The 56,223-nt window shown below is 64.2% G+C and carries 54 protein-coding genes and 1 pseudogene (2 of these 55 cut by a window edge); 24 read left to right on the forward strand and 31 right to left on the reverse strand.

The window, feature by feature from the left end; all coding sequences use genetic code 11:
• Positions 1–84: the beginning of a catalase/peroxidase HPI gene (katG, locus tag BG60_RS17060; RefSeq protein ID WP_008347357.1), read on the reverse strand. 2,181 nt of this gene lie to the left of the window's left edge; only the first 84 of its 2,265 coding nucleotides appear in the window; its start codon is at positions 82–84; its stop codon lies off the left edge, out of view.
• A gap of 535 nt (positions 85–619) precedes the next feature.
• Here katG and BG60_RS39550 point away from each other — a divergent pair.
• Positions 620–838, forward strand: a complete 219-nt coding sequence (locus BG60_RS39550) for a toxin-antitoxin system TumE family protein (RefSeq protein WP_235366163.1) — start codon at positions 620–622, stop codon at positions 836–838.
• Positions 835–1,314: an HVO_A0114 family putative DNA-binding protein gene (locus tag BG60_RS17070; protein WP_051079009.1), complete on the forward strand. Its 480-nt coding sequence runs from the start codon at positions 835–837 to the stop codon at positions 1,312–1,314. Before BG60_RS39550 ends, BG60_RS17070 begins: the two co-directional genes overlap by 4 nt.
• 10 nt (positions 1,315–1,324) lie before the next feature.
• Here BG60_RS17070 and fae (BG60_RS17075) read toward each other — a convergent pair whose 3' ends face one another.
• On the reverse strand, positions 1,325–1,858 hold the full coding sequence (gene fae / locus BG60_RS17075) for a formaldehyde-activating enzyme (protein WP_008347352.1): 534 nt from the start codon (positions 1,856–1,858) through the stop codon (positions 1,325–1,327).
• A gap of 316 nt (positions 1,859–2,174) precedes the next feature.
• On the opposite strand from fae (BG60_RS17075), the gene BG60_RS17080 reads away from it, so the two are divergent.
• Entirely contained in the window at positions 2,175–3,467 is a 1,293-nt protein-coding gene (locus tag BG60_RS17080) for an MFS transporter (protein ID WP_008347351.1), read from the forward strand.
• Between the two features lie 6 nt (positions 3,468–3,473).
• Here BG60_RS17080 and BG60_RS17085 read toward each other — a convergent pair whose 3' ends face one another.
• Positions 3,474–4,184 carry a GntR family transcriptional regulator gene (locus tag BG60_RS17085; RefSeq protein ID WP_008347350.1) on the reverse strand — a complete coding sequence of 237 codons (711 nt, stop codon included), beginning with the start codon at positions 4,182–4,184 and terminating at the stop codon, positions 3,474–3,476.
• Positions 4,185–4,355: 171 nt separating this feature from the next.
• On the opposite strand from BG60_RS17085, the gene BG60_RS17090 reads away from it, so the two are divergent.
• Positions 4,356–5,264 carry a TauD/TfdA dioxygenase family protein gene (locus BG60_RS17090; RefSeq protein ID WP_051079008.1) on the forward strand — a complete coding sequence of 303 codons (909 nt, stop codon included), beginning with the start codon at positions 4,356–4,358 and terminating at the stop codon, positions 5,262–5,264.
• 26 nt (positions 5,265–5,290) lie between these two features.
• Positions 5,291–6,718: an aldehyde dehydrogenase family protein gene (locus BG60_RS17095; RefSeq protein ID WP_008347346.1), complete on the forward strand. Its 1,428-nt coding sequence runs from the start codon at positions 5,291–5,293 to the stop codon at positions 6,716–6,718.
• Between the two features lie 60 nt (positions 6,719–6,778).
• Here the strand turns inward: BG60_RS17095 and BG60_RS17100 are convergent, their stop codons facing one another.
• Both BG60_RS17100 and BG60_RS17105 read right to left on the reverse strand, forming a co-directional pair.
• Positions 6,779–7,147 carry a BON domain-containing protein gene (locus BG60_RS17100; RefSeq protein ID WP_063828775.1) on the reverse strand — a complete coding sequence of 123 codons (369 nt, stop codon included), beginning with the start codon at positions 7,145–7,147 and terminating at the stop codon, positions 6,779–6,781.
• Between the two features lie 106 nt (positions 7,148–7,253).
• Positions 7,254–8,365: pseudogene (locus BG60_RS17105) on the reverse strand (porin).
• A 296-nt stretch (positions 8,366–8,661) separates the two neighbouring features.
• On the opposite strand from BG60_RS17105, the gene BG60_RS17110 reads away from it, so the two are divergent.
• On the forward strand, positions 8,662–11,469 hold the full coding sequence (locus BG60_RS17110) for a winged helix-turn-helix domain-containing protein (RefSeq protein WP_034472206.1): 2,808 nt from the start codon (positions 8,662–8,664) through the stop codon (positions 11,467–11,469).
• Between the two features lie 17 nt (positions 11,470–11,486).
• Here the strand turns inward: BG60_RS17110 and BG60_RS17115 are convergent, their stop codons facing one another.
• From BG60_RS17115 to BG60_RS17140, 6 genes are read right to left on the reverse strand one after another with little or no spacing between them, the layout of a single operon-like run.
• Positions 11,487–12,626 (reverse strand): acyl-CoA dehydrogenase family protein, encoded by a 1,140-nt coding sequence (locus tag BG60_RS17115; RefSeq protein ID WP_008347336.1) that lies wholly within the window; start codon positions 12,624–12,626, stop codon positions 11,487–11,489.
• A gap of 8 nt (positions 12,627–12,634) precedes the next feature.
• A complete protein-coding gene (locus BG60_RS17120; protein WP_034472208.1) occupies positions 12,635–13,828 on the reverse strand; it encodes an acyl-CoA dehydrogenase family protein in 1,194 nt (397 codons plus the stop codon).
• A 59-nt stretch (positions 13,829–13,887) separates the two neighbouring features.
• Positions 13,888–14,676, reverse strand: coding sequence for a citryl-CoA lyase (locus BG60_RS17125; RefSeq protein WP_008347332.1), 789 nt, complete (start codon positions 14,674–14,676; stop codon positions 13,888–13,890).
• A gap of 9 nt (positions 14,677–14,685) precedes the next feature.
• Positions 14,686–15,189 (reverse strand): MaoC family dehydratase, encoded by a 504-nt coding sequence (locus tag BG60_RS17130; protein WP_008347330.1) that lies wholly within the window; start codon positions 15,187–15,189, stop codon positions 14,686–14,688.
• Positions 15,190–15,196: 7 nt separating this feature from the next.
• Positions 15,197–16,345: an acyl-CoA dehydrogenase family protein gene (locus BG60_RS17135; RefSeq protein WP_008347329.1), complete on the reverse strand. Its 1,149-nt coding sequence runs from the start codon at positions 16,343–16,345 to the stop codon at positions 15,197–15,199.
• A 42-nt stretch (positions 16,346–16,387) separates the two neighbouring features.
• The gene (locus BG60_RS17140) at positions 16,388–17,140 is read right to left on the reverse strand and encodes an SDR family NAD(P)-dependent oxidoreductase (protein WP_033535894.1); all 753 of its coding nucleotides are present in this window, start codon (positions 17,138–17,140) and stop codon (positions 16,388–16,390) included.
• Positions 17,141–17,367: 227 nt separating this feature from the next.
• Between BG60_RS17140 and BG60_RS17145 the strand changes: the two genes are divergently transcribed.
• The 7 genes from BG60_RS17145 (at position 17,368) to BG60_RS17175 (ending at position 24,664) form a co-directional block, all read left to right on the forward strand.
• Positions 17,368–19,251 carry a feruloyl-CoA synthase gene (locus BG60_RS17145; RefSeq protein WP_008347323.1) on the forward strand — a complete coding sequence of 628 codons (1,884 nt, stop codon included), beginning with the start codon at positions 17,368–17,370 and terminating at the stop codon, positions 19,249–19,251.
• Between the two features lie 20 nt (positions 19,252–19,271).
• The gene (locus BG60_RS17150; protein WP_008347322.1) at positions 19,272–20,411 is read left to right on the forward strand and encodes an acyl-CoA dehydrogenase family protein; all 1,140 of its coding nucleotides are present in this window, start codon (positions 19,272–19,274) and stop codon (positions 20,409–20,411) included.
• Between the two features lie 35 nt (positions 20,412–20,446).
• On the forward strand, positions 20,447–21,634 hold the full coding sequence (locus tag BG60_RS17155; protein ID WP_008347320.1) for a lipid-transfer protein: 1,188 nt from the start codon (positions 20,447–20,449) through the stop codon (positions 21,632–21,634).
• A complete protein-coding gene (locus tag BG60_RS17160) occupies positions 21,634–22,071 on the forward strand; it encodes a MaoC family dehydratase N-terminal domain-containing protein (RefSeq protein ID WP_008347319.1) in 438 nt (145 codons plus the stop codon). The genes BG60_RS17155 and BG60_RS17160 overlap by 1 nt, the downstream gene beginning before the upstream one ends.
• A gap of 14 nt (positions 22,072–22,085) precedes the next feature.
• The gene (locus tag BG60_RS17165) at positions 22,086–22,502 is read left to right on the forward strand and encodes a MaoC family dehydratase (protein ID WP_008347317.1); all 417 of its coding nucleotides are present in this window, start codon (positions 22,086–22,088) and stop codon (positions 22,500–22,502) included.
• Between the two features lie 22 nt (positions 22,503–22,524).
• Positions 22,525–23,346 carry an SDR family NAD(P)-dependent oxidoreductase gene (locus BG60_RS17170; RefSeq protein WP_008347316.1) on the forward strand — a complete coding sequence of 274 codons (822 nt, stop codon included), beginning with the start codon at positions 22,525–22,527 and terminating at the stop codon, positions 23,344–23,346.
• Positions 23,347–23,680: 334 nt separating this feature from the next.
• Positions 23,681–24,664: a glycosyltransferase family 2 protein gene (locus BG60_RS17175; RefSeq protein ID WP_033535861.1), complete on the forward strand. Its 984-nt coding sequence runs from the start codon at positions 23,681–23,683 to the stop codon at positions 24,662–24,664.
• A gap of 45 nt (positions 24,665–24,709) precedes the next feature.
• Here BG60_RS17175 and BG60_RS17180 read toward each other — a convergent pair whose 3' ends face one another.
• Positions 24,710–25,870: a CaiB/BaiF CoA transferase family protein gene (locus tag BG60_RS17180; protein ID WP_008347314.1), complete on the reverse strand. Its 1,161-nt coding sequence runs from the start codon at positions 25,868–25,870 to the stop codon at positions 24,710–24,712.
• A 124-nt stretch (positions 25,871–25,994) separates the two neighbouring features.
• Between BG60_RS17180 and BG60_RS17185 the strand changes: the two genes are divergently transcribed.
• Both BG60_RS17185 and BG60_RS17190 read left to right on the forward strand, forming a co-directional pair.
• A complete protein-coding gene (locus tag BG60_RS17185) occupies positions 25,995–27,248 on the forward strand; it encodes an aconitase X (RefSeq protein ID WP_008347313.1) in 1,254 nt (417 codons plus the stop codon).
• Entirely contained in the window at positions 27,235–27,675 is a 441-nt protein-coding gene (locus BG60_RS17190) for an aconitase X swivel domain-containing protein (protein WP_008347312.1), read from the forward strand. The genes BG60_RS17185 and BG60_RS17190 overlap by 14 nt, the downstream gene beginning before the upstream one ends.
• Here BG60_RS17190 and BG60_RS17195 read toward each other — a convergent pair.
• The 10 genes from BG60_RS17195 to BG60_RS17240 form a co-directional block, all read right to left on the reverse strand.
• Positions 27,656–28,357 carry a GntR family transcriptional regulator gene (locus BG60_RS17195; protein ID WP_051078979.1) on the reverse strand — a complete coding sequence of 234 codons (702 nt, stop codon included), beginning with the start codon at positions 28,355–28,357 and terminating at the stop codon, positions 27,656–27,658. The two genes, BG60_RS17190 and BG60_RS17195, sit on opposite strands and share 20 nt — an antisense overlap.
• Before the next feature lie 46 nt (positions 28,358–28,403).
• Positions 28,404–29,639 (reverse strand): metal-dependent hydrolase family protein, encoded by a 1,236-nt coding sequence (locus BG60_RS17200; RefSeq protein WP_008347310.1) that lies wholly within the window; start codon positions 29,637–29,639, stop codon positions 28,404–28,406.
• 12 nt (positions 29,640–29,651) lie between these two features.
• Positions 29,652–30,650 carry a 4-hydroxyproline epimerase gene (locus BG60_RS17205; protein ID WP_008347309.1) on the reverse strand — a complete coding sequence of 333 codons (999 nt, stop codon included), beginning with the start codon at positions 30,648–30,650 and terminating at the stop codon, positions 29,652–29,654.
• Complete coding sequence (locus tag BG60_RS17210; protein ID WP_008347307.1) at positions 30,647–31,549, reverse strand: dihydrodipicolinate synthase family protein; 903 nt, start codon at positions 31,547–31,549, stop codon at positions 30,647–30,649. The genes BG60_RS17205 and BG60_RS17210 overlap by 4 nt, the downstream gene beginning before the upstream one ends.
• Positions 31,550–31,564: 15 nt before the next feature.
• Positions 31,565–32,791, reverse strand: coding sequence for an NAD(P)/FAD-dependent oxidoreductase (locus tag BG60_RS17215; RefSeq protein WP_008347305.1), 1,227 nt, complete (start codon positions 32,789–32,791; stop codon positions 31,565–31,567).
• A gap of 4 nt (positions 32,792–32,795) precedes the next feature.
• Positions 32,796–33,875, reverse strand: a complete 1,080-nt coding sequence (locus tag BG60_RS17220; RefSeq protein WP_008347303.1) for a proline racemase family protein — start codon at positions 33,873–33,875, stop codon at positions 32,796–32,798.
• 2 nt (positions 33,876–33,877) lie between these two features.
• Positions 33,878–35,188, reverse strand: coding sequence for an MFS transporter (locus BG60_RS17225; protein ID WP_008347300.1), 1,311 nt, complete (start codon positions 35,186–35,188; stop codon positions 33,878–33,880).
• Positions 35,189–35,317: 129 nt separating this feature from the next.
• The gene (locus BG60_RS17230; protein WP_235366164.1) at positions 35,318–35,953 is read right to left on the reverse strand and encodes a M12 family metallopeptidase; all 636 of its coding nucleotides are present in this window, start codon (positions 35,951–35,953) and stop codon (positions 35,318–35,320) included.
• A 201-nt stretch (positions 35,954–36,154) separates the two neighbouring features.
• Positions 36,155–37,531 (reverse strand): sensor histidine kinase, encoded by a 1,377-nt coding sequence (locus BG60_RS17235; protein ID WP_008347296.1) that lies wholly within the window; start codon positions 37,529–37,531, stop codon positions 36,155–36,157.
• The gene (locus BG60_RS17240; RefSeq protein WP_008347294.1) at positions 37,521–38,198 is read right to left on the reverse strand and encodes a response regulator transcription factor; all 678 of its coding nucleotides are present in this window, start codon (positions 38,196–38,198) and stop codon (positions 37,521–37,523) included. The genes BG60_RS17235 and BG60_RS17240 overlap by 11 nt, the downstream gene beginning before the upstream one ends.
• A gap of 168 nt (positions 38,199–38,366) precedes the next feature.
• On the opposite strand from BG60_RS17240, the gene BG60_RS17245 reads away from it, so the two are divergent.
• The 3 genes from BG60_RS17245 to BG60_RS17255 are packed head-to-tail and all read left to right on the forward strand — an operon-like array spanning position 38,367 to position 41,066.
• A complete protein-coding gene (locus BG60_RS17245) occupies positions 38,367–39,383 on the forward strand; it encodes an ABC transporter substrate-binding protein (RefSeq protein ID WP_008347292.1) in 1,017 nt (338 codons plus the stop codon).
• 10 nt (positions 39,384–39,393) lie between these two features.
• Complete coding sequence (locus BG60_RS17250; protein ID WP_008347290.1) at positions 39,394–40,182, forward strand: ABC transporter ATP-binding protein; 789 nt, start codon at positions 39,394–39,396, stop codon at positions 40,180–40,182.
• 23 nt (positions 40,183–40,205) lie between these two features.
• A complete protein-coding gene (locus BG60_RS17255) occupies positions 40,206–41,066 on the forward strand; it encodes an ABC transporter permease (RefSeq protein WP_008347288.1) in 861 nt (286 codons plus the stop codon).
• Between the two features lie 66 nt (positions 41,067–41,132).
• Here the strand turns inward: BG60_RS17255 and BG60_RS17260 are convergent, their stop codons facing one another.
• The 3 genes from BG60_RS17260 to BG60_RS17270 all read right to left on the reverse strand — a co-directional run bounded on the left by BG60_RS17260 (position 41,133) and on the right by BG60_RS17270 (position 43,018).
• On the reverse strand, positions 41,133–41,456 hold the full coding sequence (locus tag BG60_RS17260; protein ID WP_008347287.1) for an outer membrane protein assembly factor BamE: 324 nt from the start codon (positions 41,454–41,456) through the stop codon (positions 41,133–41,135).
• 64 nt (positions 41,457–41,520) lie between these two features.
• On the reverse strand, positions 41,521–42,276 hold the full coding sequence (locus BG60_RS17265) for a phosphatase PAP2 family protein (RefSeq protein ID WP_008347285.1): 756 nt from the start codon (positions 42,274–42,276) through the stop codon (positions 41,521–41,523).
• Between the two features lie 52 nt (positions 42,277–42,328).
• Complete coding sequence (locus BG60_RS17270; RefSeq protein ID WP_085955306.1) at positions 42,329–43,018, reverse strand: 4'-phosphopantetheinyl transferase family protein; 690 nt, start codon at positions 43,016–43,018, stop codon at positions 42,329–42,331.
• A 248-nt stretch (positions 43,019–43,266) separates the two neighbouring features.
• On the opposite strand from BG60_RS17270, the gene fae (BG60_RS17275) reads away from it, so the two are divergent.
• From fae (BG60_RS17275) to BG60_RS17295, 6 genes are all read left to right on the forward strand, one after another.
• Positions 43,267–43,776 (forward strand): formaldehyde-activating enzyme, encoded by a 510-nt coding sequence (gene fae / locus BG60_RS17275; protein ID WP_008347281.1) that lies wholly within the window; start codon positions 43,267–43,269, stop codon positions 43,774–43,776.
• 13 nt (positions 43,777–43,789) lie between these two features.
• Positions 43,790–44,827 (forward strand): aldo/keto reductase, encoded by a 1,038-nt coding sequence (locus tag BG60_RS17280; protein ID WP_008347280.1) that lies wholly within the window; start codon positions 43,790–43,792, stop codon positions 44,825–44,827.
• On the forward strand, positions 44,824–46,263 hold the full coding sequence (locus BG60_RS17285) for an NAD-dependent succinate-semialdehyde dehydrogenase (protein ID WP_008347278.1): 1,440 nt from the start codon (positions 44,824–44,826) through the stop codon (positions 46,261–46,263). The genes BG60_RS17280 and BG60_RS17285 overlap by 4 nt, the downstream gene beginning before the upstream one ends.
• Positions 46,264–46,369: 106 nt before the next feature.
• Positions 46,370–47,740 carry an MFS transporter gene (locus tag BG60_RS17290; RefSeq protein ID WP_008347276.1) on the forward strand — a complete coding sequence of 457 codons (1,371 nt, stop codon included), beginning with the start codon at positions 46,370–46,372 and terminating at the stop codon, positions 47,738–47,740.
• Positions 47,741–47,955: 215 nt separating this feature from the next.
• The gene (locus tag BG60_RS36930; protein ID WP_075583513.1) at positions 47,956–48,387 is read left to right on the forward strand and encodes a BPSL0067 family protein; all 432 of its coding nucleotides are present in this window, start codon (positions 47,956–47,958) and stop codon (positions 48,385–48,387) included.
• Positions 48,374–48,724, forward strand: a complete 351-nt coding sequence (locus BG60_RS17295; protein ID WP_008347274.1) for an STY0301 family protein — start codon at positions 48,374–48,376, stop codon at positions 48,722–48,724. Before BG60_RS36930 ends, BG60_RS17295 begins: the two co-directional genes overlap by 14 nt.
• Before the next feature lie 22 nt (positions 48,725–48,746).
• Here the strand turns inward: BG60_RS17295 and BG60_RS17300 are convergent, their stop codons facing one another.
• The 6 genes from BG60_RS17300 to aldA form a co-directional block, all read right to left on the reverse strand.
• Entirely contained in the window at positions 48,747–49,628 is an 882-nt protein-coding gene (locus BG60_RS17300) for a LysR substrate-binding domain-containing protein (RefSeq protein WP_008347272.1), read from the reverse strand.
• 11 nt (positions 49,629–49,639) lie between these two features.
• Positions 49,640–50,560: a LysR substrate-binding domain-containing protein gene (locus BG60_RS17305; protein WP_033535896.1), complete on the reverse strand. Its 921-nt coding sequence runs from the start codon at positions 50,558–50,560 to the stop codon at positions 49,640–49,642.
• Positions 50,561–50,718: 158 nt separating this feature from the next.
• Positions 50,719–52,377, reverse strand: coding sequence for a GMC family oxidoreductase (locus BG60_RS17310; protein WP_008347269.1), 1,659 nt, complete (start codon positions 52,375–52,377; stop codon positions 50,719–50,721).
• A gap of 17 nt (positions 52,378–52,394) precedes the next feature.
• A complete protein-coding gene (locus BG60_RS17315) occupies positions 52,395–53,612 on the reverse strand; it encodes a mandelate racemase/muconate lactonizing enzyme family protein (protein ID WP_008347267.1) in 1,218 nt (405 codons plus the stop codon).
• Positions 53,609–54,913: an MFS transporter gene (locus BG60_RS17320; RefSeq protein WP_008347266.1), complete on the reverse strand. Its 1,305-nt coding sequence runs from the start codon at positions 54,911–54,913 to the stop codon at positions 53,609–53,611. The genes BG60_RS17315 and BG60_RS17320 overlap by 4 nt, the downstream gene beginning before the upstream one ends.
• A gap of 115 nt (positions 54,914–55,028) precedes the next feature.
• Positions 55,029–56,223, reverse strand: the 3' portion of a protein-coding gene (gene aldA, locus BG60_RS17325; protein WP_008347265.1) for an aldehyde dehydrogenase. It continues 230 nt past the right edge of the window; the window shows 1,195 of its 1,425 coding nt (coding positions 231–1,425); its start codon lies off the right edge, out of view; the stop codon is at positions 55,029–55,031.

A 56,223-nucleotide genomic window follows, 5' to 3' on the forward strand; every position in this document is an offset into this window, starting at 1 on the left:
CCGCAGTTGCCGCGGCCACCAGTCACGGATGGTCGTTCCGGTGCCGGCGGCATGCGTAAACGGGCACTTCGATTCGTTTGACATGCGTTATCTCCTTGCGAGGACGTACCCACTAGTACTAGTTCTTGTGCTACTGACTACCATGGCGTCAGATCCATGCGAGGCGCTGCACGAACCTGGTCCGATAAGGGATTTCGCGGCGTGCATCCGGCGATGCGTGGTTCATCCCGACAGCCTTGTGCAACTTAAAAAATACGTGAGAGCGGCGCTCAATAGAATGCGATTTTTGCAATGCCGCCGATAGGTGACGGCTATAAGGTGGTGGCGCGTTCTTGTCGCGCGGGCATGTTGCAGTGCGGAATCGCGGGCGGCGCGTCTGACTTCTTTTCGTCATGAAAGCGCGCAGCTCGACGCGCGTGTCAGTCTAGCAGCGTCTCGCGAGCTTGGCAGCGAAGGTGTGTCAAGTCGTCCGTTCGGGGAATGGCGGGCGGCGGCCGGGTGTTGGAGTATTTGACAACACACTATGGCGTTGTCAGAACGTCCAACAGAAAAGCTCCGCTCGTCCTGGGTGCGCGAGAGGAGATGCCTTCCGGTGGTTTCGTCGAACTAACGATATGGCATGTCCCTGAGCCTGCTCCGGGATGCACATTCATATAAATACAGGCTTGCGTATGTCGTCGCTGGCGAGTGCGTGCTGCGTTACGACAACGAGCGAGGCAAAGGCGATCACCGTCACTTCGCGAACGTCGAGACACTTTATGAATTTACGTCGGTCGAGCAGTTATGCGCCGACTTCTTCACGAATGTGCAAGTCTGGAACAGATGGAGCTCAAGATGATGAAGACCGTCACGATCGGCATCGCGTCGCTGGAAGAGTTCAGCGAGCGCGTTCTTGCCACGGTCAAGAGCGGCAAGTTCCCAGGAAGGTTCTTCTCCTACGCCACGCCCGAACTCCTCTTCCGCACCTTCACCACGCCCCGCTGGCAAATCATCCGTGCGATGACCGGCGCCGGCCCGATGTCGATCCGCGAGCTGTCGCGCCGGCTCGAACGCGACGTGAAAGGCGTGCATCGCGACGTGCAAGCGCTTCTCGAAGCCGGCTTGCTGGAACACGACGAGCACGGCGCCATCGTGTTTCCGTACGACACCGTGCGCGTCAACTTCACCTTGAAAGCGGCCGATCTCGCGCCGCCCGCCGCGCAGCGCAAATCCGCCGGCACCGCCATCGGCGAAGATTGCGCACCGTCGCCGCACAGCCCGCGTCGGCGAGCGGCGCCACGAAAGCGCGAGCCGCGTCCGGCGGGAAACCGCTGAACAGCGGAATTCAGCTCCAGTCGTCCATGTCGTGCTTGATCGTGTGGCGATTCGCGATGAGTTCCTCCACGCTCGGCTCGTTGCTCATGGCGCGCTGAATGGCGAGCTTGGTCGCTTCGTAATTCGTGCGGTACATGTCCTTCTTGTCGATGTTCGCGTCCGTCGCGCAACGCGGATCGATCCACACCAGACTGATGATGCACAAATCGTTCGCCTGATCCTTCGGCAGGATGCCTTCTATCAGGCAATCGACGACCGCATCGGCGGTTGCCGACTGCACCACGCCGCCGAACAGATCGATGTTCGCCATGTCCTTCAGCGTCACTTTCGGCACGATCATCGTCGCCGGGCGCACCATCTGATTGCACGCGCGTATCGCGAACATCGCGGTGTGTCCTTTCGATTGCGCCATCATGTTGGCGAACGCGTGGCCGACCGGCCCGTCGACGCGGCCGATGAGAATTTCGGGCATCGCGTCGGTCGCTTGTCCCGGCGCCGCCAGCACGGTTGCTTCGCCTGCGCGGAAGGTCAGATCCAGACTCATGAGCACTCTCCTTTCAGGGCTGAACGATGGTTCGATAGTCCGAAGGAAGAACCGTTTGCAAGGACGATGCCATCCGCGTGATGCACGGCGCGCCGGCAATCCAGGCAACGAGGCGGCGAACAGTCTGCGCCCGCCGCGTGACACACTGTGCGGGACGGCGTTTTCCCTGTCCTCCCTGTTTCGGGTGGGGGTGCGGTTCGTCACGCGCACTTAACGTGGCGACGTGCAGCTTGCACTCCGCGCGAGCGCGCGCGGCGAAACCTACAACGCACCCCGCGGCCCGAACGGGCGCCGCATTTTTGAGCCGATCCGACCCATGAACTCACTCGACGGTTACAGGCCACGCGCGGCGTGGTTGACGACGCTGATGCTGACGGCGCTTGCCCTCATCAATTTCCTCGACAAGATCGTGCTCGGCATGGTGGCCGTGCCGCTGATGCGCGATCTGAACCTGTCGCCGGCGCAATTCGGCGTCGTCGCGGGAAGCTTCTTCTGGCTGTTCGCCGTATCGACGGTGCTGGTCGGCTTTCTGTCGAACCGCATCCAGACCCGCTGGCTGCTGCTCGCGATGGGCGTCATGTGGGCCGTGCTGCAGATTCCGCAGGCGCTCTTCAGCAGCATGGCCGCGTTTCTCCTGAGCCGCATGGTGCTCGGCGCGGCGGAAGGCCCGTTCTATCCCGTTTCCGTACACGCGCTCTACAAATGGTTTCCCGACGAAAAGCGCAACATGCCGGTCGCCTTGCTCAATCAGGGCGCGATGGTCGGCCTGCTGCTCGCGGGCCTGCTCATTCCGGTGATCACGCATCACTGGGGCTGGCGCATGAACTTCATCCTGCTCGGCATCGTCGGCGCGTTGTGGAGCGTCGTGTGGCTGTTCGTCGGACGCGAGGGCAATCTTGCGCGGCGTCCGCGCGGCAACGCCAGTGCCGACGCCGCGCCTCAGAAAGTGCCGTATCGCAAGCTCCTGAGCAATCCGACCGTCCTCAGCGTGTTCATGCTCGGTTTCGCCGCTTACTGGATGCTCGGCGCCAACACGACCTGGCTGATGAGTTACCTCGAAAAAGCGCTCGGCTTCTCCGGCATCGCGTCCGGACGCTGCTTCGCGCTCGTGATCGCCACCGCGGCGCCGTTCAGCCTCGGGCTCAGTTGGCTGTCGCAGCGCATGCTCGCTCGCGGGGCGTCGTCTCGCAGCGCACGCGTGCGTTTGCTGTGCGCCGCGTTCGCGATATCCGCGTGCCTTTTCTTCGCGCTGATGCTGCCGGGCCTCAGCTCCGCGCAGAAGGTCGCCGTGTTCGCGGTGGCCGGCGCGCTGCCGGCCGTGTGTTTCGCGCTCGCGCCCGCCGTGCTGTCGGAAGTCGTGCCGGATGCGCAGCGCGGCGCGCTCATCGGCATCCACACCGCGCTCGCGAGCACGGGCGCGGCGATCGCGCCGATGGTCATCGGCCGCATCGTGCAGGCGCACGGCAGCACGAGTGCCCACGCCTACGAACTGGGCTTCGCGACGACCGCCGCCATGCTGATCGTCGCCACGCTCATCGCGCTGCGCTGGATGCATCCGGATCGCGCGCCGCGCGCTTCGACCGAGCCGGTCGCGACGAGCGCCGCCTGAGCGCGGCTAGCGCGACACCTTCGCCTTGTACGCGAAGCGGTCGCCGCGAAACAGCAGTTCGGCGCAGCACAGCGCCTTGCCCTGAATGTCGAAAGGCGTGCACCGGACGCGCAGAAGCGGCGCGCCCGGATCCACCTTCAGCCGCCGCGCGTGCTCTTTCGTGGCGGCGATCGCGGCGCTCTCGGTTTCCAAATGCTTCAGCCGATAACCGAGGCGTTCTTCGAGAATGCTCGTGACGTCGTTCGTTTCGAGGTCTTCGGCGACGAGTGCGTCCATGAGCGCCGGGTCGGCCATCACCATGAACATGGCGACGGGCGCGGCGTCCCACAGACGCAAGGTCGTCGCGCAGACGAGCGTGTCGCCTTCGCTTAAGCCGAGCGCTTCCATCGCGAACGGCGGCGGCGTGATCGTCCGCACCGACAGCAGTTCGCCGTTGGCCGTCTGGCCGCGCTTGCGCGCCGCTTCGTAGAAACCGGTCAGTTGTCCGAGATCCGAGCGCTCCGACGGACGCGTGACGAAACTTCCCTTCCCGTTGATCTTCTCGATCAACCCGCTCGCATGCAGCCCGGCGAGCGCCTGCCGGATCGTGATGCGGCTCGCGCCATATTGTTCGACGAGTTCCGCTTCCGACGGCAGCTTGACGCCCGGCGCGAGATCGTTGGCGATGATCTGCTGCCGCAACGCTTCTTCGATCTGCCTGAAACGAGTTTGTGTCATGGCGCCCTTTTATCTTGTCCGGTGGATCGAAACACTGACGGCGATTGTAGCTGTCATGACAGGCTACGGGTTTTAACCGGTACACCTGTTATGACAGGTTGTGCGACCATGCTCGCGAGCATCGCGGCTCGGGCGCCTTTTTTGGCGACGCCGCATCAACGGGAGATCGACATGCAGCAAGCCGGTTCGACCATCGAAGCACGCACTTCCGATTCGGCTCCAGGCGAAATCTGGCCGTTCACCGTCACGCTGGCCACGCCCGCGATCGGCGCTTACGTGAGCGACATCGACCTGCGCCAGCCGCTCGACGAGCCGACGTATCTCGCGCTGCGCCGCGCGCTGATCCGCTACAAGGTGCTGTTCTTCCGCGATCAGGACATTACGCCCGCGCAGCACGTCGCGCTCGGGCAGCGGTTCGGCAAGCTGGAAGTGCATCCCGTCATCGCGCATCATCCCGATCATCCGGAGCTCGTCGTCTTCGACAAGTCCGACAAGAAGCGCGGCCGCGAAAACATCTATCACAGCGATGTTTCGTGGCGCGAAGTGCCGTCGATGGGCTCGATCCTGCGTTGCGCCGAATGTCCGCCAACCGGCGGCGACACCATCTGGGTGAACATGGCGCTCGCCTACGAGAACCTGCCCGCCGAAGTCAAAGCGCGTCTCGAGGGCCTCATCGCCGTGCACGATCTGATGCCGCTCTTCGGCTCGATGCTGCCGCCCGAACAGCGCATCACCGTGCGCGCGCAAAACCCGGCCGTCACGCATCCGGTGGTCCGCACGCATCCCGAATCCGGCGAGAAGCTGCTCTTCGTCAACGAGGCATTCACGACGCATTTCTCCAACTACGCGGAGATCGCGGGCTATCGCTTCGGCTTCGATCTCAAGCTGGCCGAAATGGACCTCCTTCAGTATCTGTTCCGGCAAGCGGCCGCGCCGGAATATCAAGTGCGCCTGAAATGGGAGCCGCACACGATCGCCTTCTGGGACAACCGCGCCACGCAGCACTATGCCGTTCAGGACTACTATCCCGCCGTGCGCCGCATGATGCGCGCGACGATCATCGGTGAGCGCCCGGTCTGAGCGCGTCATCACGCAATGGAGAAACCGTGAAAGAGTTGAACAAGTTCTATATCGGCGGACGTTGGGTCGAGCCGGCCGCCGGCGCGCATTTCGCCGACATCGTCAATCCCGCGACGGAAGACGTCATCGGCCGCGTGGCGATGGGCACGAGCGCCGACGTCGACGCCGCGGTCGCAGCGGCGCGCGCCGCGTTTCCCGCGTGGTCGCGCACGAGCGTCGCGACGCGCGCGGCGTTGCTGAGCCGCGTCATGACGCTGTACAAGGAACGCATGGGCGCGCTCGCCGACGCGATCACCACGGAAATGGGCGCGCCCGCATGGCTCGCGCGCGAGAAGCAGGCGCCCGCCGGACTCGGCCAGTTTCACGGCACGCTGACCGCGCTGCAGGACTTCCCGTTCGTCGCCACGCGCGGACGCACGCAGATCGTGCGCGAGGCGATCGGCGTGGCGGCGCTCATCACGCCGTGGAACTGGCCGCTCAATCAGATCGCGGCGAAAGTCGCGCCCGCGCTTGCGGCGGGCTGCACCATCGTGTTGAAGCCATCGGAAATCACGCCGCTCGACGCCGAGCTTTTCGCGCAGATTCTCCACGACGCGGGCGTGCCAGCCGGCGTGTTCAACATGATTTACGGCGATGGCGCCGACATCGGCGGGGCGCTCGCGAGCCATCGCGGTGTCGATATGGTGTCGATCACCGGATCGACGCGCGCGGGTGTCGATGTCGCGATGAAAGCGGCGCCGACCGTGAAGCGCGTCACGCAGGAGCTGGGCGGCAAGTCGCCGAACCTGATCCTCGACGACGCCGATCTGAAGAGCGCCGTATCGAACGGCGTGATCTTCTGCATGCTCAACTCCGGCCAGACGTGCATCGCGCCGACGCGCATGCTGATGCCGAAGCGTCTGCACGACCACGCCGTTGCAATCGCTGCCGCGACCGCGAACGCGCTGACGGTCGGCGATCCGGCGCATCCCGATACCAAACTCGGCCCGATCTCGAATCGGCGTCAGTACGAGCGCGTACAGCAGATGATCCAGCGCGGCATCGACGAAGGCGCGACGCTCGCAGCCGGCGGCCCCGGCCGGCCCGATACGCTCACGCGCGGCTTCTACGCGCGCCCGACCGTGTTCGCCAACGTGCGCAACGACATGAGCATTGCGCGCGAGGAAATTTTCGGTCCGGTCGTCGTGATGATTCCGTATTCGAGCGAAGACGAAGCCATCGACATCGCCAACGATACCGACTTCGGTCTCGCCGCCTACGTGTCGTCATCCGACGCGGCGCGCGCGCGTCGCGTCGCGGATCATCTGCGCGCGGGGGCGGTGATGCTCAACGGCGCGACGCTCGACCTGAACGCGCCTTTCGGCGGCTACAAGACGTCCGGCAACGGTCGCGAGTTCGGCGAGCACGGTTTGTCCGAGTTCCTCGAAACGAAGTCGATCGCCGGCTGCGCGTAATGCAAACGCCCCGCGTCGGCGCAAACCGGCGCGGGGCGACGAAGGAACGTTCAAGCGCTATCAGAACGTCGAGAGCGTCAGCGTGTTGCGCACCGTTTTCACGCCCGGCACGCCCTGCGCCACGCGCGTCGCCTGCTCGATCTGCGCGACTTCGGGAACCCAGCCTTCGAGCAGCACGTCGCCGTCGGTAGCGCGCACAGTGATGCCGGCCGCGCGCATTCCCTTTGCGTCGGCGAGCGCGGTGAGGATCTTCCGGCGCAGCGCGCGATCCGCCGCTTTCGACGAAGTCTTGCCGCCATTCGCCGCCGATGCCATCGCCGGCACGGACGCGCTCACGGGCGCCGACGCGCCGCTCTGCGCGTTGCCATAAAACGATGCGCTGACGGCGGCGACGCCGATCATCAGCTTTGCAGTTCGAAGTAATTTCATAGTGTGATTTGCCGCCATGTTTGTTGTAACGATGCTCGATGCGATGAATGCCGAACGGCGCACTCCGCCGCGCCCGCAGGTTCGGACGAAGCGCGCCCGCTGTCAATCAGAAGCGATGCGACATGCCGACGCCGACGAGCGTCTGATTCTCGCCCGCGGTCGTCGTGTAGCCGGGCCAGGCGGTCGTCGCGAGGCCGTTGTTCTTCATGAAGCCCGCGCGCGCATAAAGGGTCGTGCGCTTCGAGAGGCTATGATCCGCGCCGACCTGCACGCCCCAGGTGTTGTCATGCACGCCGCGCGCGAGGCGCTGAAAGCCGGCGATTTCGATGGCGTCGGCGGGCGTCGCCTGAATCGTCGCGCCGATTTCCGCGACGCTGAACGGATGCGCCGCGTTCAGCCGCGCCGCGACGGAACCCGCGGCCGGATTCTCCGGCTTGTGATACGTGTAGTTGGCCTGCAGATTCACGATGCCGATGCGATACGCGAGCGCCGCCGTGTAATGCTCGACGGACACCGTGTTCACCGCAGCCGGCAATCCCGGCAAGGTCTTCGATCCGGGATGCTGGAACTGATACGACACGCCTGCGTACAGCCCGTAACCGGAGTACGTGGCGGCCACATCGAGCATGTTGCCCGTGCTCTGCGGATACGGCTGCGTCACGGACGCCGCGAGCGCATACATGCCCCAAAGCTGGAATCCGCTGAGATTCGGCGACTTGTAGACGATCGCATTGCTCGAACGGCCGCCGCCCGTCTGCGTGGCGATCGTGTTTCGGTCGATGGAATTCGCCGATGCCGCGAGCGGCGAGAGCACTTCGTTCGCGCGAAACGGATCGGTCGGATAGAGCGACCAGAACGTCGGCTGATACTGCCGGCCGAACGTCAGCGAGCCGTACTTTTCGTGCGACAGGCCGACCCACGCCTGACGATAGAACATCACCGAGGAATCGGCGAAAGCGGTGCCGTTGTTGATGTTGAAGCCGCTCTCCAGCGTGAACACGGCCTTCAGGCCGCTGCCGAGATCTTCGCTGCCCTTCAGACCGACCATCGAACCGCTGTTGCCGCCGCTTCCATCGACCAGGAATGCTGGCCGCCGTTGTCGTACCACTGAAAGAATGCGTCCGCGACGCCGTAAAGCGTGACGCTGGACTGGGCCGCCACGCCGCTCGCCACGACCGCAAGGGCCGCACCGGCAACGCTCTTCCTGACGATACACATAGCTGTCTCCTCGTTATGGGTTTTTGGTCTCCCCGGCGCCTTTGTCCGATGCACGCGACGCACGCCGACGCCCCTCCGATCCCGTCCGATTCAGTGTTGCAGGGCGTCTTCCCGTCACCACTACCCGAATCGAGTAGGCGCGGGAATACCCCAGTTCGTTCGTCGAGCGAACCATTGCCGTACTCCGATAGTTCCCGCGCCGGACTACGCGTGTTCCCTAGCGGGCACGGCGCGTCGTGAACGCTAGAATCGCCGGCATCGGAGTTTTGTCCCACCTTGAAAGACGCAGGTGCTTGATGACTGAAACGATCCTCCTTCGCTATCCGAATCATTCCGATGACGACACCGCGCGGGCATCCGCGTCCGATCCGGCCTGCGCATCGCCGCGCATATCGACGCGCATCGTGGGCCGCGAGCGGCTCGTCGCTCAGCTCGTCGAAGCCCGGCGCAAGCGCTGCATCGTGATGCAAGGCCCGGCGGGCTACGGCAAGACGACCGCGCTCATCGCGTGGCGCGAGGCGCTTTATCCGCTCGCGTTTCAGGTCGCGTGGCTCACGCTATCCGATGAAACCGACGACCTCGCCCGGTTCCTCGACGCACTGGCCGCGAGCCTCGCGCAAGTCGATCCGTCGATCGCCGGCGACGCCGCCCTGCTCGGCGGCCGCGGCCTCGACGACGAAGCGGTCGAACGCACGATCATCGCGCTGGTGCGCGGCATCGCGGGCCGTCAGGGCGATCTCGTGCTCGTGCTCGACGATCTGCATCGGCTGACGGATCGGCGCTGTCATCAATCGCTGCAATGGCTGCTCGATTACGCGCCGCCGAATTTGCATGTCGCGATCGCGTCGCGCGGCGCGATTCCGCTGTCCGTCGGCCGCATTCGCGACGAAGGTCTGCTGCTCGAACTCGACATGCGCGATCTGCGCTTTTCGATGGCGGAATCGTTCGCGTTTCTCAAATTGCAGCTTCGCGACATCGCCCCGCGCGACGCGCGCCGCATGCACGAAATGACCGATGGCTGGATCGCCGGGCTGCAGCTGATGGTGGTCGGCGCGAAGCGCGGGAACGTCGCGCCGAAGCAGCTCGCGCTCGATGAAGCGTTCGCGGACGCTCCGCTGCTCGACATCCACACGTTCGCGGAGTATTTCGGACGCGAAGTGCTGTCGCGGCTCGCCGCGAGCGAATGCGAGCTGCTCATGCGGATGGCCGTGTGCGAGCGGCTCTGCGCGCCCTTGTGCGTCGCGCTGATCGGCGGCGCGGATCATCCCGACAGCGTGCTCAAGCTGCTCGCCCGTCTGGAAAGCGACAATCTCTTTCTCGCGCCCGCCGGTCAGGATGCACGCAATGTGTGGTATCGCCTGAATCCGCTTTTTCGCGAGACCTTGCTGGAGCGTTTTCGCGCACGCAGCGAGGCGCAGCAGCGGCAAGTGCATCACACGGCATGGCAGTGGTTCCGCGAGCACGATTACGCCGATGAAGCCGTGCGTCACGCCGTGCTCGCCGGCGAACCCGCCGCCGCCGCCGATCTCGTCGCGCAGATCGCGCGCGCCCTGCAGCCGCGCGGCGAACTGCGCCGGATCGTCGCGCTGATGCGTCTCTTGCCGCAAGCCGAGATTCAGGCGCGCGTCGGGCTGCGGCTCTGGATGATCCATCTGCATCTCTACAATCGCGAGTTCGACGCTTGCGCGAGCGAGATCGAACGGCTGCGCGCCGATCTCGCGCACGACGACACGCACTCGCGCTATCGCGTCACGCTGCTGGAAGCCGCGCTCGCGGTCCAGCGCGACGATCTCGACGCCGCCTGCACACTGCTGCCGCAGCTGCGCACGCTGCCGGACGACGCGCAAGGCATCACCATCGGCGCGCACAACAATCTGCTGACCTGGGCGCATACGCTGCGCGGCGAATTCGACGAAGCGCGCCGCGCGCAGACCGACCGCGCGCCCGTGCTCGCGGACGGCACGCCGCTCATGAGCACGTCGGCGGGCGTGCTGAGCGGGCGCGCGCTCGTGGGTTTCGGTCATCTGCTGGAAGGCGATCTGCTGCGCACCGAGCGCGTGTGCCGCGACGTGCTCCACGAGGCCGAACCGCGTGGCAGCGCCGCGGCGGAGGCGTCCGCGCTCGCCGCGGCGCTGCTCGGCGAAGTGCTCTACGAATCCGGCGATGCCGATCAGGCGTGCAAGCTGCTCGAAGAACGTCTCGACGTCATCGAGCGCGTGTCGTTTCCGGATGCGGTGACGAGCGTGCTCACGGTGCTGTCGTCATCGCGCTGGCTCGCGGGTCATCGGCTCGATGCGATCGCGTGTCTCGATCGGCTCGAGGATTACGCCGCGAAGCACGATCTGCGGCGCGCGCTCGCACATTGCGTCGCGCAGCGCGTCCGGCGCGACTTGCAGGGCGGCCAGTTCGACGCCGCGCACGCGGGCCTCGCGCGGCTCGACGAACTGACCGCGCGCGCCGGCTCGCTCGCGCACGCGGCCGATTTCCGCTTCGTCGCGCAGCAGGCGCATATCGACTGGCGCATGGCGCACGAGGATCACGACGCGGCGGCGCATGCGCTCGCGCCGCTCATCGAACTGTGCCGGGCGCGCGGCTGGCAGCGACGCACCGTGTCTCTGGAAGTGCGCAGGGCTGTCACGGCGCACGTTCGCGGCGACGCGGATTCGGCGCGCCAGGTCATGCTGGACGCCGTGCGCCACGGACATCGCCTGGGCCTCGTGCGCACGCTGCTCGATGCGCATCCCGCCGCGCTGGATCTGATCGGCGCCGCCGTCCGGACCGAACCGCAGGGCGCGGTGTTGCAGTTCTACGCCGATCGTCTGCGCAGCGCGCAAGCGCGCGCGACGGCGAAGCGGCCGGGCGCGCCAGGATCAGGCGTGCGCGCCGGCGAGGCGAAGGCGCCGGAAATCCTGAGCGTGCGGGAAACGAAGGTGTTGAGCCTGCTCGCGCAGGCGTTGCCGAACAAGAAGATCGCCCGGACGATGGGCATATCGCCCGAGACGGTCAAATGGCATCTGAAGAACATCTACAGCAAGCTCGGCGTGTCGAGCCGCGACGAAGCCGTCGCGCGCTCGCGGGACCTCGCGCTGAACGACGGCGCGTGATCCCGGACGCGCGCGTCTCACGCGGCGCGCGCGCGTGCCTCCGGCTCGATCGGCAGATTCGCCAGCACGTCGGCGTGAAATTCGGCATCGCCCAGACGTAGCGACGCCACCATCAGCGACTTGAAGTAATCGCCGACAGCCAGTTCCGCCGTAACGCCCATGCCGCCGTGCAACTGCACGGCCTGCTCGCCGACGAAACGCGCCGCGCGGCTCACGATCAGCTTCGCCGACGAAATCATGCGACGCCGCTCGATGACGCTCGGATGATCGATGGCCGATGCCGCCAGATGCGCCATCGACAACGCCAGTTCCTTTTGCACGGCCATGTCCGCGACGCGATGGCGCAACGCCTGAAAGCGCGCGAGCGGCTGGCCGAACTGCTTGCGGGTGCTCAGATATTCGGCCGTCATCTCGACGAGGCGTTCCAGCGCGCCCGCGCTTGCCGCGCATTGCGCCGCGATGCCGAGTTCGAGTGCGCTTTCGAGCATCGCTTCGCCGCGCGCGGCATCGCCGATGAGCGCGCTTTTCGGCACGCGCACCGCCTTCAGCGTGACTTGCGCATCGTGCGTGCCGTCGAGCGTCGGATAGGCGCGAATCGTCACGCCGGCAGCCGACGACGGCACGACGAACAGCGACATCGCCTGCGCCGACGCGTTCCACGCCGATACGATCAGCGATTGCGCGACGGCGCCATGCCATACGTGAACTTTCTCGCCGTCGAGCAGGAAGCCGTCGTCACGCGCTTCGGCTACCGTCGACGGACGCGCGAAGTCGTAGCGGGCACACGGCTCCTGATACGCGAGCGTCACGATCTCGCGGCCTTCGGCGATCGGCGGCAGCCACGCTTCGCGTTGCGCTTCGGTGGCGTATCGCTGAATCAGCCCGGCCGCCATGACCGCGCACGGAATGAGCGGCTCTGGCAAGCACGCGCGGCCCGCTTCGAACTGAATGGCGAATGTGTCCGTGGCTTGGCCATCGAAACCGCCGTGCTCGGAGCCGATCACGAGCCCCAGCACGCCGAATTCCGCGTAGGTTCGCCACGCGTCGCGGCTGAAACCGTTCGCCTTGCGGCGCGCCTCCAGCGGATAGCGCTCTTCCGTGAAGCGCCTCAGGCTGTCCGCGAGCTGGCGCTGTTCTTCGCTGTATGAAAAGTCCATGTCCGATCTCATCCCTCGATGACCGCTTTCGCAATGATTTCCTTCTGCACCTCGTTCGTGCCGCCGTAGATGGTCGGCTTGCGCATCTCCAGATAGAAGCTGCCGATGCTCGCGCCATGACCGGGATCGGGCGTCCATCCGTCGAAGCCGTCGGCGAGCCAGTCGGGCGAGAACGGCACCGCATTCGGCCCGGCGATATCGAGTTGCAGCGCCGACAACGACTGCTGCAGTTCGGACCCGCGAATCTTGAGGATCGACGATTCCACGCCCGCGCCGCGCTGACTCGCCTGCGACGCGACGCGCATCAGCAGCATTTCGAGCGCCAGCACTTCGGCCTCGATGCACGCGATCTTCTCGCGCACGCGCAAGTCGTCCGCGAGCGGCTTGCCGTGGCGGCGCTCGCGCTGCGCCAGCGCCTTCACGTAATTCAGCTCGCGTCTGCAATTGCCGATGCCCGCGATACCCGTGCGCTCGTGGCCGAGCAGGTATTTCGCGTAGGTCCAGCCGCAGTTCTCCTCGCCGACGAGGTTTTCGACGGGCACCTTTACTTCGTCGATGAAGACTTCGTTGACATCGGTCAGGCCTTCGAGCGTGCGGATCGGACGCACGGTGATGCCGGGGCTTTTCATGTCGATCAGCAGCAGCGAGATGCCGCTTTGCGGCTTCGCTCCGGGATCGGTTCGCACGAGACAGAACATCCAGTCGGCGTGCTGCGCGTAGGTCGTCCAGGTCTTTTGCCCGTTGACGATGTAATGGTCTCCGTCGCGCACCGCCCGTGTTTTCAGCGAGGCGAGATCCGAACCCGCGCCCGGTTCGGAATAGCCTTGACACCACCAGTCCTCGGCGGTCGGAATGCGCGGCAGGAAGCGCGCCTGCTGCGCCTTGCTCGCGAACTTCATCAGCACCGGGCCGATCATGTTGAGGCCGAATGGAAGCTGACGCGGCGCACCCGCGATGCCGCATTCGATGTCGAACAGCAGCCGCTGCAGCGCACTCCAGCCCGTGCCGCCGAACTCAGCCGGCCAGCCGGGCGCGCCCCAGCCATGCTGATACAGAATGCGCTGCCAGCGCACGAAGTCGTCGGCATCGAGGTGACGATGATTGAGCACTTTCTCTCGCAGATCCACGGGCAGGTTCTCTGCGAGAAAGCGGCGTACCTGGTCGCGGAACGCGAGATCCGCGCTTGAATAGCTGAGGTTCATGGCACTTCCTTCTGGAGGCGCCCCTTCGCGGAGCGCCTGAGTTAGCGTCGGCTGGCGGCTCAGCGCGTGCGTGAGCGCGCCGGAATTTCGTTGCGCTCGTCCTGCGTCAACACAAGATCCCAGATTTGCTGCGCGACCGGGTTCTGACGCTCCTCGTACAGATGCGCGATGAGCCCCGCCGCGCGCCCGACGAGCATGAAGCCGCGCGCGAGCAGCGGATCGAGCGACATGTCCGCGACGATCGCACCGATCGCGCCCACGGCGTTGAGCGGCAGGTTCTTGCCGTGCTCGTCGCGCAGCACGCGCTCGATCGCGAACACGAGCCGCCAGTGCTTGCCGAAATAGCCGTTGTCGCGCGATGCCTGCGCGAGCGTCGCGACGCGCGGATCGCCGTGGATGTGGATCGGATGCCCGACGCCGTAGATCGGCTGCTTCGCTTCCTTCGCGCGCCGCACGGTCTCGCGCGCGCACGCGGTGATGTCGTCCTCGCTCGCGTCGTCGCGCAATTCGCGACCGGCCTTGATGAGCATCTCCGCCGCGTTCTGCGTCGTGCCGAGAAAGACGCTGCCCGCGCCGAGGAGCCCAGCCGCGACCGCCGCCTGCATCGCCTCGGGCGCGCCGAGATACGTGAGACGCGCGCTCATCGCGGAAGGCGTCAGGCCGTGATCGCACGCCGTCACGAGAATGAGATTGACCATGCGCTTTTCGCGCTCGTCGGGCACGCGGTTCAGGATCGTCAACATCATCGTTTCGACGAAGTCGAGTTTGCCCAGAATGTCCTTCGACAGATCCTTGCCGCGCACGGTGATCCTGTCGATCGTCGTGTAGCCGATTTCGGTGCTGACCATGCTGTCTCCTTATGAATCGTTCTGCGCGCGGCGCAGGACCATCATGCGTACGTCGCATTCGCAGACGGTCTCGCCGCGCTGATTGACCGCCACACGCCTGAAATCGACGATGCCGCGCGCCGGGTTCGACGTCTCGCGCCTGTCGCTGATTTCGATGCGCGCCTTGATCGTGTCGCCGATGAGCGTCGGCTTCGGAAAGCGGATGCGCGTCTCCAGCATGCCGATCAGCGACGGCTCGAGCAGTTGATTGACCACCGTGCGGGTGTTCAGTCCCGACACGATCGACGCGACGAGCATGCCGTGCGCGATGCGCGCGCCCCACGGCGTGCTCGCGGCGTACTCGGCATCGACGTGCACGCGGTTGTAATCGGCGGAAAGCGCGGCGAAGCTCACGACGTCCGCTTCGGTCACGGTGCGGCTCGCCGTTTCGAACGAGAAGCCCGGCTCCAGGTCTTCCCAGTAGTAGCGCGCGGTGTGGAGGTCGCGCGGCGCGAGCATGTTTTCCTGGTTCATGCGCGCCTCACACGATGGCCGACATGCCGAGCACTTCGCGCCCGACGATCAGCGTCTGCACTTCGGCGGTGCCTTCGGGAATGGTGCCGCCGCTCGTGTCGCGGAATATGCGCTCCAGCGGATACTCCGTCGAATAGCCGATGCCGCCGTGCACGCCGATCGCGATCTTCGCCACTTCATGCGCCGCTTCGGCAGCATAGAGCTTCGCGATCGAGCATTCGATGCGCGCGGGCAAACCCTTCTGCAACGCGACGGCCGCCTTGTAGCCGAGCGCGCGCGCAGCTTCGGTGCGCACCATCATGTCGACGATATGCTTCTGCACGAGCTGGAACTGGCCGATCGGCTTGCCGAACTGCTTGCGCGTCTTCGCGTATTCGACGGACAGATCGAGCGCCGCCTGCGCCGCGCCGACCGCGCCCATCGCAATATTCATGCGGCCGTAGTTCAGTCCGATCGCCATCACCTTGAGGGCGCCGCCTTCCGCGCCGAGCAGGTTTTCCTTCGGAATGCGCAGATCGTTGAGAAAAAGCTCGGACGTGCCCGACGCCTTCAGCACCATCTTGTCGACGAGCCGCGCCTCGACGGGCGTCTGCGACTTGTCGACCAGAAAGAGCGAGTGGCCGCCGTCGCACGTCTTGCTGTGCGTGCGCGCGAGCACGATGACGTAATCGGCCGCGACGCCGTTCGTGATCCACAGCTTCGTGCCGTTGAGCACGTAGTGATCGCCGCGATCTTCGGCGCGCGTTTCGATGCCCGCCGGATTCGAGCCGTGATTCGGCTCGCTGAACGCGACGCACGCGCCCTTTTGCGACGCAAGCACGGGCGCGAGAAAACGCGCCTTCTGCTCGTCGTTGCCCTGATGCGAAACGAGGCGGCAGAACACGTTCGTGATATTGACGATGGTGCGCAGCGAGCCCCAGAAATAACCGCATTCTTCGAGCATCATCGCCCAGGTGACGAAATCGAGGCCCATGCCGCCGTCTTCTTCCGGCAGCAGGCCGCCGATATAGCCGAACTGGCTCACGCCCGCGAGCAGGTCGAGCGGAATGCGCCGCGCCTTCTCGCATTCGTCGATGCGCGCCACGACTTCATTGCGCATATAACGGCGGATGCTGTCGCGCAGCGCGACCTGATCCGCGTCGAAATCAAAATCCATGTGCCACCTGCGTCTTCGAATGATGGGTAAATGAATGCGCGTTCAGGACGAGAAGCGCCCGCCCGTGACGTACAACGTGACGCCGGAGATGTAACGCGCGCGCTCCGACGCGATGAACGCAACCGCCGACGCGATGTCGCCGGGCATGCCGAGAAAGCCGACGGGCGTTTTGGCGATCGCCGAGTCGCGCAGCGTTTCGTACGTGGGATTGGCGCGCATCAGTTCGGTCTCGACGAAGCCCGGCGCGACCGCGTTCACGGTGATGCCGAACTTCGCCTGTTCGAGCGCGAGCGCGCGCGTGAAACCGATCAGGCCAAGTTTGGCGGCGCTGTAGTTGGTTTGCCCCGGATTGCCGAACACGGAGCGCGAAGAGATGTTCACGATGCGCCCCCACTTGCGCGCCATCATGCCGGGCAACACCGCGCGGCTGCTGTGAAACGCGCCTTTCAGGATCACGTCGACGACGGAATCCCATTCGGGCTCGGTCATCTTCGTCAGATAGCGGTCCTTGTTGAAGCCCGCGTTGTTCACGAGGATGTCGACGCCGCCGAAGGCTTCGTCCGCCGCGTTCGCGACGTGCCGCACTTCGTCCTCGCTGCATACGTCGCAGCGCACCGCGATCGCCTGCGCGCCGCTCTTTTGCAGACCGCTTGCGACTTCGTCTGCGGCGGCGGCGTCGATATCGGACACGACGATGCGCGCGCCTTCCGCCGCCAGCATGCGCGCGACTTCCGCTCCAATGCCGCGTCCGCTGCCCGTGACGAGCGCGACCTTCCCGGCGATACCCAGATCCATGACGTCTCCCTTTGATTCGATGGCTTCACCGATGCGCGTTTTCAGCGACTTCGCGTTGTGCCGCATCGTGGAATGAAGATACGCTGCGGCGCCACAGGAGCCGCCACCCACCTCGGGTGGTCGCCGCCTTGCGCGCAAGCCGTATGCTTCTGAAAAGTGCAGAGCGCTCGAATCAGGCACCCAAGCCCGATCGGAAAGAAGCCAAACATGCTCAGGAGACAGGCGTAATGAGTACGTTAGAAGCAAGCGACGCGACGAAGCCGCGATATCGTCCCGTGCGGTTTCCGCAACGCCGCACGCTCGTGGAGCGCCGCGCCGACGGCACGCTGATTCTTCGCTGCGACCGTCCGTTGCCGGACATCGCGCAGCGTTCCTTCGCCGATTTCATTCCGCTCTGGGCCGCCGAACGCGGCGCCACGCCCGCCTTCTGCGAGCGCGGCGAAGACGGCGCGTGGCGCGCGTTGAGCTGGAGCGAACTGTGGCGGCAAGTCCGCACGGTCGGCGCCGCGCTGCTCGAAATGGGCCTCGGCGCGGAACGTCCGCTGATGCTGCTGTCCGGCAACTCGATCGAACAGGCTGTCGTGCTGCTCGCCGCCGAATACGCGGGCATTCCGAGCGCGCCCATTTCGCCCACTTATGCGCTGCTCAGCAAGGACTTCGCGCGACTCAAGGCGATTTGCGAACGCGTGCCGCCCGGCGCGGTGTTCGTGCAGGAAACCGGTCCGTTCGCGCGGGCGCTCGCGGCGCTGCCGCTGAACGGCGCGCCTGTCATCGCAGTGAAACAGGCGCTGGCAGGACACATCGCATGGGACGCGTTGACCGCTCTTCCGCTATCGGACGCGCGGCTGCAAACGGTCGAGCAAGCGCATGCGGCCATCCAAAACGACGACACCGCGCGCGTGCTCTTCACCTCCGGCTCGACCGGCGCACCGAAGGGCGTGCGCCTCACCTACCGCAATCTCGGCGCGGTGGCGGCCTACTATTCGGACAATCTCGCGTGGCTGCGCGAATCGCAGCCCGTGTTCCTCGACTGGCTGCCGTGGCATCACGGCCTGGGCGGCGTGCTGCATCTCGGGCGCGCAATCCAGTTCGGCGCGACGCATTACATCGACGATGGCCGGCCGCTTCCCGGCATGATCGAGCGCACGCTGCGCAATCTTCGCGACGTCGCGCCGACCATCTATACGAGCGTGCCGTCCGCCTGGGCCGCGCTGTCGAACGAACTCGAACGCGATCCGCTGCTCGCACAGAATCTCTTCGGCAAAGCCAGCTTCTTCGGATATGGCGGCGCGAGCATGCCGGTCGAAGTGTGGAACCGCATTCAGGCCGTCGCGGAGAAGACCATCGGCGAGCGCATGACGTTCTGCTCGGGACTCGCGGCCACGGAAACGTCGGGAATGGGCACGTACTGCGGCTGGGCGACCGACACACCGGGCAATATCGGCACGCCGTCGCTCGGCACCGAAGTCAAGCTGCTGCCGCTTCCGGGCGGCGACGGACGCTATGAAATCCGCATGCGCGGCCCGAACGTGTTCGGCGGCTACATCGGCCAGCCGGATTTGACTGCCGCCGCTTTCGACGAAGAAGGCTTCTTCCGTTTCGGCGATGCCGTGCGCCTCGCCGATCCCGCCGATCCGGCGAGGGGCATGGAGTTCGCGGGCCGCACCGTCGAAGACTTCAAGCTCGCGAACGGCAGCTGGGTGCGCGTCGGCGCGTTGCGGCTCGCGCTGGTCGACTGCTGCGCGCCGCTCGTTTCCGACGCCGTGATCTGCGGTCACGACCGCGACTATCTCGCGGCGCTCGCCTGGCCGAACGTCGCGGCATGCCAGCGCCTCGCGCCCGAGCTCGCGTCGCTGGATGCGAAGTCGCTCATCGCGCATCCGCTCGTCATCGAAGCTTTGCGCGAACGGCTCGTGCGGCAAAAGCCCGCCGGCGCGACGCTCGTCATCGAACGGCTCATGCTGATGGCCGAACCGCCATCGCTCGATGCCAACGAAATCGCCGACAAAGGTTACGTCAATCAGGCGACCACGCGCGCGCGCCGGGCGCATCTGATCGACGAGCTGTACGGGACCGAACCGGGCCAGCACATCGTCCGCGCGCGCCGATAACAAAACAAGAGGAGCTTGCAATGCACATCAATCGAACCGTCTTCAGAGACGATCACGAAATGCTTCGGACTACTGCGCGCAGATTCTTCGAGCGCGAATGCGTTCCGCGCCAGGCGCAATGGGACAAGGCCGGTTGCGTGGATCGTGAAACATGGCTCAAGGCCGGCAAGCAAGGGCTGCTGTGCACGTCGATTCCGTCGGAGTACGGCGGCGGCGGCGGCGACTTCGGGCACGTCGCCGTGCTCGTCGAAGAGATGGCGCACACGGGCGTGAGCGGACCGGGCTTTGGCGTGCACTCGGACATCGTCGCACCGTATATCGCGCGCATCGGCAATGAAGAGCAGAAGCAGAAATGGCTTCCCGCGATTTGCGCAGGCGAGCAGATTCTCGCGATCGCGATGACCGAGCCCGGCGTCGGCAGCGATCTCAAAGCCGTGCGAACCACCGCGCGGCGCGAAGGCAACGAGTACGTCATCAACGGCAGCAAGACCTTCATCACGAACGGTCTGAACTGCGATCTGATCGTGGTCGTCTGCACGACCGATCCGGCCGCGGGCGCGAAGGGCGTGAGCCTGATCGTCGTCGAAGCGACGCGCGAAGGCTTTCGCCGCGGCCGCAAGCTCGACAAGGTCGGATTGCACGCGCAGGACACCGCCGAACTCTTCTTCGACGACGTGCGCGTGCCCGTCGCGAACCGGCTCGGCGACGAAGGCAAGGGCTTCGCCTATCTGATGGCGGAATTGCCGCAGGAACGGCTCTCGATCGCGGTGAGCGCGGCGGCGCGTCTCGAAACCTGCCTGCAGCACACGATCGATTACGTGAAGGACCGTCGCGCGTTCGGACAGACCGTGTGGGACTTTCAGAACACCAAGTTCAAGCTCGCGGACGTCAAGGCGCAGGCGATCGCGGTGCGTCTGATGATCGATCACTACATCGGCGAGCACACGCGCCGCCGGCTGACGCTCGAGGAATCCGCGATCGCCAAGCTCTATTCGACCGAAGCGCTCGGCAAGGCGCTCGACGAGATGGTGCAACTGCACGGCGGCTACGGCTACATGCTGGAGTATCCGGTGGCGCGCGCATTCGTCGACGCCCGTGTCTCGCGCATTTTCGGCGGCACCAGTGAAGTCATGCGAGACCTCATCTCGCGCAAGCTCTGAATCCATCGAATCCTCAATCACTGAAGGAGAAGCACATGAGTCGCAAGGTGTATGTCGCGGGCGTGGGAATGATTCCGTTCAAGAAGCCGGGTGCAAGCGAGACGTACGACGTGATGGGCGAAATCGCGATCCGCGATGCGCTCGCCGACGCCGGCCTCGACTTCAAGGCCATCCAGCAGGCTTACGCGGGCTATGTGTACGGCGATTCGACGTGCGGCCAGAAAGCGCTTTATCGCGTCGGCATGACGGGCATTCCGGTCATCAACGTCAACAACAACTGCGCGACGGGTTCGTCGGCGCTTTGGCTTGCGCGCCAGGCCGTGGAAAGCGGCGCGGTCGATTGCGCGCTCGCCTTCGGCTTCGAATTCATGCAGCCGGGACCGCTGCTGCCGAAATGGCCGGATCGCGCGGCCGCGCTCGAGCGTGCGATCAGCCTGACGAACGAACTCGTCGACAACACGGAAGTGCCCACGGCGATTCGCCAGTTCGCGGGCGCGGGCCAGGCGCACATGCGCAAGTACGGCACGAAGCTCGAAACGTTCGCCCGCATTCGCGCGAAGGCGAGCGAGCACGCGGCACGCAATCCGCTCGCGGTGTTCCGCAACGTCGTGACGACCGAAGACGTGATGAACGCGCCGATGCTCTGGGAAGGCGTGCTCACGCGCCTGATGGCCTGCCCGCCGACATGCGGCGGCGCGGCGGCGATCGTCGTGTCCGAGGCCTTCGCGCGCAAGCACGGCCTGCGCACCGACGTGCTGATCGCCGGCCAGTCGCTCGCCACCGATCTGCCGAGCACGTACGAAGCGCGCGACATGATCCGCGTCGTCGGCTTCGACATCACGCGCAACGCGGCGCAGCAGGCATACGAGCAGGCGGGCGTCGGTCCCGAAGACATCGACGTGATCGAACTGCACGACTGCTTCGCGCAGAACGAACTGCTGACCTACGAAGGACTCGGCCTGTGCAAGGAAGGCGAAGGCGAGCGCCTCGTCATGGATGGCGACAACACCTACGGCGGCAAATGGGTGACGAATCCGTCGGGCGGCCTGCTTTCCAAGGGGCATCCGCTCGGCGCGACGGGTCTCGCGCAATGCTACGAGCTGACGCATCAGTTGCGCGGCACGGCCGGCGACCGTCAGGTCAAGGACGCGAAGATCGCATTGCAGCACAACCTCGGGCTGGGCGGCGCGGGCGTCGTCACCATCTACAAGAAGACTGCGTAATGGCGATCGACAAACAACACATCGGCATGAAGTTGCCGGTCTATTCCGCGACGGCGGACGCGTGGCGTCTGCGCTTCTTCGCGAAGGCGATCGGCGAAACCAATCCGGTCTACTTCGACGAAGCCGCCGCTCACGACGCCGGTTATCCGGCGCTGCCGCTGCCGCCGACGTTCCTGTTCTCGCTCGAATTCGAGCAGCCGTCGACGGCGTGGCGCGAGGCGATCGGCATCGTCTCGTCGCGCATTCTCCACGGCGAGCAGTCGTTCACGTATCACCGCATGGCGTATGCGGGCGACGTGCTGCGCTTCGAGAGCCGCATCGCCGATATCTACGACAAGAAGAACGGCGCGCTGTGGTTCATCGTGCGCGAAACGCGTGTCACGAACCAGCGCGGCGAGCACGTTGCCGATCTGCGCAGCGTCGTCGTTCAGCGATAAGCGGGGAAATGCGAATGAGCACCATCAATTTCGATTCGATCCAGATCGGCGACAGCTTGCCGCCGCTCACCCTTCCGCCCGTCGACCGCACGATGCTCGCGCTGTTCGCGGGCGCATCGGGCGATCACAACGCCATTCACATCGACACCGACTATGCGCGGCGCGCCCGCGTGCCGGACGTGTTCGCGCACGGCATGTTGTCGATGGCCTGGCTCGGCCGGCTGTTGACGTCGTGGGTGGAGCAACGGCAGCTTCGTGCGTTCGGCGTGCGCTTTGTCGGCATCACGCAGCTCGGGCATGTCGTGACGTGCACGGGCAAGGTCACCGAAAAATTCGAAGCCGACGGCGAACGCCGCGTGCGGCTCGAGATCCAGACCGTCAATCAATATGGCGAACCGCGCGTGCTCGGCGACGCGGTGATCGCGCTCTGACTTCAATCATCAGGAAGACATCATGGGAAAGCTCGAAGGCAAAGTGGCATTGGTAACCGGCTCGGGACGCGGCATCGGTCAGGCGATCGCGATGAAGCTCGCGAGCGAAGGCGCGCGCCTCGTCATCAACGATCTCGATGCCGAACCCGCGCAGGAAACCGTGGAACTGCTGCGCAAGCAAGGCACGGAAGCGGTGGCGTGTGTCGGTAACGTATCCGCGCCGGATTTTGCGGACCGGTTCATCGGCACGGCGATGAATTCGTTCAAGGGCATCGACATCATCGTGAATAACGCTGGTTTCACCTGGGACGACGTCGTGCAGAAGATGACCGACGAGCAATGGTACGCGGTGCTCGATTGCCATCTGACCGCGCCGTTTCGCATCCTGCGCGCCGCGTATCCGCACATCAAGGCGCTGCACGCCGCCGACAAGGAAGCCGGACGCGACAATTACCGCAAGATCGTGAACATTTCGTCGACGTCCGCGCTGAACGGTAACGCCGGTCAGATGAATTACTCGTCGGCGAAAGCGGGCGTGATCGGGATGACGCGCGCGCTGGCGCGCGAATGGGGCCGCTTCAACGTGAACGTCAACGCCGTGGCTTTCGGGCTCATCCATACGCGCATGACCGTGAGCACGGAGCAGGCGCAGACCGTGAAGATCGACGGGCGCGACATCCGTGTCGGCCTCAACGCCGACATGCTGAAGACGCACGCACAGCGCAATCCGCTCGGTCGTGGCGGCACGCCGGAAGAAGCCGCGGGCGGCGTTTATCTGTTCTGCTCGCCCGAGTCGAATTACATTACCGGCCAGACGGTGGCGGTTGCGGGCAACTTGCAGTAGAGCGATCGATTTTCCTTGGAGTGGCTGCTTCTCTTTGGCACGTTCGGATAGAGCCGAACGTGCCTTTTTGCTTTTTATCGCCATGGGAACGCGATAAGTTTTCGAAGTCCATAATTGACCGCCTTCGCGTCAGCCCGGTCATTAATTCGTGAATAGCAGGAGAACTGAAGTATTAAGTTCTTGTTGAAACAAGATATAACAGGGAAAATCTGCTGAATTGAACCATGCACCGGTTTGGCAATAGTCAATGACCCTGATGCGTGCATGCGATGCACCAAGTAGAATCCCTAAGCCGTTCTACTAAAAAAGGTCTCGAAGCTGGGACTGACAATACATGCAAGCACCGCCAAAAATCAGTGTCCTGCTGCCCGTGTACAAAGTCGAGCCGTACATTGAAGAATGCCTCGACTCGCTATTGTCACAAACCTCCACCGACTTTGAGATTATTGCCGTCGACGACAGCAGTCCTGATCGATCCGGCGAAATGACTTCACGCATTCTGGAAAAGCAAAGCAGAATATCGTGGAAACTCATCAAGAATCTCAAGAACAAAGGACTGGCCGAAACCCGCAAAATCGCCGCAATGGCGGCGCGTGGCGAATACGTTTTGTGCGTCGACAGTGACGATCACATTCATCACGACACCATTCGCCGTGTCATCCAGGAAGCCGACAAGCACAATGCAGACGTCGTGGTCTTCGCCGCCGAGAATCTGACGCCGGATGGCAAGGTCAATTACCGCATCGAGACGGGCGACGCCGTTATCAGCGGCATGCAGGCGGTCGAGAAAATCCTCGATTTGTCCTTGCAGGCGTATTGCTGCAACAAACTCGTGCGCCGTTCGATTTTTCTCGCCGTGGAACATCCGACCGGACTGATTTACGAGGATATCGTCGTCTCGGTCCAGACGCTCGGGAAGTCGAAAATCGTGCGGCTGATGCCCGATACCTTGTACGCGTATATGTATCGGGAAGCGGGAATTTCGACGCGCTTCAATCCGAAGATCGTGGATCTCTTTGCGATTGTCGATCGCGTGGAGAGACTCACGGCGTCGATGCCTATACCGAATTACCGGCGTCTGCTGTTCCGGTTGAAGTACATCTATGCGTATCGCACGATTGCGTTTCAGGCGGCGATGAAGGCGCCGACTTACGGTTCGGCGAAGCCGATTCTACGCAGCGTGTCGGAAAAGTTGCGCATGGCGCATTTGCTCGGCATGTATTCGGACAGTCGGCCGAAACTGTCGATCGTCATGGCGATGCTGAAGATTCATCCGTGGATTTTCTATTGCTTCGTCCGGCGATTCGGACAAAGGTAATCCTGCCACAGCGGCCGCGCTCCACGCGGCCGCTCGTCCCGCCGATCAATCTTCCGCGTTGAATCCCAATCCGCTCGCGCGCAAACGCGTCAGTTCCGCGTCGTTCAACCCCCAATCCCGAAGTGCATCGCGCCCGCCTTCGCCGCGTTGCGGCGCGGGGCGCGAGATCGCGGATGGCGTCGCGGAAAAGCGCGGCGCGGGCGCGGGCTGTACGACGCCATCGAACTCGACGAAGCTTCCGCGCGCCCGATGATGCGCGTGCGCCGGCGCTTCCGAGAAGCCGAGCACGGGCGCGACGCACGCATCGCTGCCATCGAACACGCGGCACCATTCGTCGCGCGTGCGCTCGGCAAAAGCCGCCGTGAACCGCGCCTTCAGCACGGGCCATCCGGCGCGATCGTGCTGCGCGGGCAAACCCGCATCGGCGAGCCCGAGCTTCTGCAGCAGTTCCGCATAGAAGCGCGCCTCCACTGCACCGACCGACATGTAATACCCGTCGCGGGTGCGATAGCTGTCGTACCACGGCGTGCCGCCATCGAGCAGATTGCTTTCGCGCGTCTCGCGCCAGTTGCCCGATGCGATCAAGCCCCAGACGGTCGTGCCGAGTTGCGCGGCGCCTTCTATCATCGCGGCATCGACGACCTGACCCGCGCCGCCGCGCTGCACGTTGAGAAGCGCCGCCACGACGCCGAGCGCGAGCAGCATGCCGCCGCCGCCATAATCGCCGACGAGGTTGAGCGGCGGCACCGGCGCTTCGCCCGCGCGGCCGATTCCCGACAGCACGCCCGACAACGCGACGTAGTTCAGATCGTGCCCGGCGCTTTGCGCGAGCGGCCCCGTCTGTCCCCAACCGGTCATGCGTCCGTAGACGAGCTTCGAATTGCGCGCGAGCGCGGCGTCTGGGCCGAGGCCGAGACGCTCCATCGTGCCCGGACGGAATCCTTCGATGACGACATCCGCCTTCGACATCAGTTCGAGCGCGGCATCGGCCGATTCGCGCTTTTTCAGATCGAGCGTGACCGAGCGCCGGCCGCGCCCTGTCAGATTCTTGTGCTTGCCGCTGACCTTCGGACCGAGATCGCCGGGCGCGACAGCCCGATCGATACGCAGCACGTCCGCGCCCATATCGGCGAGCAACATGCAGCCGAACGGCGCAGGACCGATCGCCTCGAATTCCAGAACCTTTATCCCGCTCAATACGCCCATGACTGCCCGCCTCCGCATTTAGAAGTTTTGCAATGTTGCCAGTAGGCCAGACGCGCGAACGCGCCGCGCCACCCGCTTCGGGTAGACTGCGCTGACATCCCTCCGCGCTGCGTCAGCGAATCCGATGCTCACACTTTCCCCACGCGACACCGCCATGCTCAACGGCGATTTCGGCGATGGCCTCGCGCTCGCGATGCGTATCGTCGCGGCGACGGCGCGCGTCATGGATGCCGATGCGCTCATCGATATCTCGGGCGCGCATATCGACGGCTGTCTGTATCACGGCGCGGCGAGTCTCGATTTCGTCGAGCGCTTCGTCGCGAGCGGCGCGAAGGTCGCCGTGCCGACCACGCTCAATGTCGGCTCGCTCGATCTCATTCACCCGGAACTCTTTCGCGGCGACGCCGGTATCGCGAGCGCTGGCAAGCGGCTCATGCAGGCGCATCTAGAACTCGGATGCGAAGCCAGCTTCACCTGCGCGCCGTATCAATTGAAGCATCGTCCGAAGCTGGGCGATCAGATCGCGTGGGCCGAATCGAATGCGATCGTTTTCGCGAACTCCGTGCTCGGCGCGCGCACGAGCCGTTACGGCGATTTCCTCGATCTCGCCGCCGCCATCACCGCGCGCGTGCCGGATGCGGGCCTGCATGTGACGGCGAATCGCGCGGCGCGCATCGTGATCGCCGCGCCCGATCTGCGCGCGTCGCCGCATCGCGATGCCGATTTCGCCGCGCTCGGCTTTTTGCTCGGCGGCATTGCCGGCGCGACGGTCGCCGCGATCACCGGCCTGCCCGGCGACACCACCGAAGACGAACTCAAAGCGCTAGGCGCGGCGGCGGCATCGAGCGGATCGGTGGCGCTGTTCCATGCGGTCGGCATCACGCCGGAAGCCGCCACGCTCGATGCCGCGCTTCAGGGCCGCGCGCCCGAACGCACGATTGCCGTCAGCGCAGCCGATCTTCACGACGTGCGCGCGCGTTGGTCGCACGCGAAACCCGGCGATGCGCTCGCCGCGGTGAGCCTCGGCACGCCGCACTTTTCCGTCGATGAATTTCGCACGCTTGCCGCGCTCATGGGGCGTCACGACGGCGCGCCGCGCTGCGATATCTACGTGAACACGAGCCGCTTCGTGCTGTGGCAACTCGAGGAAGAAGGCATTGCGCAGAAGCTCGCGGCACGCGGCGTGCAGATCGTCGTCGATACCTGCACGTACATCACGCCGGTGATGAAGCAGGTGAGCGGCCTCGTGATGACCAACTCGGGCAAATGGGCGCATTACGCGCCGGCGAATATCGGCGTGACGGTCGCGTTCGGCAGCATGAGCGAATGCGTGCGATCGGCGTTCGAAGGAAAGGTGTGCATCGATGAACACGTTTGAGGCCGTCACGCTCGTTCCGGGCCACGCGCGCGCGCCGGGAATCGCGTTGCCGCCGCTCAGCTTCTGGGGCGGTTACGACGCTGAGCGCGGCCTGATCGTCGATGCGACGCATCCCGGTCACGGCCAAAGTCTCGCGTCGCGCATTCTCGTGATGCCGCGTGCGCGCGGATCGAGTTCGAGCAGCAGCGTGCTCGCCGAAGCGTTGCGCAACGGCACCGGGCCCGCGGGCATCGTGCTCGCGGAGCGCGATCTGATTCTGTCGATCGGCGCGATCGTCGCGAACGAACTCTATGCGTCGAACGTGCCCGTCGTGATGGTCGATGAAACCGCGTTCGCGCACATCGCCGCCGCCGGCGATGCTCACATCGAAATCGATGCGCGCGATGCGGCGAGCGTGCGGCTCGTCCTCAACCCTGACGCGACATGATCGTCTCCACGACCGAGATGATCTGCTGCGCCGCCGTCTTGACGTGCTGTTCCAGCAGCTTCGCGCCGAGCTTCGCATCGCGCTTCTTGCATGCGTCTATCAGGTTCATGTGCTCTTCGTGCGACTGCTCGCGGATCGGCACCTGCACCACCTGAAAGCGGAAATAGCGGTCGCTGCGATCGTGCAGCACGCGCAGCATCTGCAATGTGATGTCGCGCCGCGCCGGCAGATAAAGCGTCTCGTGCAGACGCCAGTTCAACTGGCCCCAGACGCCCGAATCGGCGGTATCCATTTCGGCGACGAGCGTCTCGGCTTTCGCGATCTCGGCATCGGTGATATGCGGGATCGCCTGCGAAAAGAGCCACGGCTCCAGCCGAATGCGGATTTCGAACGTCTCCTGCACTTCTTCGATCGACAGCTCCGCGACATACGCGCCCTTGTGCGGCACCTTCGTCAGCAACCCTTCTCCGGTAAGCCGCGTGATCGCTTCGCGGATCGGCACGCGGCTCACGCCGAGTTCATCGGCGAGCGCTTCCTGGCGCAGCACTTCGCCCGGCGCGAGATCGCCCGACAGAATGCGTTGCCGGATCGCGGTCGTGACGAGTTCGACCGTCGTGGTGCGCACGATCCTGTGCGTGGAGTCGCTCTCTTTTCGAAGGGATTTGGCGGCGACCGGAGACATGTTTTATCGGCTTAGGCGTGAAGGTGCGGCATCGTAACACGCGTGTTCACAGCAACTTCTCGCGTACCCACGCACCGTTTTTCATCACGCCCGCGATGCGCTCGCCCTGCCCTGTCAGCACGCGAATATCCTTCAGCGGATCGCCATCGACGACGAGCAAATCCGCGTACGCGCCCGCCGCGACGACGCCGAGCTTGCCCTTCATGTTGACGATCTCCGCGCCGATGGCCGTCGCCTGACGAATCGCCTCGAACGCGCCGACGATATTCGCGCGTATCGACAACTCATCGCTCTGATACTGATGCATGTCGCCGAGCAGATCGCTCCCGAGGCCGATCTTCACGCCGCGTTCGTGCAGCATCGCGAGCGCTTCGAGACCGCGCTTGCGCACCGATTCATTCTTGTCGAGCGTGTCTTGCGCGAGGCCCATTTGCGCGCCGACCTTTGACATCGCGTCATAGGTGACGAGCGTCGGCACCGCGTAGGCGCCGTGTTCGGCCATCACGCGCGCGGCATCTTCATCGATCAGATTGCCGTGCTCGATCGTGCGCACGCCGAGCTTCACGACACGCGCAATCGCCTTCGCGGTGTACGCATGCGCCATCACATACGTCTGATGCGATTCCGCTTCTTCGACGGCGGCCTTCACTTCGTCGACGGAGAATTGCAGATTGCCGATGGGATCGGTCGGCGAAGCCACGCCGCCCGACGCCATGATCTTGATGTGATTCGCACCCGCGCGCATCTCCTCGCGCACGGCCTTGCGCATTTCGTCGACGCCGTCGACCACGCGCCCGATCGCGCCCATGTTGCGATTGCAGCCGCACGGGTCCGGATCGGCGTTGTCGAAGCGCTCGCGAAAATCGCCGTGGCCGCCCGTCTGCGAAAGCGCCTTGCCCGCGACGAACAAGCGCGGCCCCGCGATCACGCCGTCTTCGATCGCGCGCGACAGCGCATAGTCCGCGCCGCCCGCATCGCGCACGGTCGTGAAGCCGCGATCGAGCATGCCCGCGAGGATCGGCACGGCGCGCAGCACGGCGAACGTGTTCGGCAGACGGCTGTTGTTGCCGAGATGCGCGACCGATGCAATGACATGCACATGGCAATCGATCATGCCGGGCATCACCGTCTTGCCGCCGACATCGATCACTTGCGCGCCGCTCGCCTCGACCGGTTCGCGCGTGACTTCGCGGATCGTATCGCCGTCGATGACGATGGAATAGCGGCCGTCGTCGCGTTCGTGGTCGGCGTCGAGCACGCGGGCGTTCTTCAGAATCAGCATGCGTTTTCTCCGTTATTTCAGCAGGAATCCGTGCGCGAGCGGATCGCGGTCATCGACGAAAATCGTGTTGTGGCCCGTCACGCGCGCCCATCCTTCGATGGCCGGCACGATCGCATCGTATTCGCCGACGCGCGCCGCTTCCATCGGCACGCCTTCGAACAAGGTGCCGATGATGCTTTCATGCACGAAGCGCTCGCCGATCTTCAACTGCCCTTTCGCGACACGCTGCGCCATGCGCGCCGACGTGCCCGTGCCGCACGGCGAGCGGTCGATGGCTTTGTCGCCGTAGAACACCGCGTTGCGCGCGCTCGCGCCTTCCACCGTCGGCTCGCCCGTCCACATGACGTGACTGAGGCCGCGTATCGCATCGTTTTCCGGATGCACGAACGCGTACTTTTCGTTCGCCTTCTGACGCAGGATCGGACTCAGACGCTGAATGTCCGATGGCTTCAGCGCGTGCAGCCCTTCGTAGTCGCGCTGCGGCTCGACGATCGCGTAGAAGTTGCCGCCATACGCGACATCGAAACGAATCTCGCCCAGGCCCTCGACGTCGACGGACAAGTCTTGCGAATGCAGAAACGAAGGCACGTTGACGAGCTGCACCGAATCGACATGCTCGCCGTTCATCCTGTAACGCGCGATCACGAGACCGGCGGGCGTGTCGAGCCGCAGCACGCCCGGCTCGCGCGGCCGCACGAGTCCGTTTTCGATGGCCGTCGTCACCGTGCCGATGGTGCCGTGCCCGCACATCGGCAGGCATCCGCTCACTTCGATGAAGAGAATCGCGAGATCGCAGTCGGCGCGCGTCGGCGGATAGAGAATGCTGCCGGACATCACTTCGTGGCCGCGCGGCTCGAACATGAGCGCGGTGCGTATCCAGTCGAACTCGCGCAGGAAGTGCGCGCGCCGTTCGATCATGTTCGCGCCTTCGAGCGGCGGCGCGCCGCCCGCGACGACGCGCACCGGATTGCCGCATGTGTGTCCGTCGATGCAGAAGAACGTCGATTTCATTGCGCGAGCGCCCGCACGTTGGCGATCGCCTTCTCGACGATCTCGATGGTCCGCTGCCGTTCCGCGCCTTCGAGCAAGAGGCGCGGCGCTTTCACGTACTCCGGATAACCCGCCGTGATGTTCTCCGCGAGCTTGATGTACTGCACGAGCTTGACGTGCGTGTCGAGATGGAACAAGTCGATCAACGCGCGATAGAGCGCGCGCGCCTTGTCGTATTCGCCGTTGACCGCGTAATTCAGCAGATCGACGGATTCCTTCGGCATCGCGTTGGCCATGCCGGAAACCCAGCCCTTCACGCCGAGCGCGACGGATTCCACGATCAGATCGTCGACGCCGCAGAACACGACGAAGCGGTCGCCGAAGCGCGCGTAGAGATCGGTGACGCGCGTCGTGTCGTAGGTCTCTTCCTTGATCGCGACGACGTTGGGTTCATCCGCGAGTTGCGCGAGCAAGTCCGGCCGCATATCGACGCCATAGCCGCGCGGATTGTTGTAGATCATGAGCCCGAGCTTCGTCGAGCGCGCAATCGACCGATAGTATTCGACGGTCTCGCGATCGTCCGATCGATACGTGAGGCCCGGAAACACCATCAGCCCTTGCACGCCGATGGCTTCCGCGTCTTTCGCGAACTGCATCGCGTTGGCCGTGTTCAGTTCCGCCAGTCCCGAGATCACAGGCACGCGCCCGTTCACGGTTTCGACCGCGATCTTCAGCACCGTGCGCTTTTCCTCGGGCGTGAGCTGCGCGTTCTCGCCGACCATGCCCATCATCACGACGCCGCCGACACCGTTGTCGATCAGACGGTTCAGGCCGTTCACGATAGCGTCACGATCGAGCGAGCCGTCCTGCTTGAGCTTCGTCGTCACGGCGGGGAATACGCCTTTCCAGTTCACTTGCATGTTTGCTCCTCCAATTTAGAAACGTGCGATCGAGTAAGGCGTGAGCGGCACGCGCGGCGTGCGTCCCGCGAGTACATCGGCGACGAGCGCGGCGGTCGTCGCCGATTGCGTGAGGCCGAGATGACCGTGCCCGAATGCATGGACGACCGACGGCATGCGCGGCGATGCGCCGATCACCGGCAGCGAGTCGGGCGTCGCGGGGCGATGGCCCATCCATTTCACGGCATCCGTATCGTCGATGCCTTGGATGAAGCGCTTGCCCAGTTCGAGCAACGCGTCGCTGCGACGATAGTTCGGCGGCGCGTCGATGCCCGCGAACTCCGCCGCGCCGCCGATGCGCAAGCCAATATCGAGCGGCGTCGCCACGAACTTGCGCTCCGCGAAGATCACTTCGCGCGTCAGTGCGACGCCGTGCTTTGGCAGCGTCGCGTTGTAGCCGCGTTCGCTTTCGAGCAACACGCTATCGCCGATCGACCTCGCGAGCGCCGCCGACCATGCGCCCGCCGCGATCACGATGCGTCGTCCGTTGACGCGCGTGCCGTCGTCTAGCACGACGGATTCCGGCGCGTCGATGGCGCGCGCGATGCCCGTCACGAAGCGCGCGCCGAGCGCACGCACGCGCTCGCGCAATAGCGTGACGATGCGGCGCGGATCGCCGATATGCGACCAGTCGTCGAGGAACACGCCATGCCTGAAGACCGGCGCGAGCGACGGCTCGCATTCGCGCACTTGCTGCGCGCTCAACGCGTGCCAGCGCGCGCCGAGTTCGCGCTTGAAGGACCATTCGGGCTGATCGGCGGCGAAGGCTGCATCGGTTTCATAGACCGTGAGCGCGCCCCGCCGATACAGCATCGCGCTTGCGCCGATATCGTCGAACATCGGCAGGATGTCGTCGTAGACGCGGTTGTTGAGCAGCGAAAGCGCATGCGAGATCGCCCGAAAGCGCGCCGGCTCGCTCGCGCGGCGAAACGCCATGAACCACGGCAGCGCCTTCGGCACATGCTTCCAGTCGAGCGCGAGCGGCCCGAGCGGGTCCATCAGCCATTTCGCGGCCTTCGTGAACATGCCGTGCACGGCGATCGGCGTGCTCTCCGTCACCGCGATGCCGCCCGCATTGCCGTGCGATGCGCGATCGCCTTCGAAATCGCGATCGACGAGCGTCACGCGCGCGCCCTCGCGCAACGCGGCCCACGCGCACGCGAGTCCTACGATGCCCGCGCCGATCACGATGACGTCCGTCATGTCTTCACTCGCCACGTTGCGAACTCACGCGCGATTTGATGAGCTTGTCGTCGACGGCTTCGCACCATGTGTCGGCGAGCGTGAAGCCGGTCTGGAAGCGATCGGTCGGATCGACGCCGACCTGCGAGATCGCCGTGATCCACGCCTGTCCCGCGACGACGGGCACGACGGCGGGAACATCGCCTAGACGCGTCGTGGACTCGATGCGGCTTTCGAACACCGATCCGATGATCGACTCGTGCAGAAACGTCTCGCCGACATCGATCAGCCCTTTCGCGTGCATGACCGCGAGCCGCGCGGACGTGCCCGTGCCGCACGGCGAACGATCGCAGCGTCCCGGCGACACGATCACCGTGTTGCGCGATTTCAGCACGCCGTTCTCGCGCGAAATCGGGCCGACGAACTCGGTCATCGTGATGCCCTTGATGAGCGGATTGAGCGGATGCGGCGAAGGCAACTGCGCCCCCGCCGCGGCCTTGATGACTTGCCCCAGCTCGCACAGTTCGCGCGCTTCATCGGGCGTGATGCGAAAGCCGAGTTTCTCCGCATCGACGATCACATACGTCATGCCGCCATAGCCGACATCGACGGTCAAACTGCCGATGCCTTCGACCTCGATCGTCTTGTCGAGATGATTCGCGAACGCGGGCTGGTTCGTGAACTCGACCTTCGTGACCTTGCCGTTCGCGCACGAGCAGCGCAGATGGATGAGGCCCGCGGGCGCTTCGAGCACGAGTTCGGTGACGGGCTCGGTCATCGCCAAGATGCCGGTTTCGAGCAGCACGGTCGCGACGCACATCGTGTTCGAGCCGGACATCGCCGGATATTCGGTCGATTCCGCGATCACGTAGCCCATCTGCGCGCGCGGATCGGTCGCGGGCAAGATGAAGTTGACGGTCTGATTCGCCGAGCCGCGCGGCTCGAATATGCAGATGCGCCGCAAGTCGTCGCGCACTTCTTCGAGGTGCATCATCTTGTCGAACATCGTGGCGCCGGGCACGTCGAAGACGCCGCCGGTCACGACATTGCCGACTTCGCCTTCGGCGTGGCAGTTCACTACGGTAAGCGTGCGATTCCAGCGCATGTTTATTGCAGCGGCGCGTGCGCCGTCTCCTTGATGGTGGCGACCGTGATCGTCGAAAGCAACGCCGCGAGCATCACGAAATACGCGGGCGAAAGCGGCGAGCCGGTTGCCTTGATGAGCGCGATGGAGATCATCGGCGCGAAACCGCCGAACACCGCGTTGGCGATGCCGTAGCCGATCGACATCCACGTCGTGCGGATTTTCGTCGGGAAAAGTTCGGAGAGCACGGCCGGCCCCACACCCGAAAATATGCCGATGACGACGCCGCCCAGCACCTGCACCGCGCCGACGATCGCCGCCGACTTGTACGTGAGCATCAAGTGAAAGATCGGATACGGCAGCACGAGAAACGCGATGCAGCCGATCGCATAGATCGGCTTGCGGCCGAAGCGATCCGACGCCGCGCCCCAGAACGGAATCGACGCGGTCATCGCGATGAGGCCCGCCGTGTTGAGCCAAAGCGCCGTCGACGGATGCATGCCGACGTATTTCGTCGTGAACGACGGCAGATAGTTGAGCAGCACGTAGAGCGAGACCGTCCACACGATCACGAGCCCGCACGCCTGCAGACCGAGCAGCGCGGGCGCGCGGCCTTTGGTCTTCGGCGCTTCGTCGCTTGCGCTTTGATACGCGGGCGTCTCCTCGCTGCGCTTTCTGATGATCCAGCCGATCGGCCCGATCACGATCGCACCGATGATGAACGGCACGCGCCAGCCCCAATCGAGCATCGCTTGAGGCGAGAGCAGCGTCGTCATGAGCGCGGCCGCGCCCGAGCCGAGCAGCATGCCGCCGAGGGTGCTGCATTGCTGGAAGCTGCCGTAGAAGCCGCGCTTGTTCGGCGGCGCCCATTCGACGAGAAACGCGACCGCGTTGCCCAGCTCGCCGCCGACGGAAATGCCTTGCAGCATGCGCGCCGCGACGAGCAGGATCGGCGCCCATATGCCGATGGCCGCATACGACGGCAGCAGCGCCATGAAGAGCGTCGCGGCGGCCATGAGCGGCATGACGAAGGTGAGCGTCCACTTGCGACCTTTCTTGTCGCCGAGCCAGCCGAAGATGATCGCGCCGAGCGGACGCGCCGCGAAGCCCAGGCCGAATGCGCCGAATGTGCCGAGCATGGCGGCGAAGTCGTCGCCGGTGGGGAACATCACTTTGGCGATGACGGTCGCGAGGAACGCGTACGTGCCGAAATCGAACCATTCGAGGATATTGCCGACGACGGCGGCGGTGACTGCACGGCTGGTTTTCGATGAGACCCGCGGGCTGTCGCTCGCGGCATAGGGGTTCGCAACGGCATTGGCTCGGTCGGTCATGGGGGCTCCGTCGGCAGCGTTGGGTGCGGCGTGGGGGTGATTGTGCGCCCATGTCAAAATTGAATCAAGGATTTTGGATCCAAAATCGAAGCCCGCAAACCGCCGGATTTTCTGGCGACCCGTCGGCTTTCAGCGCGCCGTCTGCGCCGCGACGGTCTGCGTGACGGCCGGTGCCCCATAAAACATCTGCGCCATGGCGATATCCGTCGCGCTCAACTGTCCGTTACCGTTCCATTGCGGATTGCAGTAATTCATGATCGACGCCAGATCCCACGCGCCGATCATCGTGTCGCCGTAAGTGCCTTGCGCGGGCTCCTTGCATGTCGTCGATGGCGTGTCCGGCCGATTCTGCTCATGCGCGAATCCCAGCGCATGACCGAACTCGTGCGCGGCGATGGCGCGAACACAATACTCCTCGCGTCCGATGCAACTCGTACTCCAGTTTCTGAACGTGAAGTTGAAGACCATGCCGCCGACGACATTGTTGATCTGCGTCCCCAGACCTTGCGTATGCGGTCCCGTCTTGGCGCTATCCTCGACCGATATCCGAATGCCGTAATAGTTCGGCGCGTTGGTGCATTGCTGCCATCCCGCGAATACGACGCCCGAATGCGCCTCCCAGCTTTGCTGAACCGCGAGCTGACTCCAACTGCGTTGATTGGCGTACATGGCGAAATCGGCGTTGCTCAGATCCCAGCACACGTTGATCGGAAACTGCTTCCAGATGACCGTCGATAATGCGAAACCCTTGTTCGTCCCATTCATCTGGGCATCTTTCGCGGATGCATTCACGGCATCCGATGCGCCGTCGCCTCCGCCGCATGCGCCAAGCAGCATTGCTAACAATAATGCGAATAGGCACGCGCCGATTCGTCTCATCTTCTTCTCCTGCTGCGATAGTTTCGCTGCAAACGAGAAGTATATTTTCAAAGCAGCGGTGAAATTCGTTTGGTCATTCCATAGCATTTACGAAAGATGCGTGAAGCGCACCGTCACGACCACCCCACGATCCGGATGCTCGCGCTGCGCCAGCACGATCTGCCCGCGATGCGCCTGCACGATCTCCTTCGCAATCGCGAGTCCGAGGCCGGTTCCTTCCGTATCCGCCGATGCGCGATAAAACGGCTCGAACACGCGACTGCGCGCTTCGGCGGGAATACCGGGGCCATCGTCGATGACGGTGAGCGTCACGCGTTGCGCATCGCGCATGACGGCAACGGTCACGTGCCCGCCCGGCTGCGTATAGCGAATCGCATTCTCGACGACGTTGTACACGAGCGCCGACAACAATCCTTCATGGCCGATGATCCACGCCGATTCAACCAGCTCCGCGCCGAGATCGATCTCGCGCTTCTGCGCGAACATCGCCAGATCCTCGATCACGTCCTGCGCGATGGCGGCAAGATCCACCTTCTGCCGCGCGAGTTGCGCGTAGTCCGCGGCTTCGGCCTGCGCGAGCAGCAACAGCTTGTTGGTGAGACCGACCATCGAACGATTGCTTCGCTGCATCGCCGCGAGCGTTTCATTCAGCGACGGCTCCATCGCGCGATGCTGCCGCGCGAACTGCAATTGCGTCTCCAGCAGCGTGAGCGGCGTGCGCAACTGATGCGCCGCATCCGCGATGAAACGCCGCTGCGCCGCGACCTGAAGCCCGAGCCGCGCGATGCACTGATTGATCGCATCGACGATCGGCCGCAACTCCGTATGCAAGCGCTCCACGCGCAGCGGCTCGAGCTGCATCGGATCGCGGTCCATCACTTCTTTCTTCACCTTCAGAAGCGGCCGCAGCTCGAACGTCAGTCCGATGCAGGCGAGCGCCACGGCCAGCAACACCATCTCGATCTGCCGCACGAGCTGCGGACGCCATAGCTCTCGCACCATCGCATCGCGCGAAGCCTGCGTCTTGCCGACCGACACCAGCACGCGGCGAATCGCGCCGTTGTCGTACATCTGGCGCACGAAGCCGACGGCGCGTATCGGCTTGCCGTGGAGATCGGCGTCGTAGTAATCGGGCGCGTCGTGGCCGGCGGCGTCGCGCGTCGGGAAATCGGGCACGCCGGCGAGCAGACGGCCATCGTCGACGCTCACGTTGTAGAACACCTGATCGCCCTGCGGCGACGCGAACACTTCGAGCGCGGCCGGCGGAATATCGACGAGCAAGCGTCCGTCCGACCATTCGACCTCGCCCGCGATCATCCGCGCCGATGCAAGCAGCGTGTTCTCCTGCACGAGATCGGCGGTGTGGCGCGCGTTGTCGTAGGCGGCTTTGCCTGTCACGAACACGTAGATCGCGAGCGGCACGAGCAGCCACCATAGAAGACGGACGCGCAGGCTATTGGTCATCGTCCTTTTTGCGCAGCAGATAGCCGAGACCACGCAGCGTGACGATCGCCGCCGAACTGCCATCGAGCTTCTTGCGCAGCCGCGAGACGTAGATTTCGAGCGCGTCTTCGCTCGGGCTGTCTTCGTGCGTGAAGATCGTATCGAGCAGCGACGCCTTCGACACCGTCTTGCCGAGACGCAGGATCAGCGCTTCGAGCACGCTGCGTTCGCGCGGCGTCACGTTGAGCGGCGCGCCTTTGAGCGTGAACTGGCGCGTGTCGATATCGAACACGAGATCGCCGCACGACACCTCGTTCGCCGTCGATGAACTGCGCCGCCGGATCATCACCTTCACGCGCGCGACGAGCTCTCGCACTTCGAAAGGCTTCACCAGGTAATCGTCCGCGCCCGCGCCGAGCAACTCCACCTTCTCGTCGATGGAACCGCTCGCCGTGAGGATCATCACCGGCGTTGCGTCGCCGCGTTGACGCATGCGGCGCAGCACGTTCTTGCCGGAAAGACGCGGAAGGTTCAGGTCGAGCAGCACGACGTCGTACAGATTTGCGCGCAGGAGCTGATCGGCGGATTCGCCATCCTGCACGGTTTCGAGCGTGAACGACTCCTGTTCCAGCATCTTCGCGAGCCAGAGCGAAAGCGTCGGATTGTCTTCGATCAACAGCAGTTTCATGGTGGCGCGATTGTATTGGCTTCGACGAACGGATGAAGCATCGGGTTAACACCCATGATTTCGCATCGTCGCAGAAAGCTGGCAGAAGGTTTCGCGTTCCTATAATCGCCGCACAACTGAAAAAGCGGGCCATTCCCAACTTCACGGCCCACATTAAGGAGACTCCTGATGCGTACTCTGCGCCAGATCGCTGCTGTGTCCGGTATCGCTTTCGCCCTCGCCGCCGCTTCCGTATCCGCTCACGCCGAAAAGATTTCGATCATGGTCGGCGGCGCAACCAAGATCATCTATCTGCCCGCGAAGCTCACCGAGCAACTCGGCTATTTCAAGGACGAAGGGCTCGACGTCGAGATCCTGTCGCAACCCGCGGGCGTCGATGCCGAGAACGAATTGCTGGCCGGCGCGGTGCAAGGCGTCGTCGGCTTCTACGATCACACCATCGATCTGCAAAGCAAGGGCAAGGAAGTCCAGGCGCTCGTGATCTTCGGTCAGGTGCCGGGCGAAGTCGAATTGGTCTCGACGAAGCAGGCCGACAAGATCAAGAGCATGGCCGACGTGAAAGGCAAGACGCTCGGCGTGACCGGCCTCGGCTCGTCGACGAGCTTTCTGACGCAGTATCTCGCGCAGCGCGCGGGCGTCACGTCGAAGGAATACACGCTGCTGCCGGTGGGCGCGGACGCGAGCTTCATCGCAGCGATCAAGCAGGAGCGCATCGATGCGGGCATGACGACCGAGCCGACCGTCTCGCAGTTGCTCAAGACCGGCGAGGCGAAGGTGCTCGTCGACATGCGCACGCTCGAAGGCACGCGCGCCGCGCTCGGCGGCACGTATCCGGCGTCGAGCTTCTACGTGCAGCGCGCGTGGGCCGAAGCGCACAAGCCCGAAGCCGCGAAGCTCGCGCGCGCGTTTGCGAAGACGCTGAATTTCATCGCGACGCATAGCGCCGAAGAAATCACCGAGAAGATGCCGAAGGACTATTACGCGAAGAACAAGGACCTGTACGTGGGCGCGCTGAAAGCCTCGCTGCCGATGTTCACGAAGGACGGCAAGATGCCCGCCGACGGTCCCGAAACCGTTCTGAAGGTGCTCGCCGCGTTCAATCCGTCGGTGAAGGGCAAGCATATCGATCTCGCGCGCACGTATTCGAACGAGTACGTGTCGGGCACGGCGACCGCGTCGAAGTGAGGCTTTCACGATGAATCAATCGAATCAACCCGCGATCGAACTGCGCCACGTATCGTGCCGCTTCATCTCGCCGGACGGCAAGGCGACGGTCGCGCTGCGCGATTTCAGCATGTCGGTCGCGAAGGGCGAATTCGTCGCGATCGTCGGGCCGACCGGCTGCGGCAAATCCACGACGCTCAGCATGATTACCGGTCTGCTCAAGCCGACGACGGGCGAAGTGCGCGTGATGGGCCAGCCGGTCGATGGCATCGATCCCCGCATCGGCTTCGTCTTTCAGGCGGATGCCGTGTTTCCGTGGCGCTCGGTGCTCGACAACGTCGCAGCCGGCCCGCTGTATCGCGGCCGCTCGAAGTCCGCCGCTTACGACGAAGCGCAGTCGTGGCTGCGCCGCGTCGGTCTCGACAAGTTCGGCAAGCACTATCCGCATCAGTTGTCGGGCGGCATGCGAAAGCGCGTCGCGCTCGCGCAGACGTTCATCAACAAGCCCGAAATCCTGTTGATGGACGAGCCGTTCTCCGCGCTCGACATGCAGACGCGCACGCTGATGCAGGACGAATTGCTGCAGCTCTGGTCGGCGAATGCGGGCTCGGTCGTGTTCGTCACGCACGATCTCGAAGAAGCGATCGCGCTCGCGGATCGCGTGTTCGTGCTGACCGCGCGCCCCGCGACGCTCAAGAAGGTCTACGAGATCGACCTGCCGCGTCCGCGCATCACGTCGGAGATTCGCTATCACCCGCGCTTCATCGAAATTTCGCGCGATATCTGGCACGACCTGCGCGAAGAAGTGCAGATCGGTTGAACCCGCCTCAAAGGAACATCACTATGTCCACGCCTCAACAAACGATGCCCTCGGGCATCGATCCCGGCACGCTCGCGCAAGTCGAACGCGAAGCGCAAAAGCGCATCAGGCAGCGCAATGCGCTCGTCATCGGGCTGCGTATCGCGGTGCTCGTGTTCGTGCTCGGCGGCTGGGAACTCTCGGCGCGCCTGCACTGGATCGATCCGTTCTTCTTCTCGATGCCGTCCGCGATCTTCGATCAGATCGTCGAATGGTTCGTCGACGGCACGTCGCAAGGACCGCTGCTCACGCAAGTCTGGGTGACGCTCGAAGAGACGATTCTCGGCTTTCTGATCGGTTCGGCCGGCGGCATTTTCTGCGGCATCGTGTTGGGCCGCAACAAGCTGCTGTCGGATGTGTTCAGCATCTACATCAAGATCGCCAATTCGATTCCGCGCGTCGTGCTCGGCTCGGTGTTCGTGATCGCGCTGGGTCTCGGCATGGCGTCGAAGGTCGCGCTCGCCGTCGTGATGGTGTTTTTCGTCGTGTTCGCGAACGCGTTCCAGGGCGTGCGCGAAGCCGACCGTTACATGATCGCGAACGCGCAGATTCTCGGCGCATCGCGACGCCAGGTGACGACCTCGGTCGTGATTCCGTCGGCGCTTTCGTGGATTCTCGCGAGCCTGCACGTCAGCTTCGGCTTCGCGCTGGTCGGCGCGGTCGTCGGCGAGTTTCTCGGATCGAAGCAGGGCATCGGCTTGCTGATCTCGACCGCGCAGGGCGCGTTCAACGCGAGCGGCGTGTTCGCGGCGATGATCGTGCTCGCGGTCGTCGCGCTCGCGGCGGATTATCTGCTGACGGCGGTCGAGCAGCGTCTGTTGAAGTGGCGGCCGACGGCGAACTGACGCGTCGAATTTCAGGCTCATAAAACGACAAACCCCACGGCGCGTGGGGTTTGTCTTTTCTGGCGTTCAGCGCAGGCCGACTTCCTTCGCCCGCTTGACGTTGCAGCCCGCGTGCTCCGTATAGACCACGCGATTCTGATTGTTGTAATACACGGACCAGCGGTCGGTGCCGTGCTTCTTGAACGCGTATTCGGTGCACAGCGAATGCCACGGTCCCCAGTTTCCGTCAGGCGGGCCGAGGCTGTCCTCGACTTCCGCGCGCGTCATGCCGACCTTCACGCGGCTCATGTATTCCTGCGGATCGGGATCCTTGACGAAGGCCGAACATCCGTTCAGACCGATCAGCACCAGGGCCATGGCCACCGCGCCATACGCTTTCGATTCGAGCATCGTTTCAGCCTCGCAAAAGGTCTGAAACTAACGTCTACGGATGCGCGGAACAATCGAACTAATCCTAAAGCGTCCGGCTACGTCGCCGCACGAATTCCGCCGCGCCGATGCACGCCGCGAGCCACGCGCCGCCCGACGCGAAACCGCCGACCACATCGCCGGGAAAATGCACGCCCATCACCACGCGGCTCACGCCGATCGTCAGCACGATGAAGCACGCGAGCGCGACGATGAGCGGATCGCGGCGCGTCGGCGCGAGGCGCAGCAGCACATAGGCGCACATGCCGTAGCAGACGATCGAGCCGAACGTATGTCCGCTCGGGAACGCGAAGCTTTCGGGCAACGGCACGGTCGCGCCGGTGGGACGGTCGCGGCGCATCATCGACTTGAGCGCCTGATTGAGCAGGCCGCCCGCGCTCGTGACCGCGGCGAAATAGACAGCGAGACCGAAGCGCCGCGTCAGCAGCAGCCACGCGCACATGAGCGCCGACAGCAGCGTGAGGAACCAGGGATCGCCGAGATGCGTGAGCGCGGCGAATCCTCGCGCGGCGAATGCGGGCGTGCCGTCGCGCAGAGCGTCGACCATGCGCTGATCCGCCGATGAAAACGCCGTGCCATGCGCGATGCGCGTCGCGATGGCGATGAACACCGCCGCGCCCGTCGCGCTGACGATGCCCGCCGTAACCGCGACGGCCGCGCCGGAAGCGCGCCGTCCGCGCGCGGCGAAGGCCCACGCGACCGCTGCGAGCGCCGGGCCGGCGAAGAGCGCGATCGCGATGATCGCGGCCGCGTGGCGTTGTGCGAGCGCCGTGTATTCCATGATGTCCTGTTTTCTCCCGATCCCGATCCGTGATTACACGGCGCTCGCGGGCTCAGGACGCGGCTGCGTTGCCCTCCGCTTCGAGCGGCCGTTCCCAGCCGAACGCCTGCACGCGCGCGACGGGCTTGTCCAGGACGAGCACGCCGCAGATGCCGCCGGGCATCGGCAAGGTAAGTCCGTGCCAGTCGGCGTCTGTGTCGGCGTCTGTGTCGCCGCGCTGCGCACGCGACTTGCCGATGCGCGCCGCTTCGTCCCACATCGATTGTCTGGCGGCAGCGTCATGCGCGCCCGTCGATTCGACCGTCAAGCCAAGCCCTATTCTCGCCGATGCCACCGCGACCACGATCCAGATGCCCGAATACGCGACATCGACGTGAACCGGGCCGTCGTCATGCGGATGCGTCACGACGATGCGATCGTCCGGTTCGTCCTCGACGCCCACTTCGTGTGGCTCGCAATGGAACATGTGCGAAAGCACGAGCCGCAGCGTCGCGCGCGCGACGGAAAAGCGCCGCCCGAGCGCGGAATTCGGATGCAGCCGCGTGCGTTTTCGTTCGGCGGGACTGAGCCAGTTCCCGATATTCGATGCCGATGCGAAGCGGAATTCGCTCGGCACCAGCCACAGAAAGACTTCGCCGGGCGCGGGCGCTTCGTGGATCTGCACGCGCGATTTGGCGAGATCGTAGTAGCGCCACGCGACATCGGTGACGGGAAGCGGGGAGATGCGATCGATGGAAGACATGTGCGTCAGCGGACCCGGCGGCGCGCTCACGCCGGAATAATCCGCATTCAGAACAAACTCACATTTTGGGCGTTGGAAGCTTATGGGACGCTTATCCCGCCTACGGGTGATTCCCGAGTTGAGCTTTCATCAATCCGGTCCTCAAAAATCGTCGATTCCTCCCCGCGCGACGCCCGCCGCAGAATGCCTCACATCCACCGCAACGGTGGTTGAACTGCACACATCACGCGGACACAAGGAAGGAGTCAATGGAAAAGAATCTGTTCATCGGCGAAGGCTTCGAAGGGCCGGGCGTCAATCTCGCGCACATCAACGTGCTGGTCGGCCCGCGCAACGGCCCGGCCGGTCAGGCTTTCGCGACCGCGCTCGCGACGCCGTCCGCCGGGCACGCGCCGTTCGTCGTGATCGCGCAGCCGGGCGTGCCGACCAAGCCGCTCACGCTCTATGTCAACAAGGCGCAGATCGACGGCGATTTCCACGGCAACGCGACGTGGGGCGCATCGCAGGCGGGCATCGCGAAGGCGGTCGCCGAATCGCTCGAAAACGGCACGCTGCCGCCGGAAGCGGAGAACGACTGGGTCGTCGTGTCGGCGAACTGGGTCAATCCGAAAACCGACGATCTCGACGCCGTATTCGAGAACAACTATCGCGCGTGCCGTAACGCGATCATCGCCGCGATGGAAGGCCTGCCGCGCAAGGAAGCCGTGTTCAAGGCCGCGCGCGATGTGTCGAATCCGTTCTACACGCCGAAGAAGTAAGGAGTTTTCGACAATGGAATATGTGCGTCTCGGCCAGTCCGGCCTGAAGGTTTCGCGCCTGTGCCTCGGCACGATGAACATGGGCACGCCGCAATGGAAGCCGTGGATTTTCGATGAAGCGCAAAGCGAGCCGATCGTGAAGCACGCGCTCGACCACGGCGTGAACTTCATCGACCTGGCGGATTTCTATTCGACGGGCGTCGGCGAGGAAGTCGTCGGCCGCATTCTGAAGCGGCTCGTTGCGCGCGAGGAAGTCGTCGTGACGACGAAGGTCGGCTACGACATGGCGAGCCATCCGAACGCGGGCGGCCACTCGCGCAAGCACATCATGGACGGCATCGACGGCTCCCTGAAGCGTCTCGGCATGGACTACGTCGATATCTACATGCTGCATTACTTCGACGTGAACACGCCCGTCGAAGAAACGATGCACGCGCTCGACGACATCGTGCGCGCGGGCAAGGCGCGTTACATCGGCGTATCGACGATGTATACGTGGCAGTTCGCCAAGATCATGCAGGCGTGCGAGCGCCACGGCTGGCACAAGCCGATCAACATGCAGTTGCAGTTGAACGTCGCGTATCGCGAGGAAGAGCGCGAGATGATTCCGTACTGCATCGATCAGGGCGTCGGCGTGTCCGTGTTCAGTCCGCTCGCGCGCGGCCTGCTCACATCCGACGCAAAATCCACGCGCAACCAGACCGATTTCTTCACCGCGCAAATGTATGGCGATCGCGCGTCGCAGGACATCGCGGCATCGGTCGCGCGCGTCGCGGCGCGGCGCGGCGTGCCGGCCGCGCAGATCGCGCAGGCGTGGGTGTTGAGCCGTCCCGGGATTGCGTCCATGCTCGTCGGCGCGGATTCGCCGGCGCAATTCGACAGCGCCCTCGCCGCGCTGGACACGAAGCTCGACGACGACGAACTGCACGAGCTGGAGCGCAACTACACGCCGTGCGATCTCATCAACGACTACACGGCGGGGCGGCGCATCGCGCGCGAGGCGCGTGCGGCGCAAGGCGTGTTCGAACAAGCGATGGAGCGCGCGGCATGATCGATCTGATGCGGACGAATCACTACATCGACGGCACATGGCGCGAAAGCGCGAGCACGTATCCCGTGCGCAATCCGGCGACGGGCGAGTCCATCGCGAACGTCGCGCGCGGCGGTCGTGCCGAAGCGCAGCAGGCGATCGATGCCGCGAAGCGCGCCTTCCCCGCATGGCGCGCGCTGACCGCGAAGGAACGCAGCGCGCGCGTGAAGCGTTGGGGCGAACTGATGCTCGCCAATCGCAACACCCTCGCCGAACTGCTGACTCGCGAACAAGGCAAGCCGCTTGCCGAAGCGCTCGGTGAAGTCGCGTACGCGGCGAGTTTCTTCGAATGGTTCGCGGAAGAAGCGAAGCGCAGCTACGGCGACATCATCCCGAGTCCGAAGCCGAACGCGAAGATCGTCGTGACGCGCGAGCCGGTCGGCGTCGTCGCCGCCATCACGCCGTGGAATTTCCCGCTCGCGATGATCACGCGCAAAGCCGGTCCCGCGCTGGCCGCGGGCTGCACGATGGTGCTGAAGCCGTCCGAGGAAACGCCGCTGTCCGCGCTCGCGCTGGCGGTGCTCGCGGAGCAAGCAGGCATTCCGGCAGGCGTGTTCAACGTCGTGTCGGGCGATGCGGTCGCCATCGGCGAGACGCTGACCGCATCGCCCGATGTGCGCAAGCTCTCGTTCACCGGCTCGACGCGCGTCGGCAAGCTGCTCGCGAAGCAATCGGCGGATACCTTGAAGAAGCTGTCGCTGGAACTCGGCGGCAACGCGCCCTTCATCGTGTTCGACGACGCCGATATCGACGCCGCCGTGCAAGGCGCGATCGCGTCGAAGTTCCGCAATACCGGGCAGACGTGCGTGTGCGTGAACCGCTTCTACGTGCAGGACGGCGTCTACGATGCCTTCACGCAAACGCTGACGCGCGCGGTGCACAAGCTGCGCGTCGGCAACGGGCTCGAAGGCGAGTTCGATCAGGGGCCGCTCATCAACGAAGCCGCGCTGACGAAGGTGCAAGCCCATGTCGCCGATGCCGTGAGCAAAGGCGCGAAGGTGCTGACGGGTGGCAAGCCGCACGCGCTCGGCGGCACGTTCTACGAGCCGACGGTGCTCGCGGACGCCACGCCTTCGATGCTCATCGCCGATGAGGAAACCTTCGGTCCGGTCGCCGCGTGCTTCCGCTTCGCGACGGAAGAAGACGTCATCGCCGCTGCGAACGACACGCCGTACGGCCTTTCCGCGTACTTCTACACGCGCGATCTGGGCCGCGCGTGGCGTGTCGCGGAGGCGCTGGAGAGCGGCATGGTCGGCATCAACGAAGGCATCATCTCGACGGAAGTCGCGCCGTTCGGCGGCGTGAAGCAGTCGGGACTGGGCCGCGAAGGTTCCAAGTACGGACTCGATGAATACACGGAACTCAAGTACATGATGATGGCCGGACTCGGCCGCTGAATCATCGCCATACCGCGCATGCACGAAACATAACGCTATCGCGTGCGCGGTTTTCTTGCGGCGTCGATGCGCCGCTCCACTCGAGGTGGAGGAGATACTCTTGGACATGCAAAGCCTGAGCGCGCAGCCGCTCGCCCCGGGCGCCGCCGCGCCCTTCGATACGACGCGCAATCGCGTCGCGCTCGACGATGTGCCGCTGAACCGTTTCCACATCAAGATCGCGGGCCTCACGTTCGGCGCGCACTTCACCGAAGGTTATGCGCTCGGCACGATCGGTTACGCGCTGTCGTCGCTCAACAAACAGATTCCGCTCGACGCGTTCTGGATGGGCCTGCTCGGTTCATCCGCGCTGATCGGCATTTTTCTCGGCAGTCTCGTGTTCGGCTGGCTTTCGGACAAGCTCGGACGTCAGAAGATTTTCCTGTTGAGCTTCATCATCATCACGGCGGCCGCGTTCGCGCAGTTCTATGCGACGACGCCCGCGATGCTCGTCGGCTTGCGCGTGCTGATCGGCTTCGGCATGGGCGGCGATTTCGCGGTCGGTCATGCGATTCTCGCGGAGTTCTCGCCGCGCAAGCATCGCGGCGTGCTGCTCGGCTCGTTCAGCGTGATCTGGACGATCGGCTATGTGATCGCGAACGTGCTCGGCATGCATTACGCCGACGCGACGCCCGATGCGTGGCGCTGGCTGCTGGCCTCCGCCGGCGTGCCGGCGTTTCTGGTGCTCATCATGCGCGTGGGCACGCCGGAATCGCCGCGCTGGCTGCTCGGCAAAGGCCGCGTCGATGAGGCGATGCGCATCGTGCGCAAGCACTTCGGCCCGAACGTCACGCTCGAAGCCGATACGGGCGAGCATTTCGCGGGCAAGGGCGGCTTCGCGCGGCTCTTCAAGCCGGATCTGATTCGCCGCACGATCTTCAATTGCGCGTTTTTCGTGTGCCTCGTGATTCCGTACTTTGCGATCTACACGTTCCTGCCGAGCATTCTCACGGCGATCCGTCTGCCCGAAGGATCGGGCGCCGATCTGCTGCTCAATGGCTTTCTCGTGCTCGGTGCGCTGATCGGCATCTGGCTGACCATCAAGCTGTCGCGGCGCTCGTTCCTGATCGGGTCGTTCGCGGTGTGCTGCCTGTCGCTGTTTGCGTTGAGCGTGCTGCCGTCGTCGGCGAATGTGGGGATGATCGTTGCGTTCGGCGTCTTCACGCTGACGATGTCGGCATTCTCGAATCTCGTCGGCGTGTTTCCGCCGGAGTGCTTTCCGACCGAGGCGCGGGCGTGCGGTGTGGGACTGTCGATCGCGTGCAGCAGGTTGGGATCGGCGGTGGGGACGTTTCTTTTGCCTATCGGGATCGCGCAGGCCGGCGTGCAGATGACGATGCTCGCGCTTGCGGCGGTGTTGCTCGTCGGGATGATCGTGTCGATCGCGTGGGCGCCGGAGACGAAGCATCTGACGTTGAGTGAGGCGAGTGGGGGGTGAGGCCAAGTGCAGTAACGCGCGGCAACGGAAACGTTGCCGCGTTTCATGGCAGATTCGGAATAAACGCGTCGAGGCCGTCCGACATAGTTGTTACCTTTGAGGTGAGCGCCGAGAGGACAAGGCGCGAAGCGGGACGTTGACTCGCGTCATTGCCGACAGAGATTTTCCTGTCATTTGACAGTCTCGTCATTCTGAACATCTCGATCGTTTTCGCCATGAGCTATATCAGTTCAAACTACAAGAACTCACCCTCGGCGCGGCTGAACACTTGGGTATGCGCCCCAGGATCCGCACACGGTCCTTACGACGATGCGCCACCCGATGGTCGCACTGGCCACCCGGACTATTGCGGCGGATGCGTCTCCTATGTCAAGCAAGTATGTCCGTCGCTGCCGGCCACGATTGCATGGAAAAAAGGAGCTGCTGTTAAAAACAACCCGCACATCGTTGAGGGGACCGTCATCGCCACATTCGACAATCACCGACACTTCCACGGGCACGCTGCAATCTATGTCAGTCAGAGTCCCGTCGGCGTAACGGTATATGACCAATACGCGCATCCGCCCAAGCCCATTGGACCGCGCATCTTGCGCTGGGGCCAAGGCTCCGACGTCAACAACGGAGACAAATTCTATGTCGTCGAGTAAGACGCTCGCCTGTCTGACGACATTGCTCCTCGCCGCAAGCGTCAGCGGACTCGCGAAGGCGGAAGCGATCGCGTGTCCTGCGTTGCCGGGCACGCATCTCCAATACGTCGCGGCCTTCGACGGAAAGCCGGAAGAACACGTCCGGCTCATTGCGGATCATGGCGATGCCAAGCGGGGCTATTGGAAACTCGGCTACGTCTACGATCACGGCCGCTCGGTGACCGTTCAGTGCGTCTACGCCAACAAGGAAACGCGGGACTTCACCCTTGAGAAGCGAGTCGATGAGTGCCGATATCGGATCGACGAGCCAGGATCCGCCGAACTCGATTGCACGTAACGCGAAGGCGAAGGCCGCGCACTCAATCCCGCGCCGCCTTCGCTCCCTCCCCGCGCAGCCATTCCGCGAACGCCTGCACGGAATCCGACCCGGCGAACGAAGGCGCGATATCCAGCCAATATCCGTAAGGCCCTGTCGACTCCACCGGCGACAGCAGAACGAGCGACCCGTCATGCAGTTCATCCGCGATCATGTTGCGATCGACGACCGCCAGCCCCGATCCCGCGCGCGCCGCGTGAATCGCCTGATCGAGTGTCGAGAACTCGATGCCGTTCTCGCCGAACGCGCGCGGCAAACCGGCGGCATCGAGCCAGTTGGGCCAGAGCGTGAGCCGCGCATCGTTGTGCAGCACATGCAGCGCGGGCAGCCGCTTCAGCAGCGCTTCGACCGGCTGCCCCGCCAACTTCATCGCGCCGACGAGCACATGCCGCTCGATGAACAGCAGCTCCGACCGATGATCCGCCCGCGCCTCGTATCCGAAGCGAATGCTGCACTGACGGTCTTCGACGGCATCGGTGCGAACGGAGAGATCGATGTCGGGCACGGCGTCCATTAGCGAACCCAGTCGCGGCGAGAGCCAGCGCGTCGCGAAAGTCGGCGGCGCGATCACGGTCAGACGCTTGCGCTCGCTGCGTTGCACGTTGGAAAGCGAACGCGTGACGCGCTCGATCGAATCGAACGCCTCCGACAGGCAAGCAAGCAATTCCGCGCCCTGTTTCGTAAGCCGGATGCCCTTGTGATCGCGATCGAAAAGCTTCGTGCCGAGCGCATCTTCGAGCAGGCGAATTTGACGGCTGACCGCGCCCGGCGTCACGCACAACGCCGCCGCCGACTTGTTGAAGCTCATGTGGCGCGCGCTTTCCTCGAAAAAGCGCAACGCGGTCAGAGATGGCAAGCGCCGCACGGTCGGCTCCCTCAGACGAACGCGCTACGCTTGCCGCCGAGCGCCTGCGTCTGTTTCCCAATCTCGCCGCGCAGCCATTCACGAAACAGCGCGACTTGCGGCGCGTCGTCCTGGCCGGTGCGCGTCACAAGCCAGTAAGACTGATGCCCGTCCACTTCGACATCGACGATCGGCACGAGCGTCCCCTGCCGCAACTCGTGCCCGATCATGTGGCGATCGGCGATGGTGACGCCGAGGCCGTCGGTGGCCGCGCGAATCGCGTTGTCGAGCAGATCGAACTCGTAGCCGCCGCGTGTATCGACATTGTCGATGTTCGCCGCCTTGAGCCAGTGCTGCCACGTCAGATAGCGCTGATCGCTCGCCGCCAGCACATGCAGCAGCGTGAACGCGTTCAGATCGATGCCGGTCGTATCGCACTCGGCGAGCAGCGCGGGCGAGCACACGGCGATATGCCGCTCGTTCATCAGCAACTCATTGTCGAGGCCGTCCCATTCGCCATTGCCGAAGCGGATGGCGCAGTCGAGTGCGCCCGATTCGACGAGATCGTCCTTCAGGCGCGTAGTCAGCGTGATTTCGAGTTCCGGCGCGGCGGCGCGCAGCGATTGCAGCCGCGGCATCAGCCAGCGGCGCGCGAAGGTAGGCGGCGCATTGACGCGCAAGCGCGTCAGATGAGTCTTTTCCTGAATGCTGCGCACCGTGAGTTCGATGCGATCGAACGACATTCTGAGCGCCTGCAGCAAGAGCCGCCCCGTCGCCGACAACTCCAGATAATGATGGCGGCGCAACAGCAGCGGTTCGCCGAGCTGCGTTTCGAGCTGACGCACCTGCCGGCTCACCGCGCTTTGCGTCACATGCAGCATTTCCGCCGCGCGCGTGAAGCTGCCGGTGTGCCCGGCGACTTCGAAAGCCCTGAGCGCATTCAGGGCAGGCATTTTTCGCTTCAATTCCGTCTCCTCTTCCTGGCGTTCGACGGGCGCATTGAACACGTATCCGCGCCGGAACGTATCGCTCTTGGGCGACATTTTACGAATCGAGGCAAATTATGCCGCTTCGGGGCGCGAAGACGTTTCATGTCTCGCGCCCGCGTGCATCACGCGATCGCGGCAGGCTCCGCAGGCGCCGACACCTGTTCGATGACCGTGCGGGCATCGTCGAGAATCATGTCCGCGCCTTTCTCCGCGACCATCATCACCGGCGCGTTGAGATTGCCCGACGTGATGTTCGGAAAGATCGACGCATCGACGATGCGCAGGCCTTGCATGCCATGCACGCGCAGGCGCTCGTCGACGACCGAGGTGCGCGCGTCCGGTCCCATCGCGCAGGAACCGCACAGGTGATAGATCGAGCCCGACTGCTCGCGGAAATACTCGAGCATGTCGGCATCGCTTTCGACTTGCGGTCCCGGCGAAATCTCTTCCGCCGTAATCGCCTGCAGCGCGGCCGAACTCATGATCTTGCGCACGAGCTTGCTGCCCTGCACCGCTTCGCGGATGTCCTTCGGCGTCGTCAGCGCGTTGATGCTGATCTTCGCGGCATCTTCCACGCGGTTCGAAGCGATTTCGATCGATCCGCGGCTCGTCGGACGGCACGGATTGAAGCACAGCAGGAAGCCCGAATACGGCTCGGGTTCGAGCTGCGCCTTGCTGCTCTTCGGAATCCGATAGGAAAGCGGATTGAAATAGAGCTGCAGGTTCGGCTCTTTCTCGTCGTCATCGCCTTTGAAGAAGCCGCCCGACTGGTTCACGCTCATCGAGAGCGGGCCCTTGCGCGATGTCAGATACCGCATCGCCGCCTTGACCTTGCCGAAGAGCGAGGAGAGTTCGTCGTTCAGCGTCGGCACCGTCGCGCGATAGTAGAAGCTCACGCACAAGTGATCCTGCAGATTCTTGCCGACCGCCGGCAACTCGTGCACGACCGGAATGCCGTGGTTCGCGAGCAGCGCCGCGTCGCCGAGACCGGAAAGCTGCATGAGCTTCGGCGTATCGACCGCGCCCGCCGACAGAATCACCTCGCGCTTCGCACGGAACTGCAGCGATTCGCCGTTGCGCGTGGCGATGACGCCGGTCGCGCGCTTGCCGTCGAACGTCACGCGACTCACGCTGACATTGCGCTCCACGCGCAGATTCTTGCGCCCGAGCACCGGATGCAGATACTCGAAGCTGCTCGACGAACGCTCGCCATTGCGCGCGTTGATGTCATACACGGTCGCGCCTTCGTAATCGGGGCCGTTGATGTCGCCGGTCACGGGAAAGCCCGCTTGCCGCGCGCCTTCGAGGAACGTGCCGCAGATCGCGTGCGCGCCCTCTTTCATCGACGAAATGCTGATCTTGCCGTTCGCGCCGTGATACGGCGTGTCGCCGGCCCAGTGCGATTCGAGGCGGCGGAAATACGGCAGCACGTCCCGATAGCCCCAGCCCGCGTTGCCGGCGCGCGCCCAGTCGTCGAAATCGTGCGGCTGGCCGCGCACGTAGATCATCGCGTTGATCGAGCCGGAGCCGCCCTGCACCTTGCCGCGCGGGCAATACAGCGAGCGGTCCTTCAGTTGCGCTTCCGGCTCGCTGTAGTACATCCAGTTGTATTGCGGGTTGTAGTAGGTCTTCGTGAAGCCGACCGGCACCTTGAACCAGAACGAATCGTCCTTGCCGCCCGCTTCGAGCAGCAGCACCGAATGCTCGCCGGACTCGGTGAGACGATTGGCGAGCACGCAGCCCGCCGATCCCGCACCCACGATGATGTAATCGAATTCCATGTTTTCTGCTTTTCCGTTCAGCCCTTGGCGGGCGCGAGATCTTTCACGTCGGCGGGCTTCGCGGCCATCTGCAGATGCAGACGCTCGCCCGTGTACGGCGTATGCGCGCGCACGACGTCCATGTTCAGTTCGACGCCCAGGCCCGGCTCCGTCGACGGAATGATGTAGCCGTCTTCCCAGCGAATCTTCGTCTTGAGCACTTCCGCGTGGAATCCGCCCCACGTCTCGATGCTTTCCTGAATCAGGAAGTTCGGCGAGCACGCGGCGATCTGAATGCTCGCCGCCGCGCCGACCGGACCGTTGTAAAGATGCGGCGCGATCTGCGCGTAGTACACCTCGGCGAGACTCGCGATCTTCTTCGCTTCGAGCAGACCGCCGACGCGTCCCACGTTGAATTGCAGGATCGACGCGGCTTTCGCTTCGAGCAGCTTGAAGAACTCGTACTTCGTCGTGAGGCGCTCGCCGGCCGCGATCGGAATGCTGGTTTTCGCGGCGACTTGCGCCATCGCGTCTTCCTGTCCCGGCGGCACCGGTTCCTCGAACCACAGCGGATCGAACTTCTCGAGGCGCTGCGCAAGACGGATCGCCGACGACGGCACCATCTGACCATGCGTGCCGAACAGCAGATCGGCCTTGCTGCCGACCGCCTCGCGCACCTTGCGGCAGAACGTCTCGCAGCGGTCCATCACTTCGAGCGAAATCTGATGCCCCGAATACGCGGTGTACGGGCCGGCCGGATCGAACTTGACGGCCGTGAAGCCGAGCGCGACGTTGTGCGCGGCGCATTCGGCGGCGAGATCGGGATCGTCGTAGTCGTATTCGCCGCGCGCGTTCTTCGGATAAAGATACGTGTACGAACGCAGACGTTCATGCACGCGTCCGCCGAGCAGTTCGTAGACGGGCTTGCCCGCCGCCTTGCCGATGATGTCCCAGCACGCCATTTCGAGGCCGCTGACGACGCCCATCATCGTGAGATCGGGGCGCTGCGTGAAGCCGCTCGAATACGCCTCGCGATAGAAGCGCTCGACATGATGCGGATCGTGACCGAGCAGATAGCGCTCGAACACGTCTTCGATGATCGGCGCCATCGCTTTCGGATGGAACGTCGCCGAATAAATCTCGCCGACGCCCTCGATGCCGCAGTCCGTGCGCAGCTTCACGAAAATCCAGTACATGCCGCCGATATGCGGCGGCGGCACGGCGACGATATGTGTTTCCAGTGCGGCGATCTTCACTGTTGCGCTCCCAGCTTCCTGAGTCGAAGTTTGAACATGATGGCCGCCACGCCGCCGAGCGCGGACATGAAGGCGATATAACCGAAGTACAGCTGATATCCGTACACGCCCGGATAGTTCTGCGTCAGATAGCCGTTGATGAGCGGCAGCACCGCATCGGGCGAATAGCCGACGACGGACACGAGGCCGATCGCGAGGCCCATCGTTTCGGCGGGCACCTTGCATTGATCGAGCAGCGACCAGTAAAGCCCGCGAATCGCGTACGTCATCACGCCGATGAACAGCACGAGCACCGCGACGAGCACATGGCTCGAAATGCCGGGCGCGGCCATCAGCACGATGAGCGCGGCGGATGCGGAGAAGAGCGCGACGATGAGCACGGTCGTCTTCGAGAAGCGATCGCCGAGAAAGCCGCCGCCGATGCCGCCGATCGGGCGCATCCAGAGTTTCAGCGTCGTGATGAAGCCGGCCAGAACCACCGACAGCCCGATCTCCTTCTCATGCAGATAAGCGGAGAAACTGTAAGTCGACCAGAAGACCTGATAGCCGCAGAAGACGATCGCGGAAAGCAGCGCGAGTTGCGGATTCTTCATCAGCGAGATGAGATCGCGCAGCACATTGCGCTTTTCGCGCTTCGCCGCAGCCGCCGCCTGCGCGCCTTGCGGATCGCGCACGAGGCCGAGCACGACGCCGAGCCCGATGCACAGGAACGCGTACATGTAGACGACGAGCCGGAAGCCCGCGACCGTCGAATCGCCGCGCGTCTGCGTGACCCAGGCGAACAGCCCGATCGCGATGGTCGCGAGCAGCGCTTCGATCAGGCCGCGCCCGCCGTCGAGAAAGCCGAAGAAGCGGCCTTGCTCGTCGGCGGCGGCGATCGTCTGCACGCGCTTGATGATCGCCGCCCAGAACGTGAGGCCGGTCGTCAGGCCCCATCCGCCGAAGATCACGATCAGCGAGGCGAACGACGGCGCGGTGGAATACCACAGCCCGAGCGCGCCCGTTGCGATCAGCGAGAAGCTGATGAGCAGGCGCGGCGCGACGCGATCCGCGAGCCAGCCGCTCGGCAAATAGCACACGAGGAAGATCGTGCCGAGCGCGGAGTAGAGATAGCCGAGTTGCGCTTCGGTGATATGGAAGACTTCGAGCATCGTCGGCTGATACACCTGTCGCAGATACAGAATCGGATAGATGGCGCCGGCGGCGATGACGAGCAGCGCGAGCTGGATATAGCGGTCGGCGCGCGTGCCTTCGCGCGGCGTCGCCACGCTTTGGCCGGATTGAGCGGGATTCGATGACACAGGCGTGCTCCTCGAAGGGCAGCGGCGCGCGGCGTGCGGACGCCGCGCGGCTGGGCCTTCACTATGTTTTTGTGGAGGGTGAGAAAAGGAATGCGGCCGGAAACGGCCGCGAGAATCAGTACTTCATGACGACGAGACGCGTCTGCGTGAACTCGAGCATGCCGTGCTTGCCGTCGTCGCCGCCGATGCCGGAGCGCTTCCAGCCGGCGTGAAAACCTTGATACGGATCGGCGGGCGTGCGGTTGATGTACAACTCGCCCGCTTCGATCGAATTCGCGACCTTCATCGCCGTGCGGTAGTTCTCGGTGTAGAGCACCGACGAAAGGCCGAACTGATGATCGTTCGCCATCGCGATCGCTTCGTCGATCGTCGCGTACTTCAGCACCGCGAGCACCGGGCCGAACGTCTCTTCCTGCACGATTTCCATGTCCTGACGGCAGTTCGACAGCAGCGTCGGCGGATAGAAAAAGCCCTTGCGATCCGGCACTTCGCCGCCGGTTTCCAGCGTGGCGCCCGCTTCGATCGCGCGGCGGACCATCGCGTGAATGCCGTCGCGCGATGCCTTGTTCACGAGCGGACCCATGTGGCTCGCGTCCTCGTAGCGATCGCCGATCGCCTTCGCCTTCATCTGCTCGCGCAGCAGGCCGACGAATTCGTCGTGGATGCGCTCGTGCACATAGACGCGTTCGATCGCCGTGCAAAGCTGACCGCTGTGCGTGAGCTTCGATGCGACGAGTTCGCGCGCGGCCTTCTGCAGATCGGCGTCCGGCTCGACGATCGCGGGCGTCTTGCCGCCCAGTTCCAGCGAAGGTTTAGCGATGTTCGCCTTGCAATATTCGAGCACCTTGCGGCCCGCGTTGACGCTGCCCGTCAAGGTAATCATGCCGACCTTCGGATGCGTGCAGACGACCCCGGCGGTCGCGTGATCCATCGCGAGCACATTGATGACGCCGGCGGGCAAGGCCGCACGCTCGACGGCGCGCGCCAGTTCGAACGCCGACAGCGGCGTGTTGTTGCTCGGACGCACGACGACCGTGTTGCCCGCGATCAGCGCCGGCGCGACCTTGCGCATCAGCGTGTAGATGGGGAAGTTGAACGGGATCAGGCACGCGACAACGCCGATCGGCTCGCGATGCAGCACGAGATTTTCGTTCGGCGTATCGCTCGGAATGACTTCGCCTTCGATGCGGCGCGCCCATTCCGCGTGATAGCGCGTGATCTGCGCGGCGTAGACGGCTTCGTTGGTCGCGTCGAGCAGGCTCTTGCCGGACTCGGCCGCGAGCGCCGCGCCGATATCGGCGGAGGCTTCG

Source organism: Caballeronia zhejiangensis (genome assembly GCF_000698575.1).
GTDB lineage: Bacteria > Pseudomonadota > Gammaproteobacteria > Burkholderiales > Burkholderiaceae > Caballeronia > Caballeronia zhejiangensis.

Excerpts from the sequence above, each read along its gene's own strand:
- BG60_RS17245 (WP_008347292.1), top strand. The coding sequence starts at position 38,367 with ATGCGTACTCTGCGCCAGATCGCTGCTGTGTCCGGTATCGCTTTCGCC.
- BG60_RS17240 (WP_008347294.1), bottom strand. The coding sequence starts at position 38,198 with ATGAAACTGCTGTTGATCGAAGACAATCCGACGCTTTCGCTCTGGCTC.
- BG60_RS17080 (WP_008347351.1), top strand. The coding sequence starts at position 2,175 with ATGAACTCACTCGACGGTTACAGGCCACGCGCGGCGTGGTTGACGACG.
- BG60_RS17195 (WP_051078979.1), bottom strand. The coding sequence starts at position 28,357 with ATGTCTCCGGTCGCCGCCAAATCCCTTCGAAAAGAGAGCGACTCCACG.
- BG60_RS17215 (WP_008347305.1), bottom strand. The coding sequence starts at position 32,791 with ATGACGGACGTCATCGTGATCGGCGCGGGCATCGTAGGACTCGCGTGC.
- BG60_RS17145 (WP_008347323.1), top strand. The coding sequence starts at position 17,368 with ATGAGTACGTTAGAAGCAAGCGACGCGACGAAGCCGCGATATCGTCCC.
- BG60_RS17190 (WP_008347312.1), top strand. The coding sequence starts at position 27,235 with ATGAACACGTTTGAGGCCGTCACGCTCGTTCCGGGCCACGCGCGCGCG.
- BG60_RS17265 (WP_008347285.1), bottom strand. The coding sequence starts at position 42,276 with ATGGAATACACGGCGCTCGCACAACGCCACGCGGCCGCGATCATCGCG.
- BG60_RS36930 (WP_075583513.1), top strand. The coding sequence starts at position 47,956 with ATGAGCTATATCAGTTCAAACTACAAGAACTCACCCTCGGCGCGGCTG.
- BG60_RS17220 (WP_008347303.1), bottom strand. The coding sequence starts at position 33,875 with ATGCGCTGGAATCGCACGCTTACCGTAGTGAACTGCCACGCCGAAGGC.
- BG60_RS17085 (WP_008347350.1), bottom strand. The coding sequence starts at position 4,184 with ATGACACAAACTCGTTTCAGGCAGATCGAAGAAGCGTTGCGGCAGCAG.
- BG60_RS17125 (WP_008347332.1), bottom strand. The coding sequence starts at position 14,676 with ATGGTCAGCACCGAAATCGGCTACACGACGATCGACAGGATCACCGTG.
- BG60_RS17170 (WP_008347316.1), top strand. The coding sequence starts at position 22,525 with ATGGGAAAGCTCGAAGGCAAAGTGGCATTGGTAACCGGCTCGGGACGC.
- fae (WP_008347281.1), top strand. The coding sequence starts at position 43,267 with ATGGAAAAGAATCTGTTCATCGGCGAAGGCTTCGAAGGGCCGGGCGTC.
- BG60_RS39550 (WP_235366163.1), top strand. The coding sequence starts at position 620 with ATGTCCCTGAGCCTGCTCCGGGATGCACATTCATATAAATACAGGCTT.
- BG60_RS17115 (WP_008347336.1), bottom strand. The coding sequence starts at position 12,626 with ATGGACTTTTCATACAGCGAAGAACAGCGCCAGCTCGCGGACAGCCTG.
- BG60_RS17290 (WP_008347276.1), top strand. The coding sequence starts at position 46,370 with ATGCAAAGCCTGAGCGCGCAGCCGCTCGCCCCGGGCGCCGCCGCGCCC.
- BG60_RS17295 (WP_008347274.1), top strand. The coding sequence starts at position 48,374 with ATGTCGTCGAGTAAGACGCTCGCCTGTCTGACGACATTGCTCCTCGCC.
- BG60_RS17100 (WP_063828775.1), bottom strand. The coding sequence starts at position 7,147 with ATGAAATTACTTCGAACTGCAAAGCTGATGATCGGCGTCGCCGCCGTC.
- BG60_RS17135 (WP_008347329.1), bottom strand. The coding sequence starts at position 16,345 with ATGGATTTTGATTTCGACGCGGATCAGGTCGCGCTGCGCGACAGCATC.
- BG60_RS17185 (WP_008347313.1), top strand. The coding sequence starts at position 25,995 with ATGCTCACACTTTCCCCACGCGACACCGCCATGCTCAACGGCGATTTC.
- BG60_RS17250 (WP_008347290.1), top strand. The coding sequence starts at position 39,394 with ATGAATCAATCGAATCAACCCGCGATCGAACTGCGCCACGTATCGTGC.
- BG60_RS17130 (WP_008347330.1), bottom strand. The coding sequence starts at position 15,189 with ATGAACCAGGAAAACATGCTCGCGCCGCGCGACCTCCACACCGCGCGC.
- BG60_RS17155 (WP_008347320.1), top strand. The coding sequence starts at position 20,447 with ATGAGTCGCAAGGTGTATGTCGCGGGCGTGGGAATGATTCCGTTCAAG.
- BG60_RS17070 (WP_051079009.1), top strand. The coding sequence starts at position 835 with ATGATGAAGACCGTCACGATCGGCATCGCGTCGCTGGAAGAGTTCAGC.
- BG60_RS17270 (WP_085955306.1), bottom strand. The coding sequence starts at position 43,018 with ATGTCTTCCATCGATCGCATCTCCCCGCTTCCCGTCACCGATGTCGCG.
- BG60_RS17255 (WP_008347288.1), top strand. The coding sequence starts at position 40,206 with ATGTCCACGCCTCAACAAACGATGCCCTCGGGCATCGATCCCGGCACG.
- BG60_RS17120 (WP_034472208.1), bottom strand. The coding sequence starts at position 13,828 with ATGAACCTCAGCTATTCAAGCGCGGATCTCGCGTTCCGCGACCAGGTA.
- BG60_RS17210 (WP_008347307.1), bottom strand. The coding sequence starts at position 31,549 with ATGCAAGTGAACTGGAAAGGCGTATTCCCCGCCGTGACGACGAAGCTC.
- BG60_RS17165 (WP_008347317.1), top strand. The coding sequence starts at position 22,086 with ATGAGCACCATCAATTTCGATTCGATCCAGATCGGCGACAGCTTGCCG.
- BG60_RS17310 (WP_008347269.1), bottom strand. The coding sequence starts at position 52,377 with ATGGAATTCGATTACATCATCGTGGGTGCGGGATCGGCGGGCTGCGTG.
- BG60_RS17110 (WP_034472206.1), top strand. The coding sequence starts at position 8,662 with ATGACTGAAACGATCCTCCTTCGCTATCCGAATCATTCCGATGACGAC.
- BG60_RS17175 (WP_033535861.1), top strand. The coding sequence starts at position 23,681 with ATGCAAGCACCGCCAAAAATCAGTGTCCTGCTGCCCGTGTACAAAGTC.
- BG60_RS17230 (WP_235366164.1), bottom strand. The coding sequence starts at position 35,953 with ATGAATGGGACGAACAAGGGTTTCGCATTATCGACGGTCATCTGGAAG.
- BG60_RS17200 (WP_008347310.1), bottom strand. The coding sequence starts at position 29,639 with ATGCTGATTCTGAAGAACGCCCGCGTGCTCGACGCCGACCACGAACGC.
- BG60_RS17090 (WP_051079008.1), top strand. The coding sequence starts at position 4,356 with ATGCAGCAAGCCGGTTCGACCATCGAAGCACGCACTTCCGATTCGGCT.
- BG60_RS17150 (WP_008347322.1), top strand. The coding sequence starts at position 19,272 with ATGCACATCAATCGAACCGTCTTCAGAGACGATCACGAAATGCTTCGG.
- BG60_RS17205 (WP_008347309.1), bottom strand. The coding sequence starts at position 30,650 with ATGAAATCGACGTTCTTCTGCATCGACGGACACACATGCGGCAATCCG.
- BG60_RS17180 (WP_008347314.1), bottom strand. The coding sequence starts at position 25,870 with ATGGGCGTATTGAGCGGGATAAAGGTTCTGGAATTCGAGGCGATCGGT.
- BG60_RS17305 (WP_033535896.1), bottom strand. The coding sequence starts at position 50,560 with ATGCCTGCCCTGAATGCGCTCAGGGCTTTCGAAGTCGCCGGGCACACC.
- BG60_RS17160 (WP_008347319.1), top strand. The coding sequence starts at position 21,634 with ATGGCGATCGACAAACAACACATCGGCATGAAGTTGCCGGTCTATTCC.
- BG60_RS17260 (WP_008347287.1), bottom strand. The coding sequence starts at position 41,456 with ATGCTCGAATCGAAAGCGTATGGCGCGGTGGCCATGGCCCTGGTGCTG.
- fae (WP_008347352.1), bottom strand. The coding sequence starts at position 1,858 with ATGAGTCTGGATCTGACCTTCCGCGCAGGCGAAGCAACCGTGCTGGCG.
- BG60_RS17140 (WP_033535894.1), bottom strand. The coding sequence starts at position 17,140 with ATGGATCTGGGTATCGCCGGGAAGGTCGCGCTCGTCACGGGCAGCGGA.
- BG60_RS17235 (WP_008347296.1), bottom strand. The coding sequence starts at position 37,531 with ATGACCAATAGCCTGCGCGTCCGTCTTCTATGGTGGCTGCTCGTGCCG.
- BG60_RS17285 (WP_008347278.1), top strand. The coding sequence starts at position 44,824 with ATGATCGATCTGATGCGGACGAATCACTACATCGACGGCACATGGCGC.
- BG60_RS17280 (WP_008347280.1), top strand. The coding sequence starts at position 43,790 with ATGGAATATGTGCGTCTCGGCCAGTCCGGCCTGAAGGTTTCGCGCCTG.
- BG60_RS17225 (WP_008347300.1), bottom strand. The coding sequence starts at position 35,188 with ATGACCGACCGAGCCAATGCCGTTGCGAACCCCTATGCCGCGAGCGAC.